Source organism: Micromonospora sp. NPDC049257 (assembly GCF_040678915.1).
Classification (GTDB): domain Bacteria; phylum Actinomycetota; class Actinomycetes; order Mycobacteriales; family Micromonosporaceae; genus Micromonospora; species Micromonospora antibiotica.
This window is the reverse complement of the sequence record NZ_JBFAQU010000022.1, coordinates 56843-97625: the sequence shown is the minus strand read 5'-3', so window position 1 is coordinate 97625 and position 40783 is coordinate 56843. Positions and strand designations below refer to the sequence as shown.

At 72.7% G+C, this 40783-nt stretch carries 45 protein-coding genes, 1 tRNA gene and 1 pseudogene (1 of these 47 only partly in view); 22 read left to right on the top strand and 25 right to left on the bottom strand.

The window, feature by feature from the left end; genetic code table 11:
* Positions 1 to 59 precede the first annotated feature (59 nt).
* The 5 genes from AB0K25_RS25365 to AB0K25_RS25345 all read right to left on the bottom strand — a co-directional run bounded on the left by AB0K25_RS25365 (position 60) and on the right by AB0K25_RS25345 (position 2553).
* Complete coding sequence (locus AB0K25_RS25365; RefSeq protein ID WP_219464394.1) at positions 60 to 554, bottom strand: TspO/MBR family protein; 495 nt, start codon at positions 552 to 554, stop codon at positions 60 to 62.
* 211 nt (positions 555 to 765) lie between these two features.
* On the bottom strand, positions 766 to 909 hold the full coding sequence (locus AB0K25_RS25360) for a GPGG-motif small membrane protein (RefSeq protein ID WP_007464364.1): 144 nt from the start codon (positions 907 to 909) through the stop codon (positions 766 to 768).
* Between the two features lie 42 nt (positions 910 to 951).
* On the bottom strand, positions 952 to 1674 hold the full coding sequence (locus AB0K25_RS25355) for a metallophosphoesterase (protein ID WP_219464393.1): 723 nt from the start codon (positions 1672 to 1674) through the stop codon (positions 952 to 954).
* 10 nt (positions 1675 to 1684) lie between these two features.
* The gene (locus AB0K25_RS25350; protein WP_208568467.1) at positions 1685 to 1951 is read right to left on the bottom strand and encodes a hypothetical protein; all 267 of its coding nucleotides are present in this window, start codon (positions 1949 to 1951) and stop codon (positions 1685 to 1687) included.
* A complete protein-coding gene (locus tag AB0K25_RS25345; protein ID WP_208568468.1) occupies positions 1948 to 2553 on the bottom strand; it encodes a nucleotidyltransferase in 606 nt (201 codons plus the stop codon). The genes AB0K25_RS25350 and AB0K25_RS25345 overlap by 4 nt, the downstream gene beginning before the upstream one ends.
* A 156-nt stretch (positions 2554 to 2709) precedes the next feature.
* Here AB0K25_RS25345 and AB0K25_RS25340 point away from each other — a divergent pair, with 156 nt between their 5' ends.
* From AB0K25_RS25340 to AB0K25_RS25325, 4 genes are all read left to right on the top strand, one after another.
* Positions 2710 to 3453: a thymidylate kinase gene (locus AB0K25_RS25340; RefSeq protein WP_219464391.1), complete on the top strand. Its 744-nt coding sequence runs from the start codon at positions 2710 to 2712 to the stop codon at positions 3451 to 3453.
* A 150-nt stretch (positions 3454 to 3603) separates the two neighbouring features.
* Complete coding sequence (locus AB0K25_RS25335) at positions 3604 to 4518, top strand: MurR/RpiR family transcriptional regulator (protein WP_363823081.1); 915 nt, start codon at positions 3604 to 3606, stop codon at positions 4516 to 4518.
* 71 nt (positions 4519 to 4589) lie between these two features.
* Positions 4590 to 5489 (top strand): N-acetylmuramic acid 6-phosphate etherase, encoded by a 900-nt coding sequence (locus AB0K25_RS25330; protein WP_219470319.1) that lies wholly within the window; start codon positions 4590 to 4592, stop codon positions 5487 to 5489.
* A 492-nt stretch (positions 5490 to 5981) separates the two neighbouring features.
* A complete protein-coding gene (locus tag AB0K25_RS25325) occupies positions 5982 to 6971 on the top strand; it encodes a sigma-70 family RNA polymerase sigma factor (RefSeq protein ID WP_208568471.1) in 990 nt (329 codons plus the stop codon).
* Between the two features lie 128 nt (positions 6972 to 7099).
* Here the strand turns inward: AB0K25_RS25325 and AB0K25_RS25320 are convergent, their stop codons facing one another.
* A complete protein-coding gene (locus AB0K25_RS25320) occupies positions 7100 to 8083 on the bottom strand; it encodes a C40 family peptidase (RefSeq protein ID WP_219464390.1) in 984 nt (327 codons plus the stop codon).
* 483 nt (positions 8084 to 8566) lie between these two features.
* Between AB0K25_RS25320 and AB0K25_RS25315 the strand changes: the two genes are divergently transcribed.
* Positions 8567 to 9085 carry a DUF6232 family protein gene (locus AB0K25_RS25315; protein ID WP_363823078.1) on the top strand — a complete coding sequence of 173 codons (519 nt, stop codon included), beginning with the start codon at positions 8567 to 8569 and terminating at the stop codon, positions 9083 to 9085.
* Between the two features lie 12 nt (positions 9086 to 9097).
* Here AB0K25_RS25315 and AB0K25_RS25310 read toward each other — a convergent pair whose 3' ends face one another.
* Positions 9098 to 9427, bottom strand: coding sequence for a DUF3817 domain-containing protein (locus tag AB0K25_RS25310; protein WP_208568474.1), 330 nt, complete (start codon positions 9425 to 9427; stop codon positions 9098 to 9100).
* A gap of 24 nt (positions 9428 to 9451) precedes the next feature.
* Positions 9452 to 9874: a hypothetical protein gene (locus tag AB0K25_RS25305; RefSeq protein WP_219464388.1), complete on the bottom strand. Its 423-nt coding sequence runs from the start codon at positions 9872 to 9874 to the stop codon at positions 9452 to 9454.
* 128 nt (positions 9875 to 10002) lie between these two features.
* On the opposite strand from AB0K25_RS25305, the gene AB0K25_RS25300 reads away from it, so the two are divergent.
* From AB0K25_RS25300 to AB0K25_RS25290, 3 genes are read left to right on the top strand one after another with little or no spacing between them, the layout of a single operon-like run.
* Positions 10003 to 10323 carry a DUF6158 family protein gene (locus tag AB0K25_RS25300; protein ID WP_363823075.1) on the top strand — a complete coding sequence of 107 codons (321 nt, stop codon included), beginning with the start codon at positions 10003 to 10005 and terminating at the stop codon, positions 10321 to 10323.
* The gene (locus tag AB0K25_RS25295; protein ID WP_219464387.1) at positions 10323 to 10640 is read left to right on the top strand and encodes a hypothetical protein; all 318 of its coding nucleotides are present in this window, start codon (positions 10323 to 10325) and stop codon (positions 10638 to 10640) included. Before AB0K25_RS25300 ends, AB0K25_RS25295 begins: the two co-directional genes overlap by 1 nt.
* A gap of 54 nt (positions 10641 to 10694) precedes the next feature.
* On the top strand, positions 10695 to 11237 hold the full coding sequence (locus tag AB0K25_RS25290) for a DUF1360 domain-containing protein (RefSeq protein WP_219464385.1): 543 nt from the start codon (positions 10695 to 10697) through the stop codon (positions 11235 to 11237).
* A gap of 66 nt (positions 11238 to 11303) precedes the next feature.
* Here AB0K25_RS25290 and AB0K25_RS25285 read toward each other — a convergent pair whose 3' ends face one another.
* The 3 genes from AB0K25_RS25285 to AB0K25_RS25275 form a co-directional block, all read right to left on the bottom strand.
* Entirely contained in the window at positions 11304 to 11513 is a 210-nt protein-coding gene (locus AB0K25_RS25285; protein ID WP_219464383.1) for a hypothetical protein, read from the bottom strand.
* Between the two features lie 64 nt (positions 11514 to 11577).
* Positions 11578 to 11820 (bottom strand): hypothetical protein, encoded by a 243-nt coding sequence (locus AB0K25_RS25280; protein WP_363823072.1) that lies wholly within the window; start codon positions 11818 to 11820, stop codon positions 11578 to 11580.
* Between the two features lie 37 nt (positions 11821 to 11857).
* Positions 11858 to 12961, bottom strand: a complete 1104-nt coding sequence (locus AB0K25_RS25275; RefSeq protein WP_208568481.1) for a 3-deoxy-7-phosphoheptulonate synthase — start codon at positions 12959 to 12961, stop codon at positions 11858 to 11860.
* Positions 12962 to 13274: 313 nt separating this feature from the next.
* Here AB0K25_RS25275 and AB0K25_RS25270 point away from each other — a divergent pair, with 313 nt between their 5' ends.
* From AB0K25_RS25270 to AB0K25_RS25230, 9 genes are all read left to right on the top strand, one after another.
* On the top strand, positions 13275 to 14429 hold the full coding sequence (locus AB0K25_RS25270) for an alkaline phosphatase PhoX (protein WP_357534943.1): 1155 nt from the start codon (positions 13275 to 13277) through the stop codon (positions 14427 to 14429).
* A 54-nt stretch (positions 14430 to 14483) separates the two neighbouring features.
* A complete protein-coding gene (locus AB0K25_RS25265) occupies positions 14484 to 14753 on the top strand; it encodes a hypothetical protein (protein WP_307799436.1) in 270 nt (89 codons plus the stop codon).
* A gap of 313 nt (positions 14754 to 15066) precedes the next feature.
* Positions 15067 to 16359, top strand: coding sequence for a pitrilysin family protein (locus tag AB0K25_RS25260; RefSeq protein WP_363823068.1), 1293 nt, complete (start codon positions 15067 to 15069; stop codon positions 16357 to 16359).
* The gene (locus AB0K25_RS25255) at positions 16356 to 17702 is read left to right on the top strand and encodes a pitrilysin family protein (RefSeq protein ID WP_363823065.1); all 1347 of its coding nucleotides are present in this window, start codon (positions 16356 to 16358) and stop codon (positions 17700 to 17702) included. Before AB0K25_RS25260 ends, AB0K25_RS25255 begins: the two co-directional genes overlap by 4 nt.
* A gap of 317 nt (positions 17703 to 18019) precedes the next feature.
* Positions 18020 to 19045 (top strand): aspartate-semialdehyde dehydrogenase, encoded by a 1026-nt coding sequence (locus tag AB0K25_RS25250; RefSeq protein WP_357534941.1) that lies wholly within the window; start codon positions 18020 to 18022, stop codon positions 19043 to 19045.
* A gap of 144 nt (positions 19046 to 19189) precedes the next feature.
* On the top strand, positions 19190 to 19606 hold the full coding sequence (locus AB0K25_RS25245; protein WP_363823062.1) for a CBS domain-containing protein: 417 nt from the start codon (positions 19190 to 19192) through the stop codon (positions 19604 to 19606).
* Positions 19607 to 19822: 216 nt separating this feature from the next.
* Positions 19823 to 20194: an SCP2 sterol-binding domain-containing protein gene (locus tag AB0K25_RS25240; RefSeq protein ID WP_208568487.1), complete on the top strand. Its 372-nt coding sequence runs from the start codon at positions 19823 to 19825 to the stop codon at positions 20192 to 20194.
* Positions 20194 to 22254 (top strand): glycogen debranching N-terminal domain-containing protein, encoded by a 2061-nt coding sequence (locus tag AB0K25_RS25235; protein ID WP_357534938.1) that lies wholly within the window; start codon positions 20194 to 20196, stop codon positions 22252 to 22254. Before AB0K25_RS25240 ends, AB0K25_RS25235 begins: the two co-directional genes overlap by 1 nt.
* 94 nt (positions 22255 to 22348) lie before the next feature.
* Positions 22349 to 23098: a lysophospholipid acyltransferase family protein gene (locus AB0K25_RS25230; protein WP_219464374.1), complete on the top strand. Its 750-nt coding sequence runs from the start codon at positions 22349 to 22351 to the stop codon at positions 23096 to 23098.
* Positions 23099 to 23983: 885 nt separating this feature from the next.
* Here the strand turns inward: AB0K25_RS25230 and AB0K25_RS25225 are convergent.
* The 8 genes from AB0K25_RS25225 to AB0K25_RS25190 all read right to left on the bottom strand — a co-directional run bounded on the left by AB0K25_RS25225 (position 23984) and on the right by AB0K25_RS25190 (position 30053).
* Positions 23984 to 24706: a hypothetical protein gene (locus tag AB0K25_RS25225; RefSeq protein WP_208570426.1), complete on the bottom strand. Its 723-nt coding sequence runs from the start codon at positions 24704 to 24706 to the stop codon at positions 23984 to 23986.
* A 75-nt stretch (positions 24707 to 24781) separates the two neighbouring features.
* Entirely contained in the window at positions 24782 to 25498 is a 717-nt protein-coding gene (locus tag AB0K25_RS25220) for a response regulator transcription factor (RefSeq protein WP_208570427.1), read from the bottom strand.
* Positions 25468 to 26715 (bottom strand): hypothetical protein, encoded by a 1248-nt coding sequence (locus AB0K25_RS25215; RefSeq protein ID WP_363823058.1) that lies wholly within the window; start codon positions 26713 to 26715, stop codon positions 25468 to 25470. The genes AB0K25_RS25220 and AB0K25_RS25215 overlap by 31 nt, the downstream gene beginning before the upstream one ends.
* Positions 26705 to 27913 (bottom strand): ATP-binding protein, encoded by a 1209-nt coding sequence (locus AB0K25_RS25210; protein ID WP_219464369.1) that lies wholly within the window; start codon positions 27911 to 27913, stop codon positions 26705 to 26707. The genes AB0K25_RS25215 and AB0K25_RS25210 overlap by 11 nt, the downstream gene beginning before the upstream one ends.
* Positions 27914 to 28068: 155 nt before the next feature.
* The gene (locus AB0K25_RS25205) at positions 28069 to 28902 is read right to left on the bottom strand and encodes an alpha/beta hydrolase (RefSeq protein WP_308290892.1); all 834 of its coding nucleotides are present in this window, start codon (positions 28900 to 28902) and stop codon (positions 28069 to 28071) included.
* Positions 28903 to 28927: 25 nt separating this feature from the next.
* A complete protein-coding gene (locus AB0K25_RS25200) occupies positions 28928 to 29467 on the bottom strand; it encodes a DUF4240 domain-containing protein (protein WP_219464366.1) in 540 nt (179 codons plus the stop codon).
* A gap of 103 nt (positions 29468 to 29570) precedes the next feature.
* The gene (locus AB0K25_RS25195; protein WP_363823053.1) at positions 29571 to 29768 is read right to left on the bottom strand and encodes a DUF397 domain-containing protein; all 198 of its coding nucleotides are present in this window, start codon (positions 29766 to 29768) and stop codon (positions 29571 to 29573) included.
* Between the two features lie 60 nt (positions 29769 to 29828).
* Entirely contained in the window at positions 29829 to 30053 is a 225-nt protein-coding gene (locus tag AB0K25_RS25190; RefSeq protein ID WP_219464364.1) for a winged helix-turn-helix domain-containing protein, read from the bottom strand.
* A gap of 417 nt (positions 30054 to 30470) precedes the next feature.
* Between AB0K25_RS25190 and AB0K25_RS25185 the strand changes: the two genes are divergently transcribed.
* On the top strand, positions 30471 to 30824 hold the full coding sequence (locus AB0K25_RS25185) for a hypothetical protein (protein WP_357535261.1): 354 nt from the start codon (positions 30471 to 30473) through the stop codon (positions 30822 to 30824).
* A 47-nt stretch (positions 30825 to 30871) separates the two neighbouring features.
* Here AB0K25_RS25185 and AB0K25_RS25180 read toward each other — a convergent pair whose 3' ends face one another.
* Positions 30872 to 31825, bottom strand: coding sequence for a 2-dehydropantoate 2-reductase N-terminal domain-containing protein (locus AB0K25_RS25180; protein WP_357534930.1), 954 nt, complete (start codon positions 31823 to 31825; stop codon positions 30872 to 30874).
* A gap of 77 nt (positions 31826 to 31902) precedes the next feature.
* Here AB0K25_RS25180 and AB0K25_RS25175 point away from each other — a divergent pair, with 77 nt between their 5' ends.
* Positions 31903 to 32514 carry a TetR/AcrR family transcriptional regulator gene (locus tag AB0K25_RS25175; protein WP_219464362.1) on the top strand — a complete coding sequence of 204 codons (612 nt, stop codon included), beginning with the start codon at positions 31903 to 31905 and terminating at the stop codon, positions 32512 to 32514.
* 103 nt (positions 32515 to 32617) lie between these two features.
* Here AB0K25_RS25175 and AB0K25_RS25170 read toward each other — a convergent pair whose 3' ends face one another.
* From AB0K25_RS25170 to AB0K25_RS25160, 3 genes are all read right to left on the bottom strand, one after another.
* Positions 32618 to 34039, bottom strand: coding sequence for a hypothetical protein (locus AB0K25_RS25170; RefSeq protein WP_219464360.1), 1422 nt, complete (start codon positions 34037 to 34039; stop codon positions 32618 to 32620).
* A gap of 269 nt (positions 34040 to 34308) precedes the next feature.
* Positions 34309 to 35877, bottom strand: a complete 1569-nt coding sequence (locus AB0K25_RS25165; protein ID WP_219464359.1) for a hypothetical protein — start codon at positions 35875 to 35877, stop codon at positions 34309 to 34311.
* 305 nt (positions 35878 to 36182) lie between these two features.
* Positions 36183 to 36255, bottom strand: a tRNA-Arg gene (locus AB0K25_RS25160).
* A 150-nt stretch (positions 36256 to 36405) separates the two neighbouring features.
* On the opposite strand from AB0K25_RS25160, the gene AB0K25_RS25155 reads away from it, so the two are divergent.
* Positions 36406 to 37089 (top strand): hypothetical protein, encoded by a 684-nt coding sequence (locus AB0K25_RS25155; protein WP_219464358.1) that lies wholly within the window; start codon positions 36406 to 36408, stop codon positions 37087 to 37089.
* 17 nt (positions 37090 to 37106) lie between these two features.
* On the opposite strand, the gene AB0K25_RS25150 is transcribed toward AB0K25_RS25155, so the two are convergent.
* Positions 37107 to 38099: an alpha/beta hydrolase gene (locus tag AB0K25_RS25150; protein WP_219464357.1), complete on the bottom strand. Its 993-nt coding sequence runs from the start codon at positions 38097 to 38099 to the stop codon at positions 37107 to 37109.
* Between the two features lie 127 nt (positions 38100 to 38226).
* The gene (locus AB0K25_RS25145; protein WP_219464356.1) at positions 38227 to 38655 is read right to left on the bottom strand and encodes an HPF/RaiA family ribosome-associated protein; all 429 of its coding nucleotides are present in this window, start codon (positions 38653 to 38655) and stop codon (positions 38227 to 38229) included.
* Positions 38656 to 39088: 433 nt separating this feature from the next.
* Here AB0K25_RS25145 and ssb point away from each other — a divergent pair.
* Positions 39089 to 39457, top strand: a pseudogene (ssb, locus tag AB0K25_RS25140) (single-stranded DNA-binding protein); the annotation flags it as partial.
* Between the two features lie 692 nt (positions 39458 to 40149).
* Positions 40150 to 40783 carry the 5' portion of a cobalamin biosynthesis protein gene (locus AB0K25_RS25135; RefSeq protein WP_219464353.1) on the top strand. It continues 404 nt past the right edge of the window, so 634 of the gene's 1038 nt are visible here — the first part of the coding sequence; its start codon is at positions 40150 to 40152; its stop codon lies beyond the right edge, outside the window.

Sequence of the window (40783 nt, the reverse complement as noted above, 5' to 3'; positions counted from 1 at the left end):
CGGGGGCGGGTCCGCCCCCGGCCCGACGACGACCCCCGGGCCGCCCCGGGGCGGCGACGTCAGCTGTTGAGCTGCCAGATCGAGAAGTTCAACGCGGCGGCGAAGGTGACCCAGGCCCAGTAGGGCAGCAGCAGGGCCGCCGCCGGCCGGGAGATCCGCCAGAAGGCGACCACCGTCACGGCGATCGCCAGCCACATCAGCACGATCTCGGCGAAGGCCAGCCCGTAGCGGCCCGCGCCGAAGAAGAGCGGGGTCCAGATCGCGTTCAGCACCAGCTGGACCACCCAGGCCCAGACCGCCGGGCCGAAGCCGACCCGCCGCCAGACCAGCCAGCCGGCGACCGCGATCAACGCGTAGAGCAGGGTCCAGACCGGGCCGAACAGCCACGAGGGTGGGGCCCAGGCCGGCTGGCGCAGGGCGGCGTACTCGTCGCTGGTGCCGGACACCCCCAGCCCGCCGATCGCGGCGGCGACGGTGACGGCCGCGCCGAAGGCGAGCAGCATCCACCAGGTCCGCGCGGTGCCGGTCCGCCGGTCGCTCCGGGTTGTCTCCATGGTCAAGATATTTCCCCGGTACGCCCCGGCAAAAACCCGCCCCCGGCCCGGCGGGGGCCGGCCCGGTCGCGTCACCGGGCAGCGGTCGCTCCGGGCGGGGCACCACCCCCGCACAGCAGGACGCCGGGGTCGTCGGTGCCGGAGGCCCCTGTCTGGGAGGACGGGGCTTCCGGGGGCGACGACCCCGGCGGGTCAGGTGCGGGTACCGGCGTCAATTGAAGATGCTGACACCACCCGGGCCGACCAGAAGGCCGACCACGATGAGGACGATGCCCCACAGGATCTGCCGGCGGAACAGCGCGAGGATGCCGGCGACCACGAGTACGACTGCGAGAATCCAGAGAATCAGCTCCATGGCTGCTGAATACCCGGCTGCCCGAGCCCGAAAACCTGCTCCTCAGTCGATTTGATCTCCCAGGTGGAAGACGCTGTACGCCTGCTTGATCACCGGATGGGCGACGTTGCGTACCCGCACCCCGCCGGGGGTGACACCGCGTTCGGTGCCGGCGTGCGCGTGGCCGTGCAGGGCGAGCGCCGTCGGCGCCGAGTCGATCGCCTGACCCAGCTGGTACGACCCGAGGAACGGGTAGATCTCCAACGGCTCACCGGCCAGGGTGTCCGGCACCGGGGCGTAGTGGGTCAGCGCGACGAGCAGGTCGCAGTCCAGCCCGCGCAGCGCCTCACCCAACGCCGCCGCGCTCTCGTTGCTGGTCCGGACGAACGACTTCATCTCCGGCTCGCCGAAGTCGCTGGCGCACCGGCCGGCGAACCCGCCGCCGAAGCCCTTGACGCCGGCCACCCCGAGCCGGCCGCCGGGGCACTCCAGCACCGTGCCGGTCCCCTCCAGCACGGTGATCCCGGCGTCCTGGAGCACCTTGACCACCTGCGGCACCTGGTCGCACTGGTGGTCGTGGTTGCCGAGCACGGTGACCACCGGCACCCCGAGGCCGCCGAACTCCTGGGCGACGCAGCGCGCCTCGGCCTCGGTGCCGTGCCGGGTCAGGTCACCGGCGAGCAGCAGCACGTCGGCGCAGTCGGGCAGCTCCTCCAGGGCCGGGCGGAACCGGCCCAGCACGTCGGCGTCCAGGTGGACGTCGCCGACGGCGGCGATCCGGATCATCGGGTCCTCCTCACGGCAGCTCCTCGACCTGGGCCGGCGCCTGGGCGCGGATCACCCCGATGTCGCTGGTGATCGCCTCGTCCGGGAACCGTTCGGCCACCCGACGCAGGATCTCGGCCCGCCGTTGCGGGCTCTCCACCTCGCCGGTGAGGACCAGGCCGCGTTCCCGACGGGCCACGGTGATGCCCTGCTCGGCGACGTCCGGGTCCTCGGTCAGCAGCCGTTGGATCGCCGCCTCGACGTACTCGTCCGGCGGGCCGGCGCTGTGCTCGGTCACGGGGTCTCCCTCTCCTCGGGGATACGGGCGTACGGCACCGGCGTCCCCCCGTACGGGACGACGTCGAGCCGGTCCAGCAACATCAGGAACGCTTCGGCGTACGGCGAGTGCTGGGTCTCCTTGCGTACCCGCTCCCAGTCGATCTGTTCGCGCAGCGACCGGGCCAGCGGCAGGCCCCGGGCGAAGTCGCAGTAGTGCTGGGAGAAGCTGAGCAGCTTGTGCACCATCAGCCGGGTCGCCGACAGCACCGGCATCCGGATGGCGTCCACCGGGCGGATCACGGTGTCGGCGAGGGTCTCGTGCGTCACCGGGGTCTCCACCGGCCGGTGGATCAGGTCCACCATCCGCCCGTCGTCGTAGACCTTGACCAGCCAGTCCTCTGGCGGGCGTTCGGCGGTGAAGCCCTCGTCGGTCAGCGCCTCCAACGCCCGCTCGACATGCTCCTCGGGGAGCAGGAAGTCCACGTCGTGCTCGCTGGAGTGGCCGCCGTGCGCATAGACGGCGAAGCTGCCGCCGAGCGCGAAGGGGATCTCGTTCTGCTTGAGCACGGCGGCGACCCGCTTGAGGGTGTGCAGGAGGCTGACGTCCCCGCGCTCGGCCATCTGGTCTCTCCCGTCGGTGGATGGTCGGTGGGAAATGACGTTGCGTACCCGGCTGCCCGCCCGCCCACACCTGGGCCGGTGGACCGATGCGGTCATCGCCCCCATCGGGGACCCGATCGGGCAGCGGGTGTGCGCGGGTCGGATAGTCTGTGCAGGGTGGCCAGATCACGGCGCGCGACCGACGGTAGGCCCCGACTGCGTCGCGTCGCGTTGATCGGCATCGACGGTTCGGGCAAGACCACCCAGGCGCACCGGCTCGCCGCCGCGCTGACCTCGGCCGGGCTGCCGGCCACCTACCACCGCAACGCGAGCGGTCGGCGTTGGCTCGGCCGGGTCGCCCACCGGTTCGGCCGCTCCGACGCACAGGGGCTGGTGGGCCGGGACGGGATGCTCGCCGTGGAGTCCGTGCTGCGCTGGCTGGCGATCGCCGCCGCGCTGCTCAGTTGCCTGGTGACCGGGCGGACCGCCGTGATGGACCGCTACTCCGCCTGCCAGTACGCCAGCATCCGGGCGCACGGTGGGCAGCGGTGGGAGCGGCTGGCGCGGGCTGGCTACCGGGTCTTTCCCGCGCCGCAGGTCACCTTTCTGCTCACCGTCGACCCGGTCGAGGCGTACCGGCGCATCGAGCGACGGGGTGAGGACCACGAGACGATGGGCTGGTTGACCGCCGCCGACGCGGCCTACCGGTCGTTGCCCGAGTACCCGGGTTTCGTGGTGGTCGACGCGGGAGGCGGGCCGGACGAGGTGTCCCGGCGGATCCGGGCGCACCTGGCGCGTTGGCTGCCGCCGGAGGAGGGGGCCGGCCCGGTGGCCGTTGATCCGCCGGACGACACCGGACCGTCCGCCCCGGCGACCGACGGCGTCGGGCGGGAGCCGGTCGCCGCCCAGGCCCGACCGTAGACCGAGGCGATTCCACCGGACCGGCCGAGGTGCGTCAGGCTGCGCAAATGGGAGTCTGTGCCGGAACGCCCCCGGTGCCGGGGGATACTTCCTGTCGGATACGCGCGGTCATGGTTGACGGCTCGCGGCTCATGAAAGTAAGTTTCATCCGTGGCGAAGAGTCCGAAGATTTCTGTGAGTCACGAGCCGGGTGGGCTGATCGTCCACATCAGCGGCCTGCTCCCGTCGCTGTCCCCCGCCGAGCAGCGGGTCGCCCGCCTGGTCGTCGCCGACCCCGCCGACGCCGCCCGACGGACCATCACCGACCTCGCCACCGCCGCCGAGACCTCCGAGGCCACCGTCATCCGGTTCTGCCGGTCCGTCGGCATGGACGGCTATCCGCAGCTGCGGATCCGGCTCGCCGCCGAGGCCGCCCGCCGGATCGAGCCGCCGGACGCCCGGGTGGTCGGTGGGGATATCCCGCCCGGCGCCGACCTGGCCCAGATCATCGCCACCATCGCCTTCAACGACGCCCGGGCCGTCGAGGAGACCGCCCAGCAGCTCGACCCGGCCGTCTGCGAGCAGGTCGTCGAGGCGATCGGCGGCGCGGGCCGGATCGAGGTCTACGGTGCCGGCGCGAGCGGGTTCGTCGCCTCCGACTTCCAGCAGAAGCTGCACCGCATCGGCCGGATCGCCTTCTCCTTCCCGGACGTGCACACCGCGCTGACCTCCGCCGCGCTGCTCGGCAAGGGCGACGTGGCGGTCGGCATCTCGCACACCGGCACCACCTCCGACGTGATCGAGGTGCTCGAACAGGCCCGCACCCGGGGCGCGGTCACCGTCGCGCTGACCAACTTCCCCCGATCGCCGATCACCGAGGTCGCCGACTTCGTCCTCACCACCGCCGCCCGCGAGACGACGTACCGCTCGGGCGCGATGGCAAGCCGGCTGGCGCAGCTCACCGTGGTCGACTGCCTCTTCGTGGGGGTGGCCGCCCGGAACCGGGCACGGGCCCGCCGGGCGCTGGAGGTCACCGCCGAGGCGGTGCGGACACACCGGGTGGGCGGCAGTCGGAGGCGTTCGTGACCACCGGCCCGACCGGGCCGGACGACACGGTGGAGCAGCAGGGCACCGAGGGTGTGGTCGACCTGCGGCCGGTGGTCCGGGTCGGTGCGCCCACCGAACGGCGCAACCCGTACAGCACCGATCTCGACCTGATGTCGACCCGCGACGTGCTCACCGTCATCAACGACGCCGACCGGCGGGTGCCCGCGGCGGTGGCGGCCGTGCTGGACGAGATCGCGGTGACCGTCGACCTCGCGGTGACCGCGCTGCGCGGCGGGCACCGGGTGCACTACTTCGGCGCCGGCACGTCCGGCCGGCTCGGTGTGATCGACGCCGCCGAGCTGGCCCCCACCTTCAACTCGCCGCACGGCTGGTTCTGCGCGCACCTGGCCGGTGGCCCGGACGCGATGTGGCAGGCCGTCGAGGACGCCGAGGACGACCTGCGCGGCGGCGCGGCGGAGGCCGCCCGGTGCGTGGCCGCCGGGGACCTGGTGGTCGGACTGGCGGCCAGCGGGCGCACACCGTACGTCCTCGGTGCGCTCGGTGCGTCCCGGGAGCGCAGCGCCTCGACCGTGTTGCTCTGTGCCAATCCGGAGGTCCGGGCAGCCGGCGAGGTCGACGTGGTCATCGGGGTCGACACCGGCCCCGAGGTGGTGACCGGTTCGACCCGGATGAAGGCGGGCACCGCGCAGAAGTTGGTGCTGAACACCTTCTCCACGGCGGTGATGGTGCGACTGGGTCGGGTCTACTCCAACCTGATGATCGACATGGTGGCCACCAACGCCAAGCTGCGGGGCCGCATGATCTCCATCCTGATCGAGGCGACCGGGTGCACCGAGGAGGTCTCCCGGCGGGCCCTGCACGAGGCCGACGGCGACCTCAAGACCGCACTGGTCTCGCTGCTCTCCGGTGCCGAGATCGCCGTGGCACGGGCCGCGCTGGCCCGTACCGCGCACCAGGTCCGTGGCGCGATCGCCCTGCTCGCGTCCTGATCCGTCCCGGTTCCCACCCCCGAGCCGCCCGGTGCGGTGCGGTTCCCGACCCCTGCCGTGGCGTCCCACCGGCCCGGACGCCGGGCCGTAGTGATGGAGAACACCGTGCCACCGGGACGTCCGTCACGACGCCGATTGTTGTTCGGGGCGTGGGGTAATCCAGGAGTGCCGGATGAACCAACCGGTCCACCGGCCCGTATCTGGCAGTGACCGGGATCGCCGTCGGACGGTGACGAGGGTCGCTCCGGGTCGGAGTGTCGCAATGGCGCGACACTCGGAATTCGGTCGGCGACACCACGTCCCACCAGCGCCGACCCGGAGGACGTCAGCAGTCCCACGGGGAGGCTGACAGCAAACGTGGACCGGGCTTTCAGCTGGCACTCAGGCATTCGTGACACTTTCGACTCACGACATGGAATCCCCGACCCGTCCGAACTGTTGTGCAGGTGTCAGCACCGGCTGGGCAGCGGGGGAGGGCTGATGGACGTGGGGATGGCAAGGAACCGGGCAACCGGCGCGAGCGAGGGGACCGTGGACACCGTGGACAAGAACATCGGCATGCGAACCGACGAGGTCGCCGAGGAGCGTGACCTGGTCGGCGTCTACCTTCACGAGATCTCCCGGACGCCACTGCTGGACGCCGCCAAGGAGGTCGACCTCTCCAAGGCGATCGAGGCCGGGCTCTACGCCGAGCACCTGCTCGGCGAGGACCGGGTTCCCGACGGGGCCGACCGGGACGACCTGGAGCGGCTGGTCGTCGAGGGGGAACGGGCGAAGGATCTCTTCATCCGGGCCAACCTGCGGCTGGTCGTGTCGATCGCCCGCCGGTACGTGCGGTCCGGGATGCCCATGCTGGATCTGATCCAGGAGGGCAACACCGGTCTGGTGCGCGCGGTCGAGAAGTTCGACTACGAGCGGGGCTACAAGTTCTCCACCTACGCCACCTGGTGGATCCGTCAGGCGATCAGCCGGGCGATCGCCCAGCAGGAGCGTACGGTGCGGCTGCCCGTGCACCTGGTCGAGGACGTCAACCGGATGCGCAACGTGGCCCGCCAACTCACCCGTGAGCTGGGCAGCGACCCGGAGCCGGAGCAGATCGCGACGGCACTGGGCGTCACCGTGGAGCGGGTCAACGAGCTGCGGCGCTGGTCGCAGGACACCGTTTCGCTGGACACCCCGGTCGGCGACGACGGCGACACCAACCTCGGTGACCTGGTCGCCGACAGTGACGCCCCGTCGCCGGAGGACATCGTCCTCACCGGGTTGGAGCGGCAGCGCATCGAGGGCCTGCTCAACCACCTCGACGACCGGTCCGCCGGCATCATGCGGGCCCGGTACGGCCTGGAGGACGGGCGGGAGCACTCGCTGACCGAGGTCGCGTCGCGCTTCTCGCTCTCCCGCGAGCGGATCCGGCAGTTGGAGATCCAGGCGCTCGGCCGGCTACGCGAGCTGGCCCGCGCGGAGGGCCTCCAGGCGGCCTGAGTCGGCCCGGTCGGGCGTACCACCCGACCCGAACCGAGCGGCCCGTCAACGGTATGAGCTGGTAGTAATGACGGCGAACGGCCGGCGTCCGATAGGGGGACGCCGGCCGTTCGCCGTTGCCGTACCGGTCAGCGGACCCGACCGTAGCCGGCGATGCTCATCATGTTCATCTTGCGTTTGAGCACGTTGCGGCCCGCGCTCGGCGCGTCGATCACCTGACCGCCGCCGACGTAGAGGGCCACGTGCCCCAACCCCGAATAGAAGACCAGGTCGCCGGGGCGTAGCTCGCCACGGCTGACCCGGGAGGTCGCGTTCCACTGCATCGCCGCGTTGTGCGGCAGCCGCTTGCCGGCGGACCGCCACGCGGCCAGGGTCAGGCCGGAGCAGTCGTACCCGTTGGGTCCTTCGGCCCCCCAGACGTACGGCTTGCCGATCGCGCCGTAGGCGTACCGGACGGCGGCTCCGGCGCTGCCGGAGACGGCCGGTGCGTCGGGGGTGTCGGCGGAGGCGGAACTCTTCGGCTTCTTCACCGGTGCCTCGGTCGCCCGACCGTACGCCGCCCGGCGCATCTCGTAGAGCTCCGCCAGGTCCTGCTCGATGCGCTTCTTGGTCTTGGCGACCGCCCGGGACTGGGCGGCCTGCCGGGCCAGGGTGCTGTCGAGGCGGGCCTTCTGGTCGAGCAGCGCCCGCTGGTCGGCGGTGTATCCGTCGATCTGCTGTTGGCGGTGCCGGGTGAGCTGGTCGAGGGTGCCGAGCCGGTCGACCAGCGAGCCTCCGGCCGGGTCGAGGATCGCCTCGGCGGTGCGCAGCCCACCGGTCTTGTAGGCGGTGGCGGCGATCTGCCCCACGGCGGCGCGGCTCTGCGCGGCCTGGGCCTCCAGCGGGCCGATCCGCGCGTGCAGACCGGCTGCGGTGGCCTGATTCGTCTTGATCTCCTCGTTGAGCTTGTTGTACGACTCGACGATCCGTTCCAGCTCCGCCGAGGACCTCTCGATCCGGGCGGTGAGGTCGGCGACCGACGGTTCGGCCCGGACCGGCGCCGACGGGGCGATCAGCGCGGCCGACAGGCCGGCGACCGCCAGGGTTCGCAGCAGCATCCGTAAGGACGACAAGAGCGGAAGACTCCTCTCCCACCGGTCACCGGAGGATGCTGAGCCCCCGGTGACACCGGCCGGGCCCGTCCGGATGGACGGCCGTTTACCGTGCCGGCCCGATCAACCTAACCTGTGGCGGGAGTGACGCGCAGACAAAGCCGCGGCGAATGTTGGCGGAGCGCTGCGGCGGGTCGTTGTGGCAGGTGGCGCCGGTGGTGCCCGGCGGACGACCGGGCATCGACTTCTGAGTGGTTGGCGAGGAAGGTCCCATTCGTCGTTCCAGACGGATGCCGGCGTGGATCGAGACGGTAAAGCCGGATAAAACCGAATTGGTGGTCAGATGCCGGCGGTCGGGTAGGTGGCGCTCGTCGGAACTGTCGGAAATCGGAGCGCGGGCCGGGCGTGCCGGCAACAGAATGGAGCCCCGGCCGGGAATCCCGCCGTGCGCAGATGGCGTCGCGGTGGGGTCCACCGGCCCCGCCGGCCCCCTGGGAGGACGCCGTGCAGGCAGACCGCACCAGCACCCGACCGCCGCCACGCTGGTCCCGACCGACCACCCTGTTGTACGCCCGGCCCGGGATCGTGGTGACCACCGAACGGTTCACCGCCGGCCGGAGCAGCTACGCCGTCGCCGACCTCACCCACCTACGGACCGGACGGGGGCCGCACGACCGGCTCGCCGCCCGGATCGTCACGCTCGCCGCCGTCGGCGCGGGCACGGCCGGTGTGCTGCTCGGTTTCACCGGAGGGCTGGAGCGGCTCACCGCCGGGGCATACCTGGGGCTGGGCGTGGTGTGCCTGCTGCCCGTGCTGCTGGTGCTGCTCGGGGACCGCTGGCGGCCACCGGCCCACGAACTGCACGCCCACTGCCACGGCACCGAGCTGCTGCTGTTCAGCAGCGACGACCGGGAGCAGTTCGACCAGGTGGTCGACGCCCTGCACCAGGCCCGCGAACAACACCGCTACCCCGACGCCGACGACCCGTCACCCACCACCCGCCACTGGCGACCGACCCGCTGACACCGGCCGCCGTCAGAGAGCCGCGGGCTCCGGCGTACGGGGGTGCGCGGTGGCCGCCAGCTCGCGGGTCACCTTCCGCTCCGCCACGAACGACACGAACGGCACCGTGCCGGCGAGCATCACCAGCAGCATCCGCTTCAACGGCCAGTCCACCCGACGCCCCAGATCGAAGGTGGCGGCCAGGTAGAGCAGATAGAGCCAGCCGTGTGCGGTGCCGACGACCGCCACCACGATCGGCTCGTCGAACGCGTACTTCAGTGGCATGCCGATCAGCACCAGCACGGCCAGCGCCACGCCCACGATCCAGGCGATCACGCGGTACCGGGTAAGGGCTCCGCCCACCGTCGTCCGTCCTTCCGACCGGCCTCAGCCGGGATAGTCGCCGGGCCTCGCGCCCGGATTGTCGTTCAACCAGGTCAGATAGCGGTTGTACGCGGCCAGGTCGGCGTCGTCCGCACCGTCGGCCGGGGCGGCCGGCACCCGGGTGACCCGCACCGGGCGGCGTACCGTCGGGGTGGCCGGTCCGGGGGAGGCCGCCCCGCTGGGGTCCGGCGCGGTGGTCGACGGCGACCCGGCGCGCGGACCACGCAGCGTGTGCCGGACCTCACGCCACCAGACGAAGACCACGAAGCCGGCGAAGATCGGCCACTCCACCGCGTACGCCCAGCTCAGCGTGTTGCCGGAAGCGGCCCGGCTGATCTGCCACCAGCCCAGCGCCAGGAAGCCCGTCACCAGGACGACCAGGGCCACGTGGCGGAGGATCCACGCCGGTGTCCAGAGCCGCTTCATGCCGTCGAGGGTACCGGGACGGCACGCCGTCTCCGACGCGGCGTCGTAGCCAGCGCGCCGACGGGTTTGGTGACACCTGGTCTGGGCAACCGTCTAGACACCAGCCCAGTCGAACCCGAGGGGGCGACATGACCGCATCAGCGCACCGGTCCGGCGACGGCAGCCCGGAGCAGCGCATGCCCGAGTGGGACGGCGACCACGTCCACCACCCGACCACCGTGCTCTCCGAAACCGACGGCGAACTGATCGGGGTGGACCCGGCCGAACTCGGCGACGACGACCTGATCCGAGAACTGCAGAGCCTGCACCGCACCCGGCTCGACACGCTCCGGCACGCCGCCGACTCGGCGCTCGCCAACCACCTGCGGCGCACCGCCGAACTGGAGACCGAGTACCTGGCCCGGCACCCCGGCCGCGAGGTGGACCCGCACCGGCTGCGGGGGGTGTGATGGCCACCCCCGCCGAGCGCGGCATGTCCGCGCCGCCCGAGGTGGTGTTCAGCACCGCCACCGACCCCGACCGGATCGACGCCTGGTTGCCCGCGCCGCTGCGGGCCGACGGCGCGGCCCCGACCAGTCGGTACGACCACGAGTTGCGGGCCCGCTGGGACGGCCCGGACGGGGCGGCCGAACTGGAGGTCACCCCGGGCGACTCCGGCGGTGCCCGGGTGCGGCTGGAACTGCCCGCCGGGTCGGCCGCCGGGCTGGCCGACGAGTCCCTGGCCAACCTCGAACGCGAGGTCGCCGAGAACCTCACCGCGGGTTGATCCGACGGATGCCACGAACCGCCCACTGATGCGAACGACGAGCGAGGAGCCCCGGTGACCGACGGTGGTCTGAAGCAGAAGGTGGCGCGACTGCGCCAGGCGTACGCGCCGCACGAGCACCGGCCGCTGGGCGGCTACCTGGCCGCGATGGGCACCTACGCCGGGGTGACCGCGTCCATCGCGGCACTGGTGAAGGTGACCGGCCGGCCGGTGCCCGAACGGCCCGCCCCGGGCGACGTGGTGCTGCTGGCCGTCGCCACCCACAAGCTGAGCCGGCTGCTGTCCAAGGACGCGGTGACCAGCCCGCTACGGGCCCCGTTCACCCGCTACGACCGCCCGATCGGCAGCGGCGAGGTGATGGAGCAGGTCCGCGACCAGGGCAGCTCCACCCGGCACGCGATCGGTGAGCTGCTCAGCTGCCCGTTCTGCCTGGCCGTGTGGGTGGCCACCGGGCTCACCGGCGGCCTGGTGCTGGCCCCCCGGCTGACCCGGCTGGTGGCGACCGCGCTGACCGCCGTCGCCGCGTCCGACTTCCTCCAGATGGGGTACGCGGTGGCACAGCAGGCCGCCGAGGGCGGCCGGCACGACGAGGGGTGACCCGTACGCGGAAGGGGCCGGCGGATCGTGTCCGCCGGCCCCTTCCCGTCATCCGTCGCCGCCCGCTCAGGTGGGGGTGGTGCCGTGGTCCTCGCCCGCCCAACCGCGCGACGCCTCCGGTTCCCGCTCGTCGGCGTCCGCGCCGGTGATCACGTCCCGGTCGACGGCGGTCCGGTCGTGCTCGTTGGCGAAATCCGGCTCGGGCAGGGTGTCCAGTCCTTCGGGGGGCTGGCCGAGGGCCGGCACCCGCTCGTGGTGTTCCTCATGGTCGGACATCTCGATCTCCTCTCGGCAGCCGGCGGCGTGACCCCGGCATCCGGCTCACCCCGGTGACGGCCGGTCAGCCTGCCGACCCACCAAGCAGGTCGGCCACCTCGTCCACCGCGTACTCCCCCTCGGGGAGGGCGGCGACCCGGGTGAGCAGCTCCGCCGGCAGGTCCGCGCCGACCGCCGAGCGGTAGATGTCGGCCTGGCTGAGCCGTTCCTGGCCGTGGTAGATCTCGTCCAGCAGCTCGTCGAGCTGCCGGAGGTCCGGCTGGTCGGTCCCGGGCAGGTCGCCGGTCATGGGCGCGTCGTCGGTCACCCCGCCCTGCTACCCGGGGCCGAAACGGTCAAACCCGTCAGGCCGGGGTGGGCAGGGTGGCCCGGCGGGCCCGGACGGCGGCCCCGAGGTGCTCCAGCACCTCCGCGGTGGTGTCCCAGTCGATGCAGGCGTCGGTGACCGACCGGCCGTAGGTCAGCTCCCGGGTCGGGTCCAGGTCCTGGCGGCCCTCCAGCAGGAAACTCTCCAACATGATGCCGACGATGCCGCGCTGACCGGCGGCGAGCTGGGCGGCCACGTCGGCGGCCACCCTCGGCTGGTTGCGGTGGTCCTTGCCGCTGTTGGCGTGGCTGGCGTCGACCACCAGCCGCTCCGGCAGCCCGGCCGCCCGCAGCAGGTCCAACGCCCCGGCCACCGACTCGGCGTCGTAGTTGGGTCGGCCCCCGCCGCCGCGCAGCACCAGGTGCCCGTCGGCGTTGCCCCGGGTGTGCATGATCGCCGGGGTGCCGGAGACGTCGATGCCGGGGAAGACGTGCGGCACCCCGGCGGCCCGGATCGCGTCCACGGCGGTGCCGATGCTGCCGTCGGGGCGGTTCTTCATACCGATCGGCATGGACAGGCCGGAGGCGAGCTGCCGGTGCACCTGGCTCTCCACCGTCCGGGCCCCGATCGCGCCCCAGGCCACCGTGTCGGCGATGTACTGCGGGGTGATCGGGTCGAGGAACTCGCAGCCCACCGGCAGCCCCAACCGGACCACGTCGCGCAGCAGCGCCCGCGCGGTACGCAGGCCGGTGTTCACGTCGCCGGAACCGTCAAGCGCCGGATCGTTGATCAGGCCCTTCCAACCCACCGTGGAACGCGGCTTCTCGAAGTAGACCCGCATCACCACCAGCAGGTCGTCGGCGTGCCGGTCGGCAGCCTCGCGCAGCAGGTGCGCGTACTCCAGTGCCGCCGCCGGGTCGTGCACCGAGCACGGGCCGACCACCACCAGCAGCCGGTCGTCGGCGCGGTCCAGCACCCGGCCGACGTCACGCCGACCGGCCAGCACGGCCGAGGCCAGCGGCGGGTCCAGGGGCAGCTCGTGCAGGAGCAGGGCGGGGGTGGTCAGCGGCACGACACGGTCGATCCGCTGGTCGATGACCGCGCCGTTGTCCGGGGTGGGCCCGTTGTCCGGGGTCGTCACGGTGGGAGTCCTTCCGCCGACCGTGCCCGGGGCCGGTGCCCGGGTCGAGCCGGCTGCTCGTAAACAGAAGGGCAGGAAGCTCAAGGCTCCTGCCCGGCCGGCTCGAAACGCGGTGACGTCAGCTCATGGTGAGGTCACCGGCTCCGCAGCCGGCTGCCTAAACCATCGATACGTACGCGTCACGCCGGCAAGCGTACCCGAGGCGGAGGCAAGGACTCATCCGCCCGTCGGCCAACCCTCGTCTGACGTTCATCTCCGGCACTGCCACCGTCGGTAACTTCGGCGGCACCGCTCGCATCCCCCGGAGGTTCCGATGGACCGTCGTACCGTCCTGCGCGCCACCGTCGCCGGTGGGGCCGCCGCCTTCGCCGGCAGCCTCTGGTCCGGCGCCGCGTCCGCCGCACCGGCCCAGCCCGGCACCGGCCCCTACGGGCCGCTCGGCAGCGCCGACGGCAACGGCCTCCAACTCCCCGCCGGCTTCACCAGCCGGGTGATCGCCCGCTCCCGGCAGACGGTGCCGGGCACCTCGTACGCCTGGCATCCCGCGCCCGACGGCGGCGCCTGCTTCGCCGCCGGCACCGGCTGGATCTACGTCTCCAACTCGGAGGTCACCCCCAGCGGCGGCGCGTCGGCGGTGCGGTTCGCCGCCGACGGCACGGTCACCTCCGCGTACCGCATCCTGTCCGGCACCAACCAGAACTGCGCCGGTGGCGCGACCCCGTGGGGCACCTGGCTGTCCTGCGAGGAGATCAGCCGGGGCTTCGTCTACGAGACCTACCCGCAGGGCGGCACCGCCGCGGTGCAGCGCCCCGCGCTGGGCCGGTTCAAACACGAGGCGGCGGCGGCCGACCCGGTCCGCCAGGTGATCTACCTGACCGAGGACGAGACCGACGGCTGCTTCTACCGGTTCCGCCCCACCGTCTGGGGTGACCTCTCCGCCGGCACCCTGGAGGTGCTGGTCGCCGGCACCGCCACCAGCGGCCCGGTGAGCTGGGCCCGGGTGCCCGACCCGGACGGCTCGCCGACGGCCACCCGCAACCAGGTCGCCGGGGCGAAGCGGTTCACCGGCGGCGAGGGCTGCTGGTACGCCGACGGCACCTGCTGGTTCACCACCAAGGGCGACAACCGGGTCTGGGCGTACGACGCGGTCGGCCAGCGCATCGACCTCGCGTACGACGACTCGCTGGTGACCGGCGCCGCCCCGCTGACCGGGGTGGACAACATCACCGGCACCCGCTCCGGTGACCTCTACGTCGCCGAGGACGGCGGCAACATGGAGATCAACCTGATCACCCCGAGCGGGGTGGTGACGCCGTTCCTGCGGATCACCGGGCAGTCCTCCTCGGAGATCACCGGGCCGGCGTTCTCCCCCGACGGCAGCCGGCTCTACTTCTCCTCCCAGCGCGGCACGGCCGGCATCTCCGCCGGTGGCATCACCTACGAGGTGCGCGGCCCGTTCCGTTCCTGACCACACCCACCCCCGCCCCGCCTCCCGGGTGGCATGTGTGAAGGTTCGTTGCGGGTGGGGGAGTTTGTGGCGTGGCGGGGGCGTCGATGGGGTATCGACATCGACATGATGACCCACGAGCAGAGCGACCAGGAACGGGTGGAGTCCCGGGCCCACCTGCTGCCCGAGGAGGCGGCGGTCGGCAGCGACGACCCGCAGGCCCAGGCCGAGGCGATCCTCGCCGAGTCGGATCTCCGCGAGGCCGACCAGGGGGCCGCCCCCGACACGGTGCTGGAACACCGCACCTCCGAAGAGACCGTCCCCCCGATCGAACCCCCCGACTGACCCGTCCGACTGACCCGCCCCGCCCCGGCCGCTGCCCTGTTCCTGTCCACGGCTCACCAGTCCAGTCCCGTCCTGATCCATTCCGTATCGCGCTGGCCCGTTCCAGTCCCGTCCTGATCGGAAGCGGGATGGCCGGGGCGAGGGGCGGCCGGGCGGTCAGGAGCGGGATGGCCGGGGTGCGGGGCGGCGGGGGCGAGGGCGGTCGGGCAAGAGATGGTCAGGGCAAGAGGTGGTCAGGAGTGGGGTGGCGGCGCGGCGTGGCCGGGTGACGACACGTCGCCATCGCGACCTGGAGATCGGATAGCGTCGGGTCATGCCCGACAGCGGTTACCCCTGGCCCATCGAGACGACCCGACTGGACAACGGCCTGCGCGTGGTGGTGAGCGAGGACCGCACCGCCCCGGCGGTCGCGGTCAACCTCTGGTACGACGTGGGCTCCCGCCACGAGCCGGCGGGCCAGACCGGCTTCGCCCACCTCTTCGAGCACCTGATGTTCGAGGGCTCGGTCAACGTCGCCAAGACCGAACACATGAAACTGATCCAGGGTTCCGGTGGCTCACTCAACGCCACCACCAACCCGGACCGCACGAACTACTTCGAGACCGTCCCGGCCGAGCACCTGGAACTGGCCCTGTGGCTGGAGGCCGACCGGATGGGCGGGCTGGTCCCCGCGCTGACCCAGCACACCCTGGACAACCAGCGGGACGTGGTCAAGAACGAGCGTCGACAGCGCTACGAGAACGTCCCGTACGGCGACGCGTGGCTGCGGCTGCTCCCGCTGCTCTATCCGCCGGGGCACCCTTACCACCACGCGACGATCGGGTCGATGGCCGACCTGAACGCCGCCGACCTGGCCACCTTCCAGGCGTTCCACCAGACCTACTACGCGCCGGACAACGCCGTGCTCACCGTGGTCGGCGACGCCACCGCCGCCGAGGTGTTCGCGCTGGCGCAGCGGTACTTCGGGGCGATCCCGGCCCGTGGGGACATCCCCGCCGCGCCGGACGGCCACACCGTCGCCCGCACCGGTCGGCCCGCCGTCGAGACGGTCACCGCCGAGGTACCGGCCGCCCGGGTGTACGTCGCGCACCGCACCCACCCGTTCGGCAGCCCCGGCTACGACGTGGCCACGGTGGCCGCCACCGTGCTCGGCAGCGGCCGGGGCAGCCGGCTCTACCAGCGGCTCGCCGACGGCGAACGGCTCGCCCAACCGGACCTGGTCGGCGCGTACGGGGTGGATCTGGCGCACGCCCCGGCACCGGTGATCGCCACCGCCACCGCCCGCCCCGGGGTGGGCGCGCAACGGCTCGCCGCAGGGGTCGCCGAGGTGGTCGACGAACTCGCCACCGTGCCGGTCACCGCCACCGAGCTGGACCGGGCCAAGGCGCTGCTCAGCACCGCGTGGTGGCGGCAGATGGCCACGGTGGACGGCCGGGCCGACGCCCTCGGCCGGTACGCCACCCAGTTCGGCGACCCGGCGAAGACCGCCGACCGGCTGCCCGGCTGGCTGTCGGTGACCGCCGGGCAGATCGCCGAGCTGGCCGCCGACCTGCTCACCCCCACCGACCGGGTGACCCTGACCTACCTGCCGGAGGAGACCTCATGACGCTGATCACCACCCGGCCGGGCCCGGGCACCGCCCGCCCGTACCGGTTCCCGACGGTGGTCCGGCGGGACGTCGCCGGTGGCCGGGTGGTCGCCGCGCACCTGCCCGGCCAGAATCTCGCCGTGGCGCTGCTGCTGCTCGACGCGGGCGCCGGCCGGGAACCGGTGGGCAAGGAGGGACTCGGCGCGGTGCTGGCCAAGGCGTTGGAGGAGGGCACCGCGCACCGGGACGCCACCGGTTTCGCGCTGGCCGTCGAGGGCCTCGGCACCGAACTGGCCACCGGCCTGGACTGGGACACCTTCCAGGTCAGCGTGCAGGTGCCGGTGGACCGGCTCGGCGCGGCCGTGGAGTTGCTCGCCGAGGCGGTGCGGACGCCCCGGCTCGACCCGGACGACGTGCGTCGGGTCCGCGACGACGAGGCGACCGCGTTGCGGATGGACTGGGCCAACCCCGGCCCGCGCGCCGACGCGGTGTTGCGCGCCGACCTGTTCGGTGCGCAGCACCGGTGGGGCCGTCCGCTGTACGGCGACCCCGACTCGGTCGCCGGACTGGACGTGGAGGACGTCACCGTCTTCCACTCCGAGTGGTTCCTGCGCCCCGGCACCCTGGTCGTCGCCGGTGACCTGGACCGGCTCGACCTGGACGCGTTGGGCGCGGCGGCCTTCGCCGGCACCGGCGGCGGTCCCGTCGAGCGGGGCGGCCCGATCGAGGTGCCGTTGCCCACCGGCCGGCGGATCATCCTGGTGGACCGGCCCGGGTCGGTGCAGTCCACGCTGCGGCTGGGGCACCCGTCACCGCACCGCGCCCACCCCGACCACGTGCCGATGACGCTCGCCGGCACCGTGCTGGGTGGGGCGTTCACCTCCCGGCTCAACCACCTGATCCGCGAGGTACGCGGCTACACGTACGGCATCCGGGGCGACTTCGCCTCGTCCCGCCGGTTCGGCCGGTTCGCGGTCAGCTCCGGGGTGCAGACGGCGGTGACCGCGCCGGCCCTGGTCGAGGCGGTCGGCGAGATCACCCGTACCCGGGTGGGTGGGGTGACCGAGGACGAGCTGGCGGTGGCCCGGTCCTGGCGGGCGGGCCAGCTCTCGGTCGAGTTGCAGAGCCCGCGGGCGATCGCCTCGGCGTTGACCACCCTGGTCGTGCACGACCTGCCCGACGACTACCACGCCCGGTTGCGGGAGGCGTTGCTCGCCGCCGACGTGGCGCAGGTCTCCGCGGCTGCCGCCACCCATCTGCACCCGGAGGCGTTGACCCTGGTCATCGAGGGCGACGCGGCACTGATCCGCGACGAACTGGTCGCCTCCGGCCTCGGCGAGGTGACCGACCACGCCGGTTGACCGGCGTCCGGCGGGGTGAGCGGCCATGCCGGTGGGATGGCGTCCGGCGGGTGCGTGGCCACGGGGGTGAGGACCGGGTGGTGCCCGGGGCGGTGTGATTCCGGTCGCGTCGCCCCGGGCCGGCCGGGCCCGGCCGGCGGCGCGGATGCTGCGGCCGGACGGCCCGGTCGCGGCCGATCCTGCGGGAGTTCGGGGCGTACCGTCGGGTGGTTTGCGGTCCGGTGGCCGGCCGGGGCGGCGGCCCGACGGGCGGGCGGCGATCCGGGCGGTGGGAAACGTTTCCCGCCGTGGGCCTGCGGCTGGGTAGCCTCGCGGGCATGAGGATCGGCATTGTGGGAGCCACCGGCCAGGTCGGTGGGGTCATGCGGCAGGTGCTGGCGGAACGCGAGTTCCCGGCGGAGCAGGTGCGGTTGTTCGCCTCGGCCCGGTCGGCCGGGCGCACTCTGCCCTGGCGGGACGGCGAGGTCGCGGTGGAGGACGCGGCGACCGCCGACTACTCCGGGTTGGACATCGTGCTCTTCTCCGCCGGCAAGGGCACCGCGAAGGAGTTGGCCCCCCGGGTCGCCGCGACCGGCGCGGTGGTGATCGACAACTCGTCGGCGTTCCGCACCGACCCGCAGGTGCCGCTGGTCGTCGCCGAGGTCAACCCGCACGCGCTCGCCGACCGGCCGAAGGGCATCGTCGCCAACCCGAACTGCACCACGATGGCCGCGATGCCGGTGCTGCGCCCGCTGCACGACGAGGCCGGGCTGATCAGCCTGGTCGTCGCCACCTACCAGGCGGTCTCCGGGGCCGGCCTGGCCGGGGTCGCCGAGCTGGACGAGCAGGTCCGCAAGGTCGTCGAGGGGGCCACCGCACTGGCCCACGACGGGTCTGCCGTGGAGTTCCCCGCGCCGCGCTCCTTCGCCCGGCCGATCGCCTTCAACGTGCTCCCGCTGGCCGGTTCGATCGTCGACGACGGCTCGTTCGAGACCGACGAGGAGCAGAAGCTGCGCAACGAGAGCCGCAAGATCCTGGAGATCCCCGAGCTGAAGGTCTCCGGCACCTGCGTCCGGGTGCCCGTGTTCACCGGCCACTCGTTGCAGATCAACGCCCGGTTCGCCCGGCCGATCACCCCGCAGCGGGCCCGGGAGCTGCTCGACGGTGCGCCCGGGGTGACCCTGTCGGACATCCCGACGCCGTTGCAGGCGGCCGGCCAGGACCCGACCTTCGTCGGCCGGCTGCGCGCCGACGAGACCGTCGAGCACGGCCTCGCGCTGTTCTGCGCCAACGACAACCTGCGCAAGGGTGCCGCGTTGAACGCGGTGCAGCTCGCCGAGCTGGTCGCCGCCGAGCTGCGTTGACGGTCGCCGGGCTGCGTTGACGGTCGCCGGGCCGCGCTGATGGTCGCCGGGCTGGACTGACGGCTGCCGGGCTGCGCTGAGCGGGGTGTTACCTGCTCGGGGCCGGCGGGTAGACCGCCGTGCCGACACCGAGAGGGGAGCACCATGACAACGGTCGGAGAGTTCATGACGACCCGGTTGGTGACGATGGACGGCAACGACACCCTCGCCGCCGCCGCGCAGGAGATGCGGGACAGCGCCATCGGTGACGTGGTGGTGACCAGGGGTGACGATGTGGTGGGGATCGTGACGGACCGGGACATCACGGTCCGGGGGGTGGCCCAGGATCTGGACCCGAACCGGGCCCGGCTCAGCGAGATCACCAGCCGGGACGTGATCACGGTCAGCCAGTACGACGACGCGGTTGCCGCCGCCGACCTGATGCGCACCTACGCCGTACGCCGGCTGCCGGTGGTGGACGACGGTCGGCTGGTGGGCCTGGTGTCGATGGGTGATCTCGCGGTGGAGCGGGAACCCCAGTCGGTGCTCGCGGACATCAGCGCCGACGACCCCAACAACTGACCTGCCGCCACGGCCACGACGCCGGGCCCCCGGGAACCTCCGGGGGCCCGGCGTCGTCGCTGTCTGCGGGTGCCGCTGGCCGCCCTCCGCCGGGTGGGGCCGGGCCGGCCGCCGGGCGGGCGGGTCCTCACCCGATCCGGGCGAGGTTGGCGGCGAGCCCGGCGGGCACCCGGTGCGGGTACTGGCAGGCGCATGGACGACGGGGGAGAGGGCCCGATGGTGGACGCGACCACGAGGTTCTTCGAGAGCCTGGACCGGCGGGAGCACGAGCCGCTGCTGAACAAGGCGGTCGGGACGCTGCGCTTCGATCTGCACGAGGGGGCGCAGACCACCCACTGGCTGCTCCGGGTGGACCGGGGAGACCTGACGGTCAGCCAGGAGGACCGGGAGGCGGACACCGTCGTCGGCACCACTCCGGCGCTGTTCGAGGAGATGGCCGCCGGCCGGGAGAACGGACTGGCGGCGGTGCTGCGCGGCGACATGACGGTGACCGGTGACGCCCGGCTGGTGGTCCAGATCGAGCGGATCTTCCCCGGCTCCCCGGACGCCCGGGGGCCCCGCGGCCGCCACCAGCGGGAGGTGCGGTGATGGGACAGAGCAACACGATCCGGATCCTGGACGGCAACACGTTCGTCGTCTCGGAGGAGACCGGTGACATCGAGGCGACGCCGAGCGAGCCGACCGGCCTGTTCTCCCTGGACATGCGGTTCCTGTCCCGCTGGGTGCTGACGGTCAACGGGGAACGGCTCAACGCGCTGTCCTACGACGACCTCCAGTACTACGAGGCGCGGTTCTTCCTGGTGCCCGGGATGGCCACCCACTACGTCGACGCCAAGCTGTCGATCATCCGGGAACGCGCGGTCGGCGGTAGCTTCCGCGAACAGTTGACCATCCTCAACCACGACGAGAAGGCGGTCGACCTGGAGGTCCGGATGGACGCCGGGGCCGACTTCGCGGATCTCTTCCAGGTCAAGGACGAGATCCTCAACAAGAAGGGCGAGTTGTACGCCGAGGCCGAGTCCGACCGGCTGCGATTGGGCTACCGGCGGGGCAACTTCGTGCGGGAGACGGTCATCTCGTCGTCCCGGCCGGCCCGCTACGACCGCAACGGTTTCGTGTACTCGGTGCACCTGGAGCCCAACGAGCAGTGGAACGCCGAGATCGACGTGCAGACCTTCGCGCTCGGCCCCGGGGGCCGGGACCTGCGGCTGGGGGTGACGGCGCACGGCCACGAGCGGCTCGCCCTCCAGCACGACCTGGAGGAGTGGATCGCCAAGGCACCCAAGGTCAACAGCGAGCACGACAAGTTGGCCGCCATCTACCGGCGCAGCCTGGTCGACCTGGCGGCGCTGCGGTTCGCGCCGCTGTCGCTGGGCGGCCAGACCCTGCCCGCCGCCGGCCTGCCCTGGTTCATGACCATGTTCGGGCGGGACAGCATCCTGACCTGCCTGCAGGTGCTGCCGTTCGCCCCGGAACTGTCCAAGACCACGCTGCGGATCCTGGCGTCGCTGCAGGGCAGCCGGTTCGACGACTTCCGCGACGAGGACCCGGGCCGCATCCTGCACGAGATGCGCTACGGCGAGACGGCCGCGTTCGAGGAACAACCGCACTCGCCCTACTACGGCTCCGTGGACGCCACCCCGCTGTTCGTGGTGCTGCTCGACGAGTACGAGCGGTGGAGCGGGGACGCCGCGCTGGTCCGGGAGCTGGAACGGGAGTGCCGGGCCGCGCTGAGGTGGATCGACGACTACGCCGACCTGGCCGGCAACGGCTACATCTGGTACGAGCGGCGCAACACCGAGACCGGCCTGGAGAACCAGTGCTGGAAGGACTCCTGGGACTCCATCTCGTACGCCGACGGCAGCCTGCCGCCGTTCCCCCGGGCCACCTGCGAGGTGCAGGGCTACGCGTACGACGCGAAGGTGCGGGCGGCCCGGATGGCCCGGGAGTTCTGGGGTGACCCGGCGTTCGCCGACCGGCTGGAGCAGGAGGCGGCGGCGCTGAAGGAACGCTTCAACCGGGACTGGTGGGTGGCCGACGGGGAGTACTACGCGCTGGCCCTGGACCCGGACGGCCGACAGTGCGACGTGCTCAGCTCCAACATCGGGCACCTGCTGTGGAGCGGGATCGTCGACCACGACCGGGCCGAGAAGATCGCCGAGCACATGGTCGGGCCCCGGCTGTTCACCGGGTGGGGGGTGCGGACCCTCGCCGAGGGGGAGGTGCGGTACAACCCGATCGGCTACCACAACGGCACGATCTGGCCGTTCGACAACTCCTTCATCGCCTGGGGCCTGCGCCGGTACGGCTTCGCCGAGGAGGCCGCCACCATCGCCAGCGGCATCCTCGACGCGGCCACCTACTTCGACGGGCGGCTGCCCGAGGCGTTCGGCGGCTACCCCCGGGAGCAGACCAAGTTCCCGGTCGAGTACCCGACGGCGTGCAGCCCGCAGGCCTGGTCGACGGGGGCGCCGCTGCTGCTGCTGCGCACCATGCTCGGGTTGGAGCCGCACGAGGGGCACCTGGCGGTGGAGCCGGTGCTGCCGGTCGGGATGGGCCGCATCGAGGTGTTGGACATCCCGGGTCGCTGGGGGCGGGTGGACGCCTTCGCACGGGGCCGCCTCGACCTGGACAGGCTGGCCGACTGACCGGGGTTGCGCCCGTCGGCCGGGGTCGGCCGGGGGTCCCGCTGCGGCGGCTCCGTCCGACGGTCGCGCAACCCTCGCGGGGTAAAGTCACCGGATGCCGGAACTCGTGTACCCGCCCGTGATCACCGCCGCCAAGACGCTGTTCCGGGTCCTCGACCTGCGCCTGACCGTCGACGGGAACCACCACGTCCCCCGGACCGGTGGGGTGGTGCTGGCCAGCAACCACGTCAGTTACCTCGACTTCATCTTCTGCGGGTACGGGGCGCACGCCTCCCGGCGGTTGGTGCGGTTCATGGCCAAGCACGAGGTCTTCGCGCACAAGGTCTCCGGCCCGCTGATGCGCGGCATGAAGCACATTCCGGTCAACCGGTCGGCGGGCGTCGGCTCGTACAACACGGCGGTGGACGCGCTGCGTCGCGGCGAGGCGGTCGGTCTCTTCCCGGAGGGCACGATCAGCCGCTCGTTCACCGTCAAGGAGCTCAAGAGCGGGGCGGCCCGGATGGCGCAGGCGGCGGAGGTGCCGCTGGTGCCGGTGGCGCTGTGGGGCACCCAGCGGCTGTGGACCAAGGGGCGGCCGAAGACCCTGACCCGGCGGCACACCCCGATCACCATCCTGCTCGGTGAGCCGATGGACCCGGGTGCGTACCCGGACGCCAACACGATGACGGCGGAGCTGAAGACCCGGCTGTCAGCGTTGGTCGACCGGGCCCAGCAGGAGTACCCGGACAAGCCGTCCGGCCCGGACGACACCTGGTGGCAGCCGGCCCACCTGGGCGGGACCGCGCCCAACCCGCAGGAGGCCGCCGAACTGGACCGCCGCCCCCGCCGCTCGACCGCCTCCTGACTGCCGGTCGCCTTCCCTGCCCGGTCTCCCCGCCGCTCGGCCGGTCGTCCTGCCCCTCGACCCTTCCCTGACGGCTGTCCTGGCCGTCCTTCCGGCCGCCGTTCGGGTGGGCCTCGTGCGCTGTCGCAGCCGCAGCCGCAGCCGCTGTCGCAGCCGCAGCCGCTGTCGCAGGCGCGGGCGCGGGCGCGGTGCGGGCGGTGCTGGGGGCGGTGCGGACATTCCGGGCGGACGGAGGTCGGCGGGTCGGGGGGAGAGGGTGGTGTTCGCGTCCTTTCGAGCTGATGACGTCAGCGATTCAGTCATGACCGACCGACCCGACCGACCCGACCGACCCGACCGACCCGGCCGACCCGGCCGACTGGTCCCGGCCTGGTCGGTCCGGACAACCCGGGTCGCTGGGCGGACCTTGCCGGGTCGGACTACCCGGTTCGCTGGTCCCGGCCTGGCCGGGCCGGACAACCTGGCTCGCTGGGCCGACCTGGCCGGGTTGGTCGACGCGGCTGGCGGGTTCCGACCCGGCCAGGTTGGTCGACGCGGTGGCTCGACATCTGTGGGGGAAGCCGATACACGCCCCACCACTGAGAGCTTTGCGACGCAACCGCCGCCCGCCGGTCCGGTACCCGGGGGACGGGCATCGTCGGCGATTCGTCAACGTCATCAGGTCGAAAGGACGCTGAGAGGTACACCTACCGGCCGTCCCGGCCAGGCAGATGGGCCAGATCCAGGCCCGGTCCAGCCCAGCCCGGGCCCACAGCAGGCCCAGCCCGGGCCCACAGCAGGCCCAGCCCGGGCCCACAGCAGGCCCAGCCCGGGCCCACAGCAGGCCCAGCCCGGGCCCACAGCAGGCCCAGACCAGGCCCACAGCAGGCCCAGGTCAGGGTGGGGTCAGCTGCCGACCGCGTCCTTGCCGGCCCGTTCCGGGACGCGGTAGTAGTCCTCGCGGGACAGGAACTCCACCGGCAGTGATCCGGGCAGGGTCACCCGCCCCTCGCCGGTCACGGGTGCGGCGGTGGCCCGCCGGATCAGCACGTCCCGCTCCGGGGGCGCCAACTCCACCAGCTCGGGTCGGGTGACCCGGAAGCAGGCCACCGTCCGGCGGATCAGCCGGGCCAGTTCGGTCACCGTGCCGACCGTGCCGCCCAGCGCCAGGGCCGGCTGCTGGATCGTACGCAGCGCGTCGCAGACCACCAGCAGTTCCGCCTCCGCAGTGGCGTCCTGGGTGGGGCCGGTCGTCCGCAGCTCCAGCCGGGACGGCCACTGCCAGCGGATCTGTCCGCTGACCAGGCGGGGCAGCCGGACGTTGCGCCGGTGCCGGACACCCGTCGAGTCGATCTTCCCGGCGACCAGGGCCAGGTCACCGGCGAGGCAGACGTAGGCGAGCCGGCGGTCGGTGACGGTGACCGAGGCGGGGGCGGGGAGCACCCAGTGCCCCCGGGCCCCGGTCGGGCTGACCAGGCAGCCGGCCACCGACGTCGGATAGCGGCCGAGCACCCGTTCGCCGGGTTCCGGGACCAGCTCGTAACGGCGGTCGAGCACCGGGGCGGCGTCGTCCTCCGGTGCGTCGAACCGGTGTGGCGCGATGAAGAACGGGGACTTGTCCTCGCGCATGGTCACGACCTCCCCCGCGCAGTGGTCTTCGGGCGTTCAGCCTTGTCGACCCCTGGTGTGCTGTCATGACACCCGTTAGGGGGTCGGCCGGTCGTACGACGCCTGTGACCGGTAGATGCCGATCTCCTCCGGCCGGACGAGGCCGTCCTCGATCGCCCGGGCCAGTAACGCGGCCTTCGTGGCGGCTGGTCGGCCCGCCCGGGTGTACTTGATCCGTGCCCGGTCCACATATTGTTTGACGGTGTGCTCGCTGATCTGCATCCGGCGGGCCACCGACGCCTTCGACATCGACTGGAACCACAGCAGCAGCGCTTCCCGTTCCTTGTCCGACAGGGCCGGTCGGTCCGGGCGCGGATCGCCCACCATCGCCCCGGCCAGCGCCGGCGGCACGTACGGGCGGTCGCTGGCGGCGGCCAGCACCGTCGCCACGCAGTGTTCCCGCCCCTCGTGCTTGGCCAGGAACGCGGTCGCCCCGGCGTCGAGCACGGCGAGCATGGTCGCCGGGTCGGTGTGCTCGGAGTAGACCACCACCCGTCGGCCGGCGGCGCTCAGCTCGGCCAGCTTGTCGAGCATCATCCGCCCGTGCAGTCGCAGATCCAGCAGGATCACGTCGGCCTCCGGCGCGGCCCGCAGCACCAGGTCCGGGTCGTCGCCGGTGGCGAGCACCCGCAGTCGGGGCTCGGTGGTCAGCCAGGCCCGGACCCCGTCGATCACCACCGGATGGTCGTCGACGATCGACACCCCGATCGGGGCTTCCCCGCTCATGGCCGACGCCATCGGGTCTGCGTCCACCTGATCTCCCCGTCCCGTTCGAGTACGTGTTCCACCTGCTTGCCCACCGGGTCGGCTGGCGCATCGACGGCCGCTGGACCGTCCACGTCCGGCGTCACCAGGCTGATCACCACCTCCTGTGGGTTGGCCACCACCGTCAGCCGGGCCCAGCCGGTGGCGTCGGCGAGCGCGGCGGCCAGCGGGTCGGCCAGCCGTCGGCGGATCTCGACCGGCAGGGGTGGCGGCGTGCCGATGGCGATCAACTCGATCGGCAGCCCGTTGCGTTCGGCCAGGTCGGCGGCGGCCCGCAGCTCGTGCAGCAGCGGGTCCGGCACGTCGTCGGACTCGGCGATCAGCCGACGCAGCCGGGTCGCGGCGAGCACGCACCGGCGTTGCACGAGCGGATCGGTCGGGTCGGCGCGGCCGTCGGCCAACTCCGCCAGCACCTGTTCGGCGGCCCCGCCGACCAGCGCCAGCCGGGCCCGCCGGTCTGCCCAGGCCCGTTCGGCGGCGTCCCGTTCGGCGCGGACGGCGAAGGTCGCCGTGGCGGTGTCGGCGCGTTCCCGGGCGAGGGTGGCGATCACCGCGGCCCCGGTGAAGACCGCCACCGGCAGCGACGAGGTGCCGTAGACGTACATCGCGTAGCGGGTCAGGTCGGCGGGGGCGGTCGCCCCGTCACCGACCAGCGCGGTGAGCGCGATCACCGCGTGCCCGGCCAGCAGGACGATCATCCAGCGGATCCGCCGGCCCCACAGCACCACCACGAAGAACCAGGCCAGCCCCGTCCACGCCCAGTTTGCGGCGGCGAAGAGCTGCTCGCGGCCGGCCGCCGCGAAGACCGCCGCGTCGACCACCAGCAGGGCCGCCGCCAGTGGCAGCGCCGGTGGCAGCAGGCCGTGCAGCAGCCGGTGCGCGGCGTACCCGCCGATGGCGCAGGCGGCCAGCCAACCCGCCGCCACCACCGTGGGGGCGGCCAGCGTGGGCCAGGCGCCGAGCACCGCCGGTAGCCCGATCGCGACGTGCCACACCAGGGCGATGGCGACCGCCGCGATCCGGGCCCCCCGGTCCGAGGCACGGGCCACGTCGACCGCCGGGCCGTCGGCCGCCGCCGGGTCCGTCGCCCTCTGCTCCGGCCGGGGTACGCGGGCCGAGGCGGTCGTGCCGAGGTCAGTCGTGCCGAGTTCGGTCGTGCCGAGGTCAGTCGCGCCGAGACCGGTCGCGTTGAGGTCAGTCGACATGCGGCCACTCCAGCGTGATCCGGGTGCCCATGCCAGGGGCGGAAGTCACCACCGCCCGGCCACCGACCTCGGCCATCCGGCCCCGGATCGACTCGCGTACCCCGTACCGGTGCAGGGGGATGGTGGCCGGGTCGAAACCGGGACCGTCGTCGACCACCTCGACCACGATGCCGCCGTGGCTGCGGCCCAGCCGCACGGTTACGGTGGCGTCCGGCGCGTGCCGGGCCACGTTGGCCAGCGCGGCGGCGGTGGCGTCGACGAGGGCGGCGGTCACCCCGGCGGGTGCCGCGCAGGGCGGCAGCGTGGCGGTCACCCGCAACTGCGGGTGGGTGGCGAGCAGCGCGCGCAGGCCGGCGTCGGCGTCGACCGGGCCGGCGTCGGTCGGGCCGGCGTCGGTCGGATCGCCCACCGGGCCGGCCCGGGCGTGCGCGAGGCCGACCAGGGTACGCAGGTCGGCGGCGGCACGGTCGCGTAACGCCGCCGAGCCGGCCGGTAGGGCACCCAATCCGACCATGGTGAGCGTGGCCAGGACGGTGTCGTGCAGGTCCCGGTTCTGCCGCCGTTCGACCTCGCGGGCCGTGCGGGCCAGCACCACGTGCCGGCGCAGGCGCTGGAAGTCGGCGAAAGCGGTGTCGGCGCGGCCGATCCAGCGGCGCATCACCGCCGCCATCATCGCCGTGCAGGCCGTCTGCATGAGCAGGGTCGCCGCGTGCGCGCCGGCCTCGACGGTGTTGCCGGCGGCCGAGGTGCCGGCCGCGTATCCGGCGGTGACCAGCAGGCCGGCCGGCACCGACCAGCGGGCCGGCGCGGTGGCCTGCGCGTTGATCACGGTGGTGCTGGCCAGCACGGCGAGCCAGCTACCCTCGCCGGGCAGCACCTCCGGGGCGACCAGCAGCGGGGCCAGCAGGCTTGCCGCGACGGTGAACGTGACGTCCCCGGCGACGAGCCCCGGGCCGATGCCGACCCGCAGGGCGCGCGCCGAATACCACAGCGACCAGCCGGTGAGTGCGGCCACGGCGGCCAGCAGCAGCGGCACCCGCACCGGTGGGGTACGCACCGCCAGCGCGGTCACCGCACCGAACAGCCCGCAGGTCAGCCGCAGCAGCGCCGGCAGGGTGGTGAAGATGAGCTGGAGCGCGCCACCGGCCGGCCGGTCCAGCAACGACGGTGACGAGGTCGGAGCGGGCAGGGCCGACATCGGAGGGAGTGCGTCCTTCGGGCGGTGACCCGTCTGGGTCTGCTCGGCGGTGCATCGACGCCGGAGAATAACATGAGCAGCTCTAACTGTTCACCTTTGGTGTGCGGCGTGTCGCGTTGCGTTCGGTGAACATGCCGGTCGGCATCCGGTGCCGATCAGCGGCGGAGCCACTCCAGGGCGGCCGGCGCACCACCCAGCACCGACAGGTGCCCGTCGTCGTCGGTGATCCGCAGCTCGGCCGCCGGGCAGACCCCGGCCAACCAGCGGCTGTGGCTGGCCGGCACCACCCGGTCGCGCCCGCCGTGCAGCAGCAGCACCGGGACGGTCACCCGGGCCGGGTCGAAACCCCACGGGGTGACGTAGGCGAGGTCGTCGTCGACCAGGCCGTCCGGGCCGCCCCGCACCGCCGGACCCACCACCTCTTCGAGCCAGGCCCACGGCCCGGCCAGGGTGTCCAGGTCGGCCGGGGTGAACTCCGGGTCGTAGTCGGTGTCGGACGCCGCGTGCCGCTCCTTGACCGCCCGGCCCTGGGTGGCGGCCCGCAGTGACTCCTGCCCGGACGGCGTCATCCCGGCGAACCAGTCGAGCCCGGCCGCACCATAGGGGGCGAGGCCGGCGACGGCGACGACGGCGACCACCCGGTCGGGGTGCAACGCGCCGCTGGCCAGCGCGTGCGGTGCCCCGCCGGAGTGACCCACCGTGGCGAACCGGGGCAGGCCCAGCACGTCGGCGACCCGGGCGACGTCACCGGCGGCCGAGGCCACGTCCCGCCCGGGGCGTCGGGTCGAACCGCCGTAACCGGGCCGGTCGTAGGACACCCAGCGCAGGCCGAGCCGGTCGGCGGCGGCGAACAGCGGTGCCGGCGGTGCGCCGATGTTGGGGGTGCCGTGGTGCCAGACGACCGGCAGCCGGCCGGTGCCGTCGTCGCCGGTGTCGTAGACGTGCAGGGTGCCGCCGTCGGGCAGCGGCACGTCACGCTCGGTCAGCACGACGACTCCTCGACGGGTGGGCGGCTCACCGGTCGGCCCAGCCGGTCGGGTTCATGCAGGACTCCCGGGAAATGCCGGAGCCGGTTTGGGGCGACCCGCCGAAGCGCTGCTGGTGCAGGCGGGCGAAGAAGTAGCCCATGCCCTGGAGGTAGCCGTCGGGCAACGCCCAGGTCGGGTCGGCCCGGACCGCCTCGTAGAACTCCCGCCCGAGCGCCACCACGTGGCCCCGGCCATAGAGGAAGCCGTCGTCGGAACCGTCGATCACCGCGTGCACGTCGGCCCGGTCGATGTCGTACAGCTTGCGTTCGACGACCCGGTCGAGGGCGGTCAGCTCGGGACCGGACAGGTCGGCGCAGAGCTGGCCCAGCTGGTCGAGGAAGGCGTCCAGCCAGCCGTCGATCGCGTACACGCTGTCGTCGTCGGCGGCCCGGTCGCGGGTGAGCAGCGCCCGGCGCAGCGCGGCCGGCTCGGGGCCGAGCCGCTCCCAGGCGGCCTCCACCAGGCCCCAGAACCGGGCCTCCTCCTCGGCCGTGGGCAGCCGGTTCGCGGTTTCCGTGTCGCTCATGAGCAGCACCGTAGCGGGCCGCACCGACGTTCTCCGGGCATCCCCGCGTGCAGGTGCTGCGGACGTCGGGGCCGCCCACCCGGGCGGGCGGCCCCGCGAGCGTTCAGCGTGGTCCGCGAGGTACCGCGCGGACGAAGGTGGACCAGGCGGCCGGGGTGAACCGTAACGCCGGGCCGGACTGGTCCTTGCTGTCCCGTACGCCGATCAGGCCGGGCAGGTTGTCGGCCACCTCGACGCAGTCGCCACCGCTCCCGCCGCTGCGGGTGCTCTTGCGCCAGACGGCCTCGGCCAGGTCAGTCATGCTCGCTCCTCGATGATCGTCCCCGGCGACAGTAGGGGTACGCGCTCGCATAGCTGGGGCCTACTTGCTTCCTGTCACGTAGACCCCACGCCCGGGTTGGCCCACGACCAGGTCACGGTCGTGCAGGAGCGAGACGGCGCGGTATGCGGTGGCCACACTGACGTCGAACTGTTCGGCAAGCTCGCTGGTGCTGGGCAGCTTCGTTCCCGGTGTGAGCTCGCCGCTCTTGATCTTCGTGGTCAGCGTGTCGGCGATGCGTCGGTATTCGGCAGGTGCAGAGGGCATGGTTTCGGTCCCTTGGTTCGGCCCTGCCATCTGACCACGAGCCGACCAACGTCAGCAAGTGATGCAAGACAGTCACGCGATGGGCCGGATCCACCGTGACGACTACCTGTTGACCGCCGCACTGACGTTGGCCAGCCGACACCGACCGGTCTGGAGTTGGCGGCGCTGGCGCAGGGTGTGCCACTGCGGCGCGGAACTACCCTGCCGGGCGTGGTGCCACGTTTCGATCAGCCGGGCGGGCCGGCCTGCTGCCGGTGAGCTGCCATTGCTGGTCCGGTCGGCGTGGGAGTGCCTGGACCGGCACCGGCGCGGTCGCTGCGGGAGGTGTGCCGAGACCGGGTTCTGTCCGTTGGTGGAGGCCGCCCGGGGTCGGATCAGGCAGTGGCGCAGGTTCCGGCACGTCTGGGGACGGCGGTGATCGCCCCACCGCCGAAGGCGGGTGACCTGGTGGTCGTCGGCCGGGCGGCCAGTGTGCAGTTCGTCGCGCCGATCACCTGCCGGGTCATTCGGGTGCTGGACTGGATCACCTACGACGGATGGTGCTGGCTCGACGTCTACCAACTGGACGCGAAGGGGGACGCGGTGGCCCGGCGGTCGATCTTCGTACAGCCGGCGGGGTTGCAGGTGTCGCGGCCCGCGCCGACGCCCCGGACCCCGAGCCCGGCGGGGAGGGCGTCGAACGTGCGGCGGGGGCCTCGGCCGGCAGGGGTGCCGCCGGTGCCGCGTCGGGCGGACCCCGGGGCGTCGGACGACCGGTCGTGGGTGACGTGATCACTGTCGGAGGTGACGTGCGGTCAGGGAGTCGTGGGTGACGGGTGTCAGGGGGTCGTCGTGGCGGCGAAGTAGGGCTCGGCCGCCTCCAGCCGGGGCACCCGCACACCCAGCCGGCGTGCCTCCGCCAGGGTGTCGCGGCAGACCGCGCGCAACTCCTCGGGGTTGGCGTGCGCCTGCGTCACCCGGCGCATCGGCGGGAAATGCCCCATCAGCCAGGACATGGCCGGTGCCGCCAGCCAGAGAGGCGCGGTGAAAGGCAGCAACTCGCCGCGGTGCCGCCGCAGATCGACGCCCCGGGCCTCGACGAGCGGCAGCAGCTCGCGGGTGGCGAGGATCGCCTCGCTGATGTCCCCGGTGGTCAGACCGGACAGTGAGCCCCGCCGCAGGCTCTGCGTGTGCAGGCCGGCGTTCTGGACGAAGTGGACCGACAGCCAGCCACGGAAGTCGGAATTCTCCCGGACCCTGAACCCTGCTCCCCGGAACACCTGGCGGACGGCCCGCTCGCGGTCGGTCGGCGGCCGGTCGAGCGTGCCGAGGAAGACCACCGGCAGCAGGGACGCGCGCAGCACGCCGTCGTCGCCGAAACCGCCGCCGGCTCCAGGAAAGCCCCAGGCCAGCTGGTCGGCGGGGAGGTGTGCCGTCGCGGTCGACGGCTCGACCCACAGGTTGTTGAAGACGAGCACCGTGGCCCCGCCCACCCGGGGCCCGAGGAAGGCCGTAGCCTCCGCGAAGTTGTAGTGCTGCACGCTCAGCACGATCAGGTCGAAGTCGTGGTCGGGCTCCAACGATTCGCGGTAGCGCACCGACCACTTCTCGACGACCCGCCGACCCCAGGGCCGCCGCCGGGCGTCGAGCAGGTCGAGGTCGATCGCTTCCCCGTACGCCGCCGCCCGGCCCGGCCGGACGTAGAACTCGACGTGGTGCCCGGCCCGTTCCAGGGCCCATCCGTAGGTCGCGCTGATCACGCCCCGGCCGAACATCAAGATCTTCACGCGCACCTCAAGGGCTATAATCGGAGGCCATCTCCACTTCCAAAATATGGAGACAGTCTCCACTTGTCAACGCGAGGCCCCACATGACCGACGCCAAACCGCTGCGTGCCGACGCCAAACCGCCGCGCGCGGACGCCAAGCCGCTGCGTGCCGACGCCCGTCGCAACCGTGACGCCCTGATCGCCAAGGCCCGCGCACTCTTCGCCGACGGCTGCTTCGACCTGCGCTTCGACGACTTCGCCAAGCTGGCCGGGGTCGGCACCGGCACGCTCTACCGGCACTTCCCCACCCGGGAGGCCCTGGCCGAAGCGGTCTACCGGGAGGAACTCGGCGCGATGTGCGACCGGGCCCGGGAGTTGCAGGCCACCCTCCCCGCCGACGAGGCGCTGGCGTCCTTCCTGCGAGGTTTCGTGGCGCACCTGCACGCCCACGAGGGCCTCGCCCGTACCCTCTCCACGCTGATGGCCACCCACTCAGGCGTGCTGGCCGAGGGCGCCGAGGCTCTGGGCCGGGCCGTCGCCGACCTGCTGGCCGCCGCCGTCCGGGCCGGGACCGCCCGCGACGACGTGGGAGCCGGCGCGATCATGATGGCCCTCCAGGGCGTCTGCGCGGCCTACGGCCACCCCGCCTACCGACCCGACGCGGACGGGGTGATCACCCTCGTCCTCGCCGGCCTGCGCCCACCGGCGCGATGAGTGCGGCCCGCGCCCCTACCGCTGGTGGCGGGGGAACGCGGGCCGCACAGGAGGCCGGGGCGGGGTACGGGACGCTCGTGGCTGCCCGTACCCCGCCGATGGCTCAGGTGTCGTAGCGGCAGGTGCCGCCGGTGTTCGCCGTGCAGTCGTTGAGCTGGAGGCTGTCCAGGTTGATGGCCTGGTTGCCGGTGGTCGACTGGGTCGGCACGTTCACCGTGATCCGCACGCTGGCGGCGTTCGCCGGGGCGGTAGCGGTCGTCCGGTACTCCAGCCAGTTGCTGGCGAGCGTCTCGGTCGCCCCGGTGCTGGTCGACAGCAGGGTGCCGCCCGAGTTGTACCAGGCGAGCTGGAGTTGGGTGTTGACCGCCACGCCACTGCGCAACCGGGTGAACAACTTGTACGTCCGGCCGGCGGTGACCGTTGCCCGGTTCGTCAGCGAGATCGACGACGTGTTGGACGGCCCGGTGTAGGTGTTGAGCTGGACCGACCGGCGGCCGTCGAAGTAGGTGCAGGAGTTCGTCGAGATGCCGCAGGCGGGCGTCACCTGGTGCCAGCCGCCCGACGTGGTGAACGTCGACGTGCTGCTGCTCGGGGTGGCGGCCTCGACGGTGCGCTGTTCGGCGGTGAGCAGGTCGTTGTTCGCGCCCACGTCGCAGCAGACCGGGGCGGTCAGCATCGGATGGTTCGCGACGTTCACCTTCGCCGTCGACGGGCTCGGGTCGATGTAGAAGCTGGCCGACAGCTCACTCGGGTCGTAGTAGCTGCGGAACCCCGGGTCGGTGTTCCAGTTGTCCCACCAGCCGTACATGATGTCGGGGACGTAGGAGGCCCCCGTCTCGGCCATCCAGGCGTGCCCCGCGCCGAGGACGTGCAGCAGTTCGTGCCCGGCGACACCGGTGGTCCACGACTCGGTGACCGCCGAGCAGTGCACGCCGCTGGAGTTGCCGCCGGTCGGGCACTGGTAGGCGTCGGAGTTCGACGCGAAATCGGTGAAGACCAGGTAGATCCGGTTGCTGTCCTGGTATCCGGCGGAGACCAGGTCGCTGCGGACGGTGCTGGCGGGGGTGTTCGGGTTCGCCCCGGCGTCGATCTTCTCGGGAACGACCAGGGAGCGGGCGTAGCCGGCGTACGTGCTGGTGTCGTACCCGGTGCGGCAGCTGAAGTTGTAGTGCTGGTCGTAGTTGGTCGACTCGTCGAGCGCCCAGTCGATCCGGTCCACCACCTTGGCGATGTACTCGACGTTGGCCTCGTAGTTGTTGCCGACGCCGTCGTGCCAGGCGTAGATCACCTGGACGGCGGGGGTCGCCCCCGTCGGTGCGGCCGGGTTGGCGACGGTGGACTGGCAGCCGCGCTTGGGCACGGTGGGCATGCTCGGTTGCGCGTACGGCTGGGCCGCCTCGGTGCCTGGCCCCCAGGCCAGGGCAGCGGTGGGGGTGGAGACCACCGCGAGAGCGGTGGCCAGGGCGGCGGTGACGACGGCGGTGAGGGTACGCGGCCGTCGGGTCCGGAACGGGGACCGGGGCAAGGGTGCTCCTCGATTGGTGGGGACACTGCCGGTGGGCAGCGCTTTCCATCCAAACCGAGTGGCATGACATACATCAATGTAAATGAATGGTGAGCAAGGTCATTCCCAGGTCCTGGGTAGATGCTTGTCCTGGCGCACATAACGTGCAGTGAGCAACCGGTCACGATGGGCGTCGGCGGCGGAGTCGACTCACGCGGGCCACCCCGACCTGCCCGATCTTCGACCACCGCTCCGCGGGGCGGTGGATTCCCACCCGCGAGGCGTTGCTGTCAGCCGCGCTCCGGCCGCTGGCGGCAGAGGTACACGTCGTAGCCGCCGAGCTCGTACCGAGAAACCACGTCGACGCCGAGCGCCTGGGTGGACCGGGCGAAGTTGACCGACATCGCGCCCGACGAGGGAAGGACGTAGGCCACCCGAGCGGACCCACGGACCTGGTCCCGGTACGGTCGGTACCGATCGAGACCGGGCGACAGGTCCTCATCGAGGACGGCGCACCGCACCTGCTCCCGACTGCGGTAAGCGAGCCGGTTGCACGTCCAGTACCCGGAATAGACATGGCTGACGCCGGCCGTTCGCAGACCGTCCACAAGCCGCTGTTCGTCGTCGGCCTGAGCGGCGTAGTCGGACCGGTGGGCGATCAACTGCCCGGTGGCGACCGACAGACCGACGAAGAACGCACCAGCGAGTGCGATACAACCAGCGGCCAGGAATGCACCGCCCAGGCTCGGGCCGGTCACCCGTCGTCGGATTCCACCATGGTCGCCAGAGGTGCCGGACCCCACCCTGGCGACCACGGAGGCCGCACCGACCCACAACGGCCAGAGAACGGCTGGCAGCGACACCAGCCCATAGTGGAGGTAGCGGGCACTCTCGACGGGGGTCATCGCCGACGAGGAACTTGCGACATACGCGGCGAGGGTCATCGCGGCACCGGCGACGAGCGCCAGCCGGCCGGCGTGCACACGACGTTCAGCGCCGTCGGCGCGACGAAATGCGGCGACCGCGACGGCCGTTGCCGCCACCAGCAGGACAAGATAGGTCGGCCCCCACCACAGTTGCCAGGTGGCACAGTGGCTCGGCGCACACAACCCGGAGCTGAGCGGTAGGCCGACCAGGACCGCGCCGTGCAACCTGTCCGACCAGGCGGCCGGCTCGGTCGCACCACTCAGGGAAAGCAACACCAAAAACGAATCGGGACGGTCCAGGCGAAGGTTGAACACGATCAGTGGCGCTGCGCCGAGGAGGAATCCACAGACCGCCAGGGACACCCGACGTAGCGTCATCCCCGCCCGTCCCACCCATGCCACGAGCAGGACGGCGGCGGCAACGTACGGCAGGGCGAGCCAGTGGGTCCAGACGATGTAACCGGCCAACCCGCCCCACACGACGAGCATCGTCCTCGGCTTCTCCGGCCGCAGGACCAGCAGTGCGGACGCCAGCATGAGGCCGGCGACGGCGGTGGCGACGTCGGAATAGCCGCCGGCGCCGATGATCTGATCTTTCACCACCCGATCAGACCCGAACGCCAAGACTCCCGTGACGAAGACGGCGAACCAGGAAGAATAAAGGGTACGCGTCAACCGGAAAACGAGGAGGAGGAACACGGCGTACATGACGAGTGCCGGCAGCCGGAGGGTCCACCAGTGCGTGCCGAAAACCTGCACCAACGGAGCCGCAAGATAGGAATAGAAGGTGCCCATGTAGTCCTGGCCGTAAAAGAAGGTCGGCCAATCCCGGCCTTCTCCGATGTGCAGAGCGGCCAGGCCGGCGGTGCCCTCGTCGCTGTTGGCCGGCGGGACGTCCACAGCTATCAGAATCGCCCGGTAGACGACACCCACAAGGCCGAGAATTGCTGCCGTCCAACATGGAAGCGACTTCCGCAGGCGAATCCCCGCAGTGGCTCCCACTACCGTGTCTCCTGCGTTCCCCACCCGCCCGACGGGATTGTTGCTTTCCGCCAGCTTTGCCACGGCCCCCCTTTCCGAGCGGCGTCCACATCCCCATCGGGCCGTACCGGGCGATTCTGCCACAGCGTGCGGCGGGCACCGGCCGCTGCGGAGCGGTTGTCGTTGGCCTGCCCGGCCGGGCCGCAAAGGTGGGCGGTGGCTGCGACGCGCCCCATCGACTGAGGGAGGAGTATCTGTGCGCCCGGCAGGATTCGAACCTGCGGCCTTGGGATTAGAAGTCCCCTGCTCTATCCGCTGAGCTACGGGCGCGCGGCGTACGTGTCGCGCCAAGAGGGTACCGCCGACCCCCTGCCATCCGGGGGCACGGGTCGCGTCCGGACAGGCGTGATCAGCGTCGCACGACACCCCCCATCCGGGCACCCGGCTTCCGGCCGGCGCGTCGGCCCGTACCCTCGGTCCGTGCTGCTGGAACCGGACACCGAGAACGAGGTCGCCTACGAGCTGTGCCAGCTCCTGGGTCGGGCCATCCTGCCGGTCCACACGGCAGGTGACCCGGGCACGGCCTTCTTCCTCGACCACCCCGGGGGCGGTTTCCTGCTGACCGCCGACGTGGTCGCCGCGCAGGCGCGGTGGCTCGGCCTGCGGCCCAGCGTCACGGAGCCGACCGGCACGGCCGGGGAGTCGCTGACGCTTACGGACCTGCCGGCGCGGTGGGTGCGCGATGCCCGGCTCGGGGTGGCCGTCCTGCCGGCCGCCGCCCTGCACGGGTTCGCCGCCGGGCAGGGCTGGCGGTGGCGGGTGCAGCCGGTGCCGGCCGCGGTCGCCGTCCGGGCGGACGACCTGGCCGGCTTCGGTGCCGGGCCGGTCACCGCGATCGTGCTGGCCCTCGGCGTCGGCGTCGACGGCGCCCGACCGCTGGAGGTCGCCGTCGAGCGTGCCGTCCGCGACGGCGACGCGCTGCGCATCGCCGCCGCCCTCCCCGCCGGCTACGTCGGCGCCCCCGTCTTCGGGGTACGCCCCGACGCCGACGGGGAGATCGGCCTGCGCTGCCTCGGCGTGGTCCTGCCCGGGGACGGTGCACCCGGGGACGGGCATCCGGTGGCGACCCTCGACCGCGTGCTAGCCGCCCTCCCCGCCACCTGACCCGCCGCCGCGCCCGCCTAACCAGGCGGCGTGGTCGTCGACCCGGCCGCGGAAGGCGTCGGGCCGGCACCGAGGAACGCGTCGGCCCAGCGACCGACCTCGGTGAAGACCTGCTCGCGGACGGCGGGGCCGGACAGCACCAGGTCGTGCTTGCCGCCGTCGAAGCGGGTGACGGTGACGTGCCGGCCGAGTCGGGGCGCCCAGCGGACCATGTGTTCCACGTCCAGCACCGCGTCGGCCAGCGCCGCCGAGTCGTGCCAGCGGGTGCCCCGGAAACTCCGGGTCGAGCAGGCCACCAGTACCGGGATGGGGATGTCCAGCCCGGCGCGGAGCTGCCGTTGGGCGGTACGGATCGCGGTCAGCCAGCCGGCCCGGACGGGGAACCCGGCGAGCGGCTTCCAGGCCAGGTCGTACGTCCACTCGCCGCGATGGTCGGCGTGCAGGCTCTCGCCGTACACGGTGCCCAGGCCGAAGGGGAGGATGCGGTGCGGCGCGCGACGGCCCAGCCGGGCGACGGCCGCCGCGAGGGGTCGACGGACCACCCAGGGGGCGTTGAGGTCGAAGAAGGGGCTGTTGAGGACGAGCCCGTCGACTCTGCCGGCGTCGCGGCGGGCGTGCGCCCAGAGCGAGATGATCAGGCCGCCGGTGGAGTGGCCCATGGCGAGCAGGGTGTCGTGCCCGTCCTCGTCGCGGATGATCTTCGCGGCGGCGTCCAGCTCGGGGAAGTAGTCGCTCAGGTCGCGGCAGAAGTTCGGGGTCTGGTGGGGTAGCAGGCTGCGGCCGTACTTGCGCAGGTCGAGGGCGTAGAAGTCCCAACCGCGCTCGGCGTAGAAGTCGGCCAGGTGGGTCTGGAAGAAGTAGTCGACGAAGCCGTGCACGTAGAGCACCGCACGCCTGGTCGGGCGCTCGGCACGCCGCCGGACCAGCGTCGCGACCACCGGCCCCTCGTCGTCGGTGCCCAGGTCGATCGTCTGCCGCTCGTACGGCGGCCCCAGCACGTCCTGTTCCACGACCGCGACGCTACGCCCGCCGACTACCCGGCGGTAGCCCCGGTGCCGGGGTGGCCGAACCCCACGTCGACGCGACGGGTCGCCCCCGCCTGGCGTAACGCCTGGGCGGGGGCGACCCGGTGACCGGTCAGGCGGTTTCGGCGTCCACCCGGTGGGTGTCGTTGTCGGCGTCGAGGTCCGGCAGCGGCGCGGGGACGGGCTGGGCCATCTCCCGGATGTGCTTGTTGTGCCGGGGCTCCTGCTTGGTCTTGGCGTCGTTGAGCTTGCGGCGCAGGTCGTCCCGGGCGTCGTTGAGGGCGGCCCGCAGATCCTCCTCGCTCGACGTGGTGACGATCTTCTGCCGACCGGCGATCCAGCACTCCAGGGTGACCTTCTGCCCGCGCGCCTCCCGGTCCTTGACCGACACCTCCAGCTCGGTGGCGTCGGCGTGGAAGGCGGCCAGCCGGGCGTCCAGGGTGCCGAACTGCTCGACGATCCAGTTCCGGTCGCCCTGGGAGAAGCCCGCGCCCATCCGCAGGCACTCGGCCACGGTCGCCGGGTTCGTCACCGCGCTCATCGCCGCACCTCCCGCTCGGTGCGGACGGAACCGGTGGTACGGAGCGGGGTCCGAATCATCAGCACTGCCTTTCTCTTCGGACGTCGTGCCTGGTGGTACCTGGTTGATCAACTCATTACCCAGTCGGGGTCGACCTCACTCCGGGTAACGCCGTCTTCTCGGTGTCGTTGTCGCTCGATGCCGGTCGTTCCCTCCGATGCCGGTCGTCGACCCGCCCCTGCGGTGGCCTCTGGTCCCATCCTGGTCCCGGCCCGGCAGGGTCCTCCAGGGCCGGTCGACCTAGCACGACGGGACCTTGATCAGGTCGTCGTCCACAGGCGCTCCGGTTGTCCACAGGGCGGGGCGCGGGGCTCGCATCGTCGCGCCGCGCGGGTCAGGCTCGGTCCCGAGTCGACTCGCCACCGCATCCGCAGGACCCCTGGGAGGGGGAACGATGTTTGACACTTATGTAACTATTGTCGGCAACGTACTGACCGCGCCGGAGTGGCGTCGTACCGCGCAGAGCAACACCCTGGTCGCCAACTTCAAGGTGGCCTCGACCGCCCGCCGCCTCAACCGGGACAGCGGCCGGTGGGTGGACGGCAACAGCCTCCGCGTCCGGGTCAACTGCTGGCGCAAGCTGGCCGAGGGGGTGGCCGCCTCCGTCATGGTCGGCGACCCGGTGGTGGTCGCCGGGCGGCTCTACACCCGCGACTGGACCGACGACGCCGGCAACCACCGGGTCCTCTACGAGTTGGAGGCGGTCGCGGTCGGCCACGACCTGTCCCGGGGCCGGTCCCGCTTCCTGCGCAACCGGCCGAGCATGGCCACCAGCGCGGTGGAGGACGACGAGGCGGCCCAGCGGGTGCAGGGTGAGCCGACCGAGCCGGTCCCGGTCGGGCAGGCTCCCGCCGGGCCCGACGACCGGCCCCTCGACGACGACTTCGAGCTGTCCGGCTTCGGCTTCCCGCGCGCCGGCCACGACCTGCCCGACCACGACCTGCCCGGCAGCGGGTACGCCCCGGCGACCGACCCGTTCGACGACGAGCCCGACGACGACCTCACCCCGCTGCCCGACGACGGGACCGACACCGGTGACGACCCGACGGCCCGGTCCGGCGACTGGGCCGAGCCGCACCGGTCGGGCGAACAGAGCCGGTCGGACGGACCGGGCGTGCCCGGCGGTGCGGGGCGGTCGGGCGGCGAGGGGCAGCCCGACGACGCGGAGCAGCCGACCGACGAGGGGCAGCCGGCCGACGGGGGGCAGCCGGCCGACGGGGACCGGTCCGGTGGCGCGGGCCGGTCGAGTGGTGCGGTGGCGACGCCGGGCGAGGTGGCCCTCGGTCCGGCGGGTCGGGCCCGACGTGGCCGGGGCCGGGTGCCGGCCCCCGCCTGAGCCGCCGGCCCGCGCCGGGGAAGGGGCGCGGGTCGCGGTGCGTACGAACGGGGGCGGGGTGGCGACGGCGACGTGGCCACCCCGCGTACGACTAGGCTGGCCGGCCGGAGGTGGTGCGGGTGGGGCGGCGCACAGCGGCGGCGGACGCGGTCGGCCTGGTGGCCGGGTACGCGCTGGACAGCCTGCTCGGCGATCCACGGCGCTGGCATCCGGTGGCCGGTTTCGGTCGGGCCGCCGGTGCCCTGGAACGTCGGGTCTACCGCGCCGATCGTCGGGCGGGAACGGTCTTCACCGCCGTGGCCGTGGGTGCGCCGGTGCTGCTCGGTGCGGTCGCCAGCCGGGCCACCCGGCGACACCCGGTGGCCCGGGCCCTGGTCGTGGCCGCCGGCACCTGGACCGTGCTCGGCGGTCGGACCCTGCGCCACGAGGCGACGGTGATGGGCACCGCCCTGCGCGCCGGTGACCTGCCGACGGCCCGGCACCGGCTCGGACACCTCTGCGGCCGGGACCCGTCCCGGCTCGACGAGAGCGAGTTGGCCCGCGCCACCGTCGAGTCGGTCGCCGAGAACACCTCCGACGCGGTGGTCGCCCCGCTGCTCTGGGGTGCCCTCGCCGGGCTGCCCGGGCTGCTCGGCTACCGGGCGGCCAACACCCTCGACGCGATGGTCGGGCACCGCTCACCCCGCTACGCCCGGTTCGGCACCCCGGCCGCCCGGCTCGACGACCTGCTCAACCTGGTGCCGGCCCGACTGA

Excerpts from the sequence above, each read along its gene's own strand:
- AB0K25_RS25245 (WP_363823062.1), top strand. The coding sequence starts at position 19,190 with ATGACAACGGTCGGAGAGTTCATGACGACCCGGTTGGTGACGATGGAC.
- AB0K25_RS25325 (WP_208568471.1), top strand. The coding sequence starts at position 5,982 with ATGGCAAGGAACCGGGCAACCGGCGCGAGCGAGGGGACCGTGGACACC.
- AB0K25_RS25305 (WP_219464388.1), bottom strand. The coding sequence starts at position 9,874 with ATGAAGCGGCTCTGGACACCGGCGTGGATCCTCCGCCACGTGGCCCTG.
- AB0K25_RS25360 (WP_007464364.1), bottom strand. The coding sequence starts at position 909 with ATGGAGCTGATTCTCTGGATTCTCGCAGTCGTACTCGTGGTCGCCGGC.
- AB0K25_RS25250 (WP_357534941.1), top strand. The coding sequence starts at position 18,020 with ATGAGGATCGGCATTGTGGGAGCCACCGGCCAGGTCGGTGGGGTCATG.
- AB0K25_RS25240 (WP_208568487.1), top strand. The coding sequence starts at position 19,823 with ATGGTGGACGCGACCACGAGGTTCTTCGAGAGCCTGGACCGGCGGGAG.
- AB0K25_RS25295 (WP_219464387.1), top strand. The coding sequence starts at position 10,323 with ATGGCCACCCCCGCCGAGCGCGGCATGTCCGCGCCGCCCGAGGTGGTG.
- AB0K25_RS25285 (WP_219464383.1), bottom strand. The coding sequence starts at position 11,513 with ATGTCCGACCATGAGGAACACCACGAGCGGGTGCCGGCCCTCGGCCAG.
- AB0K25_RS25210 (WP_219464369.1), bottom strand. The coding sequence starts at position 27,913 with ATGTCGGCCCTGCCCGCTCCGACCTCGTCACCGTCGTTGCTGGACCGG.
- AB0K25_RS25300 (WP_363823075.1), top strand. The coding sequence starts at position 10,003 with ATGACCGCATCAGCGCACCGGTCCGGCGACGGCAGCCCGGAGCAGCGC.
- AB0K25_RS25365 (WP_219464394.1), bottom strand. The coding sequence starts at position 554 with ATGGAGACAACCCGGAGCGACCGGCGGACCGGCACCGCGCGGACCTGG.
- AB0K25_RS25270 (WP_357534943.1), top strand. The coding sequence starts at position 13,275 with ATGGACCGTCGTACCGTCCTGCGCGCCACCGTCGCCGGTGGGGCCGCC.
- AB0K25_RS25215 (WP_363823058.1), bottom strand. The coding sequence starts at position 26,715 with ATGTCGACTGACCTCAACGCGACCGGTCTCGGCGCGACTGACCTCGGC.
- AB0K25_RS25345 (WP_208568468.1), bottom strand. The coding sequence starts at position 2,553 with ATGGCCGAGCGCGGGGACGTCAGCCTCCTGCACACCCTCAAGCGGGTC.
- AB0K25_RS25195 (WP_363823053.1), bottom strand. The coding sequence starts at position 29,768 with ATGACTGACCTGGCCGAGGCCGTCTGGCGCAAGAGCACCCGCAGCGGC.
- AB0K25_RS25200 (WP_219464366.1), bottom strand. The coding sequence starts at position 29,467 with ATGAGCGACACGGAAACCGCGAACCGGCTGCCCACGGCCGAGGAGGAG.
- AB0K25_RS25175 (WP_219464362.1), top strand. The coding sequence starts at position 31,903 with ATGACCGACGCCAAACCGCTGCGTGCCGACGCCAAACCGCCGCGCGCG.
- AB0K25_RS25255 (WP_363823065.1), top strand. The coding sequence starts at position 16,356 with ATGACGCTGATCACCACCCGGCCGGGCCCGGGCACCGCCCGCCCGTAC.
- AB0K25_RS25260 (WP_363823068.1), top strand. The coding sequence starts at position 15,067 with ATGCCCGACAGCGGTTACCCCTGGCCCATCGAGACGACCCGACTGGAC.
- AB0K25_RS25230 (WP_219464374.1), top strand. The coding sequence starts at position 22,349 with ATGCCGGAACTCGTGTACCCGCCCGTGATCACCGCCGCCAAGACGCTG.
- AB0K25_RS25225 (WP_208570426.1), bottom strand. The coding sequence starts at position 24,706 with ATGCGCGAGGACAAGTCCCCGTTCTTCATCGCGCCACACCGGTTCGAC.
- AB0K25_RS25145 (WP_219464356.1), bottom strand. The coding sequence starts at position 38,655 with ATGAGCGCGGTGACGAACCCGGCGACCGTGGCCGAGTGCCTGCGGATG.
- AB0K25_RS25235 (WP_357534938.1), top strand. The coding sequence starts at position 20,194 with ATGGGACAGAGCAACACGATCCGGATCCTGGACGGCAACACGTTCGTC.
- AB0K25_RS25190 (WP_219464364.1), bottom strand. The coding sequence starts at position 30,053 with ATGCCCTCTGCACCTGCCGAATACCGACGCATCGCCGACACGCTGACC.
- AB0K25_RS25355 (WP_219464393.1), bottom strand. The coding sequence starts at position 1,674 with ATGATCCGGATCGCCGCCGTCGGCGACGTCCACCTGGACGCCGACGTG.